This is a genomic window from Arundinibacter roseus (genome assembly GCF_004348825.1).
In the GTDB taxonomy this organism is placed as follows: domain Bacteria; phylum Bacteroidota; class Bacteroidia; order Cytophagales; family Spirosomataceae; genus Arundinibacter; species Arundinibacter roseus.
The window spans coordinates 42,905-100,575 of sequence record NZ_SMJU01000014.1; the positions used below are offsets into that span (position 1 = coordinate 42,905).

Annotated in this window: 42 protein-coding genes (1 of these 42 cut by a window edge); 26 read left to right on the forward strand and 16 right to left on the reverse strand. The window is 47.6% G+C overall.

Annotated elements, in window-relative coordinates; genetic code table 11:
- Positions 1–155: 155 nt before the first annotated feature.
- From EZE20_RS19340 to EZE20_RS19355, 4 genes are all read right to left on the reverse strand, one after another.
- Complete coding sequence (locus EZE20_RS19340) at positions 156–1,283, reverse strand: SGNH/GDSL hydrolase family protein (RefSeq protein ID WP_132120795.1); 1,128 nt, start codon at positions 1,281–1,283, stop codon at positions 156–158.
- Between the two features lie 36 nt (positions 1,284–1,319).
- Entirely contained in the window at positions 1,320–3,182 is a 1,863-nt protein-coding gene (locus EZE20_RS19345; RefSeq protein WP_132120797.1) for a carbamoyltransferase family protein, read from the reverse strand.
- Positions 3,183–3,323: 141 nt separating this feature from the next.
- A complete protein-coding gene (locus EZE20_RS19350; protein WP_132120800.1) occupies positions 3,324–4,088 on the reverse strand; it encodes a LytR/AlgR family response regulator transcription factor in 765 nt (254 codons plus the stop codon).
- Positions 4,089–4,126: 38 nt separating this feature from the next.
- Positions 4,127–5,143, reverse strand: coding sequence for a sensor histidine kinase (locus EZE20_RS19355; RefSeq protein WP_132120802.1), 1,017 nt, complete (start codon positions 5,141–5,143; stop codon positions 4,127–4,129).
- 204 nt (positions 5,144–5,347) lie between these two features.
- Between EZE20_RS19355 and EZE20_RS19360 the strand changes: the two genes are divergently transcribed.
- From EZE20_RS19360 to EZE20_RS19370, 3 genes are all read left to right on the forward strand, one after another.
- Positions 5,348–5,566: a helix-turn-helix domain-containing protein gene (locus EZE20_RS19360; RefSeq protein WP_132120936.1), complete on the forward strand. Its 219-nt coding sequence runs from the start codon at positions 5,348–5,350 to the stop codon at positions 5,564–5,566.
- Entirely contained in the window at positions 5,563–5,889 is a 327-nt protein-coding gene (locus tag EZE20_RS19365) for a HipA N-terminal domain-containing protein (RefSeq protein WP_132120804.1), read from the forward strand. The genes EZE20_RS19360 and EZE20_RS19365 overlap by 4 nt, the downstream gene beginning before the upstream one ends.
- Before the next feature lie 280 nt (positions 5,890–6,169).
- A complete protein-coding gene (locus EZE20_RS19370) occupies positions 6,170–7,195 on the forward strand; it encodes a type II toxin-antitoxin system HipA family toxin (protein ID WP_228713892.1) in 1,026 nt (341 codons plus the stop codon).
- A gap of 93 nt (positions 7,196–7,288) precedes the next feature.
- Here EZE20_RS19370 and EZE20_RS19375 read toward each other — a convergent pair whose 3' ends face one another.
- Entirely contained in the window at positions 7,289–10,189 is a 2,901-nt protein-coding gene (locus EZE20_RS19375) for an SdrD B-like domain-containing protein (protein WP_132120806.1), read from the reverse strand.
- A 224-nt stretch (positions 10,190–10,413) separates the two neighbouring features.
- On the opposite strand from EZE20_RS19375, the gene EZE20_RS19380 reads away from it, so the two are divergent.
- Positions 10,414–11,406 (forward strand): GNAT family N-acetyltransferase, encoded by a 993-nt coding sequence (locus EZE20_RS19380; RefSeq protein ID WP_132120808.1) that lies wholly within the window; start codon positions 10,414–10,416, stop codon positions 11,404–11,406.
- A gap of 18 nt (positions 11,407–11,424) precedes the next feature.
- Here EZE20_RS19380 and EZE20_RS19385 read toward each other — a convergent pair whose 3' ends face one another.
- Positions 11,425–12,066, reverse strand: coding sequence for a class I SAM-dependent methyltransferase (locus EZE20_RS19385; protein ID WP_132120810.1), 642 nt, complete (start codon positions 12,064–12,066; stop codon positions 11,425–11,427).
- A gap of 54 nt (positions 12,067–12,120) precedes the next feature.
- Positions 12,121–13,221 carry a non-hydrolyzing UDP-N-acetylglucosamine 2-epimerase gene (wecB, locus tag EZE20_RS19390; protein WP_132120812.1) on the reverse strand — a complete coding sequence of 367 codons (1,101 nt, stop codon included), beginning with the start codon at positions 13,219–13,221 and terminating at the stop codon, positions 12,121–12,123.
- A 121-nt stretch (positions 13,222–13,342) separates the two neighbouring features.
- Here wecB and EZE20_RS19395 point away from each other — a divergent pair, with 121 nt between their 5' ends.
- The 4 genes from EZE20_RS19395 to EZE20_RS19410 all read left to right on the forward strand — a co-directional run bounded on the left by EZE20_RS19395 (position 13,343) and on the right by EZE20_RS19410 (position 17,274).
- On the forward strand, positions 13,343–14,860 hold the full coding sequence (locus tag EZE20_RS19395) for a polysaccharide biosynthesis C-terminal domain-containing protein (RefSeq protein ID WP_165933533.1): 1,518 nt from the start codon (positions 13,343–13,345) through the stop codon (positions 14,858–14,860).
- Between the two features lie 81 nt (positions 14,861–14,941).
- Positions 14,942–15,556: a class I SAM-dependent methyltransferase gene (locus tag EZE20_RS19400; protein ID WP_132120816.1), complete on the forward strand. Its 615-nt coding sequence runs from the start codon at positions 14,942–14,944 to the stop codon at positions 15,554–15,556.
- A gap of 3 nt (positions 15,557–15,559) precedes the next feature.
- Positions 15,560–16,447: a glycosyltransferase gene (locus EZE20_RS19405; protein ID WP_132120818.1), complete on the forward strand. Its 888-nt coding sequence runs from the start codon at positions 15,560–15,562 to the stop codon at positions 16,445–16,447.
- 17 nt (positions 16,448–16,464) lie between these two features.
- The gene (locus EZE20_RS19410; RefSeq protein WP_132120820.1) at positions 16,465–17,274 is read left to right on the forward strand and encodes an FkbM family methyltransferase; all 810 of its coding nucleotides are present in this window, start codon (positions 16,465–16,467) and stop codon (positions 17,272–17,274) included.
- 7 nt (positions 17,275–17,281) lie between these two features.
- Here the strand turns inward: EZE20_RS19410 and EZE20_RS19415 are convergent, their stop codons facing one another.
- Positions 17,282–18,193 (reverse strand): class I SAM-dependent methyltransferase, encoded by a 912-nt coding sequence (locus EZE20_RS19415; protein WP_132120822.1) that lies wholly within the window; start codon positions 18,191–18,193, stop codon positions 17,282–17,284.
- 151 nt (positions 18,194–18,344) lie between these two features.
- Here EZE20_RS19415 and EZE20_RS19420 point away from each other — a divergent pair, with 151 nt between their 5' ends.
- The 9 genes from EZE20_RS19420 to EZE20_RS19460 all read left to right on the forward strand — a co-directional run bounded on the left by EZE20_RS19420 (position 18,345) and on the right by EZE20_RS19460 (position 34,214).
- Positions 18,345–19,589, forward strand: a complete 1,245-nt coding sequence (locus EZE20_RS19420; RefSeq protein ID WP_132120824.1) for a glycosyltransferase family 4 protein — start codon at positions 18,345–18,347, stop codon at positions 19,587–19,589.
- A 1-nt stretch (position 19,590) separates the two neighbouring features.
- Positions 19,591–20,370, forward strand: coding sequence for a glycosyltransferase family 2 protein (locus EZE20_RS19425; protein ID WP_132120826.1), 780 nt, complete (start codon positions 19,591–19,593; stop codon positions 20,368–20,370).
- A gap of 723 nt (positions 20,371–21,093) precedes the next feature.
- Positions 21,094–24,141: a SusC/RagA family TonB-linked outer membrane protein gene (locus EZE20_RS19430; protein ID WP_132120828.1), complete on the forward strand. Its 3,048-nt coding sequence runs from the start codon at positions 21,094–21,096 to the stop codon at positions 24,139–24,141.
- Between the two features lie 37 nt (positions 24,142–24,178).
- Positions 24,179–25,546, forward strand: a complete 1,368-nt coding sequence (locus tag EZE20_RS19435; RefSeq protein WP_132120830.1) for a RagB/SusD family nutrient uptake outer membrane protein — start codon at positions 24,179–24,181, stop codon at positions 25,544–25,546.
- Between the two features lie 356 nt (positions 25,547–25,902).
- Entirely contained in the window at positions 25,903–28,872 is a 2,970-nt protein-coding gene (locus tag EZE20_RS19440) for a SusC/RagA family TonB-linked outer membrane protein (protein WP_228713894.1), read from the forward strand.
- Positions 28,873–28,909: 37 nt separating this feature from the next.
- A complete protein-coding gene (locus EZE20_RS19445; RefSeq protein ID WP_132120834.1) occupies positions 28,910–30,355 on the forward strand; it encodes a RagB/SusD family nutrient uptake outer membrane protein in 1,446 nt (481 codons plus the stop codon).
- A 43-nt stretch (positions 30,356–30,398) separates the two neighbouring features.
- Complete coding sequence (locus EZE20_RS19450; RefSeq protein ID WP_132120836.1) at positions 30,399–31,214, forward strand: Calx-beta domain-containing protein; 816 nt, start codon at positions 30,399–30,401, stop codon at positions 31,212–31,214.
- A 60-nt stretch (positions 31,215–31,274) separates the two neighbouring features.
- Entirely contained in the window at positions 31,275–31,772 is a 498-nt protein-coding gene (locus EZE20_RS19455) for a lipocalin family protein (protein ID WP_132120838.1), read from the forward strand.
- 72 nt (positions 31,773–31,844) lie between these two features.
- Positions 31,845–34,214: a M43 family zinc metalloprotease gene (locus EZE20_RS19460; RefSeq protein ID WP_132120840.1), complete on the forward strand. Its 2,370-nt coding sequence runs from the start codon at positions 31,845–31,847 to the stop codon at positions 34,212–34,214.
- A 104-nt stretch (positions 34,215–34,318) separates the two neighbouring features.
- On the opposite strand, the gene EZE20_RS19465 is transcribed toward EZE20_RS19460, so the two are convergent.
- Genes EZE20_RS19465 through nirB form a run of 4 tightly spaced genes read right to left on the reverse strand, consistent with a single transcriptional unit; the run spans position 34,319 to position 39,373 of the window.
- The gene (locus tag EZE20_RS19465) at positions 34,319–34,990 is read right to left on the reverse strand and encodes a response regulator transcription factor (protein ID WP_132120842.1); all 672 of its coding nucleotides are present in this window, start codon (positions 34,988–34,990) and stop codon (positions 34,319–34,321) included.
- Between the two features lie 20 nt (positions 34,991–35,010).
- Positions 35,011–36,438, reverse strand: a complete 1,428-nt coding sequence (locus tag EZE20_RS19470; RefSeq protein ID WP_132120844.1) for an ATP-binding protein — start codon at positions 36,436–36,438, stop codon at positions 35,011–35,013.
- Between the two features lie 6 nt (positions 36,439–36,444).
- Entirely contained in the window at positions 36,445–36,798 is a 354-nt protein-coding gene (nirD, locus tag EZE20_RS19475) for a nitrite reductase small subunit NirD (RefSeq protein WP_132120846.1), read from the reverse strand.
- Between the two features lie 43 nt (positions 36,799–36,841).
- Complete coding sequence (gene nirB / locus EZE20_RS19480) at positions 36,842–39,373, reverse strand: nitrite reductase large subunit NirB (RefSeq protein ID WP_132120848.1); 2,532 nt, start codon at positions 39,371–39,373, stop codon at positions 36,842–36,844.
- Between the two features lie 278 nt (positions 39,374–39,651).
- Here nirB and cobA point away from each other — a divergent pair, with 278 nt between their 5' ends.
- The 6 genes from cobA (at position 39,652) to EZE20_RS19510 (ending at position 48,935) form a co-directional block, all read left to right on the forward strand.
- Entirely contained in the window at positions 39,652–40,425 is a 774-nt protein-coding gene (gene cobA / locus EZE20_RS19485) for a uroporphyrinogen-III C-methyltransferase (RefSeq protein ID WP_132120850.1), read from the forward strand.
- A gap of 231 nt (positions 40,426–40,656) precedes the next feature.
- A complete protein-coding gene (locus EZE20_RS19490) occupies positions 40,657–42,027 on the forward strand; it encodes an alginate export family protein (protein ID WP_132120852.1) in 1,371 nt (456 codons plus the stop codon).
- Positions 42,028–42,050: 23 nt separating this feature from the next.
- Entirely contained in the window at positions 42,051–43,349 is a 1,299-nt protein-coding gene (locus EZE20_RS19495; protein WP_132120854.1) for a NarK family nitrate/nitrite MFS transporter, read from the forward strand.
- Positions 43,350–43,432: 83 nt separating this feature from the next.
- Positions 43,433–46,951 (forward strand): nitrate reductase, encoded by a 3,519-nt coding sequence (locus EZE20_RS19500; RefSeq protein ID WP_132120856.1) that lies wholly within the window; start codon positions 43,433–43,435, stop codon positions 46,949–46,951.
- A gap of 24 nt (positions 46,952–46,975) precedes the next feature.
- Positions 46,976–48,433, forward strand: coding sequence for a rubredoxin (locus EZE20_RS19505; RefSeq protein WP_132120858.1), 1,458 nt, complete (start codon positions 46,976–46,978; stop codon positions 48,431–48,433).
- Between the two features lie 25 nt (positions 48,434–48,458).
- Positions 48,459–48,935, forward strand: a complete 477-nt coding sequence (locus EZE20_RS19510; RefSeq protein ID WP_132120860.1) for a nitrate reductase associated protein — start codon at positions 48,459–48,461, stop codon at positions 48,933–48,935.
- Here EZE20_RS19510 and EZE20_RS19515 read toward each other — a convergent pair.
- A complete protein-coding gene (locus EZE20_RS19515) occupies positions 48,923–49,540 on the reverse strand; it encodes a molybdenum cofactor guanylyltransferase (protein ID WP_165933534.1) in 618 nt (205 codons plus the stop codon). The genes EZE20_RS19510 and EZE20_RS19515 overlap by 13 nt on opposite strands.
- A gap of 13 nt (positions 49,541–49,553) precedes the next feature.
- Positions 49,554–50,180, reverse strand: coding sequence for a precorrin-2 dehydrogenase/sirohydrochlorin ferrochelatase family protein (locus tag EZE20_RS19520; protein ID WP_132120864.1), 627 nt, complete (start codon positions 50,178–50,180; stop codon positions 49,554–49,556).
- Between the two features lie 213 nt (positions 50,181–50,393).
- Between EZE20_RS19520 and EZE20_RS19525 the strand changes: the two genes are divergently transcribed.
- Entirely contained in the window at positions 50,394–52,343 is a 1,950-nt protein-coding gene (locus EZE20_RS19525) for an ABC-F family ATP-binding cassette domain-containing protein (RefSeq protein ID WP_132120866.1), read from the forward strand.
- Positions 52,344–52,617: 274 nt separating this feature from the next.
- Here EZE20_RS19525 and EZE20_RS19530 read toward each other — a convergent pair whose 3' ends face one another.
- Positions 52,618–54,444 (reverse strand): sodium:solute symporter family protein, encoded by a 1,827-nt coding sequence (locus EZE20_RS19530; protein ID WP_132120868.1) that lies wholly within the window; start codon positions 54,442–54,444, stop codon positions 52,618–52,620.
- A gap of 218 nt (positions 54,445–54,662) precedes the next feature.
- On the opposite strand from EZE20_RS19530, the gene EZE20_RS19535 reads away from it, so the two are divergent.
- Together EZE20_RS19535 and EZE20_RS19540 are read left to right on the forward strand one after the other, a co-directional pair.
- Positions 54,663–55,952, forward strand: a complete 1,290-nt coding sequence (locus EZE20_RS19535) for a type IX secretion system plug protein (RefSeq protein ID WP_132120870.1) — start codon at positions 54,663–54,665, stop codon at positions 55,950–55,952.
- Positions 55,953–56,253: 301 nt separating this feature from the next.
- Entirely contained in the window at positions 56,254–56,682 is a 429-nt protein-coding gene (locus EZE20_RS19540) for a hypothetical protein (protein ID WP_132120872.1), read from the forward strand.
- 79 nt (positions 56,683–56,761) lie between these two features.
- Here the strand turns inward: EZE20_RS19540 and ychF are convergent, their stop codons facing one another.
- On the reverse strand, positions 56,762–57,671 hold the 3' portion of the coding sequence (ychF, locus tag EZE20_RS19545) for a redox-regulated ATPase YchF (protein ID WP_132120874.1). Its footprint extends 191 nt past the window's final position; only the last 910 of its 1,101 coding nucleotides appear in the window; its start codon lies off the right edge, out of view — the gene reads right to left on this strand; it ends in the stop codon at positions 56,762–56,764.

Sequence of the window (57,671 nt, forward strand, 5' to 3'; positions counted from 1 at the left end):
TGTGCTAGTGTATTGCGCCCTTTCAGGGCTTTTGTGGATTGCTCTTTTTATTTTCCTTTTTCTTTTCCTTCTGCCAACACCCAACTACGTCCACCCTACCAACACCCACAGGGCTGCACCCTGTGCTGGTGTATTGCGCCCTTTCAGGGCTTTTGTTAGTTGCTCTTTTTCTTCATTGCCTCAAAGACTCGTTCGGCCATGAGGGTATTTACGGCCGGACCGGCATGTCCATCATTTTTACCAACTACCCGATCTTTGTCCGCAATTTTTGCCACTCCATCGGTAAGCCGCACCACCGTAACACCCCGACTCTTTAAAAAGTCTTCTACCGGTTTGGTGTAGGCTGCGCTTTTGTCCAACTGAAACAAAAACGGAACAAACACGGCGTACATCTCGGCCCGGCTGCTGTCGCGATAATCAAGCATAACCGATAAGTCGCGGAAGTGGGCATTTAGAACCGTGGTGTCAGTATACGCTTTATTTACAAACTCTTCAAAGGTACTAAACGCAGTATGAGGCAGTTGCCAGTATACAAAATTAGGTAAATAAAACCGTTTGACCAGCGTAGCCCATGAGCCTGTCAGGTCGGCGTAGGGTTCGGCGCCAGTGAGTGTCAACCCTTTTTCGCGGGCCACTTTCTCAATATCGTTTGGAAAATATTGCAGCACAATCACATCCGGTTTGACAGGATAGCGCATGAGCCTTGCTGCTTCGTCGCGGGTATCAGAGCCCGATACGCCCAAATTATACACCACGTGGTTGTTTGCCCCAAGCTTTGCTTCCAACTGATTGGAAAACCGTTCGTCCAGATTTTCGAGCCCATGTCCCGCAGCAAACGAATCGCCGATGACCAACACTGCTTTCTTGGTTGTATCATTCAGAATCTCCCGGTCGCGGTAATTTTGGGCATTTACAGGCTTCCAGTACTTTTCCCACCAAATTTGCGATGCCTTGGAAAGCACCCCTTCGTGGCTTTGCGGAACGTACATGAAAATCATTTCAAGAAAAATAAGAACCACAATCAGCGGCACAACGAGTGTAACAACATTGGCAGCCAACCCTTTGGCCTTACTTTTGACAACTCCATAATAAAAAATACGGAGGATTTCGATCATCAGCAAAAGCCAGAAAACGGACTTTGCCAAACGAATATAAAAACTATCGCTTTGGGGCCTGCCGGGGTAGTCGAGTACGAGGTGAAACTTATCAGGGTAGAAAAGAAACACAAACAGCACTGACAGCAGGAGAAGCCGAATACAACTCGTTACGATTTTTGAGGCCATGCCAACTAATTTTTCTTATATCGCCTGAATTCCTGCCTAATCAAGTACAAACTCTTCCTGCCAGTTATCTTTTTCCTGCCACTCAGGCTGTTGGCGCTTGTCGAAGATGTAGTTTCCTACCACGAGGTAGTCCATTTCAGTGCGCATGAAACAGCGGTAAGCGTCGTTTGGCGTTGAAACGATCGGTTCTCCACGAACGTTGAAGCTCGTGTTGACTACTACCGCATAACCGGTTAGGTCTTTGAAAGCATTAATCAATTCCCAGTAGCGGGGGTTCGTTTCCTTGTGAACCGTCTGAATCCGGGCCGAATAATCGATGTGCGTGATTGACGGAAGGTCGGAGCGCAAGAAGTATAATTTATCCCGAAGATCCAGTCCGTCATAATTGTCGGGAAGGGGCTTGCGGCGACTTTCGGCTACGGGATGTACCAGAAGCATATAGGGCGAAATGCCGTCGTAGTCGAAGTAATCGGCACATTCCTCGGCCAGAACTGACGGAGCAAACGGGCGGAAAGATTCGCGGTATTTGATTTTGAGGTTCAATTTCTTCTGCATCTCCGAATTCCGGGGATCCCCCAAAATACTGCGACCACCCAGTGCCCGCGGACCAAATTCCATCCGGCCCTGCACCCAGCCAACCACGTTGCCTTCCGAAAGCAGACGGGCAGCATCTTTACTTAATTCTTTAAAATCTTCGTAATGCGTATAAACCGCTGAATATTTTTTGGCGGTCAGCTCCACATCCAAATCCGAGAATGTTGGCCCCAAATAAGAGCCACGCATGGCATCGCCCTTCCAGGTTACCTTGCGCTCCTGACCAAAAAAGATATGATAAGCGGCCTGAGCGGCTCCAAGAGCTCCACCTGCATCGCCGGCAGCCGGCTGAATAAATACATCTTTAAATACGCCCGCTTTCTGCACTTTGCCATTGGCCACGCAGTTGAGCGCTACCCCTCCGGCCATACACAGATAATCGGCACCCGTGAGGCGTTTGGCTTCTTTGGCCATCAAAATCACGGCTTCTTCGGTCACGCGCTGAATGGCTAATCCAAGATTACAGTGTTCGGCTTCCAGGGTATCTTCGGGATTTCGTTTTTTGAATCCAAAGAGCGCTTCCCATTTTCCTTCATTCACCATTTTGAGCCCCGTAGCGTAGTCAAAATATTCCTGATTGAGCCATACCGAACCATCGTCTTTTAGTTCAATAAGTTCTTTCAGAATACTGTCTACGTAGCGATCTACATCGGGTGAGCTTGGGTTGCCGTAAGGCGCAAGTCCCATCAGTTTATATTCTCCCGAATTTACCCGAAAACCCAGGAAATAGGTAAACGCTGAATACAAAAGACCCAGTGAATGCGGGAAACGCAGTTCTTTAAGAATAGTAATATCCTTTCCTTCGCCTAAACAAATAGAAGCCGTAGCCCACTCGCCTACTCCGTCGACGGTCAGAATCGCCGCCTTTTCGTAGGGGGAAGGATAGTACGCACTCGCCGCGTGCGAGAGATGGTGTTCGGGGAAAAGAATTTTGACGGGCTTTTTCTTGTCATATCCCAGCTTGACGAGCTCTTCATTAATCAGCCGTTTGAGAAACATTTTCTCTTTGATCCAAACCGGCATTGCCGTAATGAACGAGCGGATTCCCTTTGGCGCAAAGGCGTAGTAGGTTTCAAGCAAACGTTCAAATTTGAGCAGTGGCTTGTCATAAAAGACAATTGCATCAAGTTGATTAATAGTTACTCCTCCATATTCAAGGCAAAACTGTACCGCATGGGAAGGAAAACCGGGATCATGTTTTTTACGTGTAAAACGTTCTTCCTGGGCCGCAGCCACAATTTCACCATTATCAATTAGTGCCGCTGCCGAATCGTGGTAGAAGGCCGAAATTCCTAATATCTTCACCTATTGTTTTGGTTTGTTACGCACAAGCATCCATACTTTTCGCTGACAAAACTAGGCATAAGTCCGGTAACTTCAAATGAATGTGGACAACCAAAAACTAAATAAAGTCCAAAAAACGGTAGTAGAAAAAAACAAAAACTGCTAACTATCGAGCCATTTTTTGAATCCATCGGCTTTATCACGACTCACAAATATCTCTTCTTCCCAGGGTCGGTACTTTAATCGAAGAGCTAATTTTCCGTTGAAATGAGGCTCAATTCGTTCAATTGCGGACAAATGCGTCAGGTAGCGTCGATTAGCTCTGAAAAATGCCTGCGGATCCATCTTTTTTTCCAGTTCATCCAGCGTGTCTTCAATCAGATACCGCTGATTGGCTGCGGTCTGTATAAAAACTACTTTATCTTCTGCATAAAAATATAGGATGTCGCGCGTTTCGACCACCTCAAAGCGAGTTCCTGTTTTGAGTAAAAATCTATTTTTATACGAAGGCGGTGCCATTGTCCGCAGCAGCTGATCAAGGTTGGGGCGCACCTGCTCCTGATTTTGTGGAGCCCGCTGCGCATTAAACTTTACAATTGCATCCCTTAACTCATCAGGGTCAATGGGTTTGAGTAAATAATCGATACTATTTACCTTAAAGGCCCGCAGCGCGTATTCGTCGTAAGCGGTAGTAAAAATAATGGGGCTTCGTATTTCGGTTTCTTGAAATATTTCAAAACACAAGCCATCGGCAAGCTGCACATCCATAAAAATAAGATCGGGAGCTTCGTTTTGGTTGCACCAAAGGACACTCTCACGAACGCTGTCGAGTCGGGCGAGCACAGTTACCTTCGGCTCAATTGCCCGAATCATTCCTTCCAGCCGTTTAGCTGCCAGTGGCTCATCTTCAATTAATACTATTTTCATACAATCGGTTATATATTTCAACTATTCTCTTCTTAAATCTAGCTTTTTAGTAACGGGATTTTCACCACAAAAGCAGCCGGATCGCTTTCCAGCAGAATTGGATCAGAAGTCAGCATTGCATACCTGCTTTTCAGATTGGCCAGCCCTATGCCCGTCGACTCCCCGGCAAGCAGTCGCCGGGGCTGATACGAATTGGCAACCGATACGTAATCCTCATCGGCCTGAATGCTGATCGTGAGTGGTTTCATAGCTGAGCATTCGTTGTGCTTGATGGCATTTTCTACGAGTGTAAGCAGCCCCTGCGGCACTATAAAAAGGTGTGATGCCAGGGCTTCGTCCAATTCAAAGGTGTAGTGAAGATTATCGCCAAACCGCATTTTGTGTATAAAAAGGTAGGATTCAACAATTTTCAGTTCCGTACTGAGTTCAATTGTACTGCGGGGACTGTTTTGTAAATTATAGCGAAAGACTTTCGATAATTTTTCAACCAACTGCACCGCGTTTTCGGGGTCCTCGGGAATGAGCGCACTGAGAATATTGAGTGAATTGAACAAAAAATGAGGATTTACCTGATTTTTTAGTGAATCAAATTCAGCTTTCAACAACGCCTGTTTTAGTTTTTCTTCTTCAAGCAAGGAGGTTTTGCGTCGGGTTAAAAAGACTCCTAAAATAAATATAGAGGTAATTAAAGCGGAAATAATGCCAAAAGACATAAAATTAGCCACTAGCGAACTGACGCCCGGCAACTGCGTGTAGCCTCCCGCAAATCGCCACAGCAAAATCAGCCCAAGGCCAACGGCCCCGCCCGTCAGCAGGGCGATTCCGATAATGAAGAGTGCACCTACCTGCGGGTTAAACTGATCGGCCCGACGAACGAGATAAGGCCCCATTTGCCTTAACGAAAACCAAATCAGTACACTAGCTGAGCCCACAAAAGTCAATTGGCGAAGCAGGGCGTAGTCTTTTTGTCCCGCAAGAACGCCTAACAACAGGTTTAAACCCAACACAGCAATAAATATGTACAACTCGAAACGTTGAATCCGATCAATTTTCATAGAGAATGGCCTTTTTTATAAACCAAAGGTCTGCAAGAAGCGATTATTTTTTGTCACAAATCTGATGAATCGTAGAATCTGATGAGTGAATCGTTTGTAGAATTTCACAGGGAAGAATTAATCTCATGAAATAGTGCCTTAAACTGCACTTATGGTTGAATTTTAATTAAACTTATGTATATTTACACAAAAAAATGCCATATAATGCACTTTACGGAGATAATTAAACAAATAAAAGAACGCAGGCAGGTATTGCAGGTAACGCAGGAAACATTGGCTGAACTGTCGGGCGTTGGATTAAGAACCCTGAAAAAGTTTGAAAGCGGCAAAGGAAATCCTACGCTGCAAACGCTCCAAAAAGTTGCGGATGTTTTGGGCTTAGAGATAAGCCTGAAGGTCAAAAATATAACGCCTGATTCATGAGAAGTGCAGCCATAATATTCAAGAATAAGGAAGCGGGTATTTTAACTCAACACGACGACGGTTCATTCGTATTTCGTTATCACGATTATTGGATAGCCGATGCTACTAAGCAAAGTATAAGTCTCACATTGCCAAAAAACCGACGGGAATTTTATTCAGAATTTCTCTTCCCCTTTTTTTTTAATATGCTTCCCGAAGGTTCTAACAAACAGGTGGCCTGTAAGTTAAACAGGATTGATCAGGACGACTACTTTGGATTGCTGATGACAACTGCGAAAAATGATAGCATTGGAGCAGTAAGAGTTGTTAAGATTGATGAATAATAGATTTTTATCAAGTGCTATTTCTGGACGAATACCAGTAATTTATATCTATACTTATTTATCATTATTGATCGGTGAATAATCCCGTAAAGAAAAGTTTGAGTTTGAGGAATTTGTCAGGCTGAGCGAAGCGGCCGCCACTGCGGTCGAAGCCCGTTGGCAGACTGGCTTCGACCGCCAGGCGGCCCTGTACGCTCAGCCTGACATTTACAATTTAATTCACCCATCATTAAAAGGCTATAAATAAATACTCTTTACAGGTAATAATCTATTAAAACCCATGAGTAAATTAAAAAACGATCAAGCTGCTTTTTCAATTTTTAATCCTCAATTGTTGATTGAAAATTGTCCCGGTACGTTATCTTATGGTTTTGATACGTATAGCCCTACGGCTTTGAAGAGAGTATTTCATGGTAAAAAAGTATACCATGTATTGCCCTATGAAGCGCCATCATCCAACCCCGAAACAGATGAACTATTTGAAGTAAATCGAAAACGGATGTCGATTTCAGGTGTACAGGAAAAGTTTTCGGTTTTACTTGATAAGAACAAATTGAGGCTTGTCGAGGAGGGAGAAAGCGGTACGTATATTCTGAAACCGATTCCGGGTGCTGGTAGAAAAGCAGAACAAATGCCTGCTAATGAACATCTAACGATGCAAATTGCCCGTCAGATTTACGGCATAGAGACAGCCGAGAATGCCTTGATATTTTTTAAAAATGGCGCTCCTGCCTACATAACCAAGCGCTTTGATGTAAAAGATGACGGCACAAAATGGGCACAGGATGATTTTGCATCTTTGGCTGAAAGAACACCACAAACGCATGGAGAGCATTATAAATATGCGGGGAATTATTTAATGTTTTTTGAATTAATGAAAAAATATTTATCTACATACAAGGTAGAAGCACCAAAGCTTTTAAAAATAGTACTATTTAATTATCTCTTTTCAAACGGAGATGCACACTTCAAAAATTTCTCTATTCTGGAAACTCCCATGGGTGATTACCGTTTAAGTCCGTCCTATGATTTGCTAAATAGTCGCATCCATATCGAGGATCAGGATTTTGCCTTAACCGAGGGGTTATTACCTGCAAAGGTAGCACAGGGAAAAATTAGTTTACAATTTGCTAAACTAGCAGAACTTGCAGAAATAAGTGAAAAGAGTTTTCAATCAATACTTGCATTGATGACTTCCAAATCAGATTCAATTGAAAAAATGGTAGCGGCTTCTTTTCTCAATGAAAATACCAAAAGAAATTATTTACAATCGTATCAGGGGCGTTTGAAACAACTAATTAAGTAATTTTCTTCGCCTATCAAAAAATAAAAAACTGGTATTTTCGCATGAAAGCACCAGTTTTCTTTAGGTAACAAAGCACGATATATAATTCCAGCGCTATTTCTTAATAATTCGGGTTGTAATTGGTATACATAGGGACCGCACGTCACCACAGGCACAATCGCGGCGCATGAGCGTGAGAGCGATGTCTTGGGTGCAACCCGTTTCGCCATAAATCCGAAGGGTGTACGCCTGACTAACTGTTGCCGGATTTTGAAGGTCGCTGACCAAAGTACCGTTTCCCGGAATCGGCTGTGGAGAACCGAACATAGACGATGTAAACGTTGCGCCAAGGCTCAGGTCGAAGGTTTGGCCGGCTAAAAAACCAGATACCGAAATCTTGCCATCCTGATTAACGGTTAGATCCGTACAGGTTGGGCGTTCGATCATGGACATCACATTTGGTTTGGCATTTACGATCACCCGTACAGTATCCGTACAGGTAGTTCCCTGACTTAAAATAAAAGCGTAAGTTCCTGCATTGATCATCCCATTGATAAGTCCCGTATTGGAAATAGTGGCCGGAGAAGGATTTCCGCTACCTGCCGTCCAGAGCTGACCTGCCTCGGCAGCTGGCAACTGAACCGACGTAACACCCTGACAAACCGTGGTATCAGGCAGTGGTTCAAGCCAACAGGAGATAAACCCAATGTCATAGTTTGGGTTATTTTGTCCGGGCGCACCGGTTTGCACCCGTACGTAAGGGAAACCATTGAGGGCTGCCGGAAGTCCGGTGGCGAGTTGTGCGTCCGAGTCGTTCAGATCGGCATTAGGTCCTTCACCAACGTTTGCCGACGTAAGTTTATAGGGAATCGTGTTAATGGTCAGAGTCTCGGTGGTTTTGTCAAACTGAGCCAAATTTCCATTTGTTCCAACTATCAGATAGTAGGTAGTATTGGGTTTTAAGTCATTACCTTCGAACAGATAATTACCGGCGGCATTGGTTTGAGTAGCCCCACTTAGATTTCCAGTTGAATCAAAAAGTGCCACCTGTACATTGGCCAGCGGAAGTTCGTCAGGATCTTGAATACCGTCCTGATCGGCGTCGATCCAAATTCGGTTTCCAATTTGCAGCGGAGCTGTTTCACACAAGGCCTGAATACTCCCCAATCCGTTTGACTTTCCGGCGTATTGCAGCTGAGGCCCCTCTCCGTTATAAATCTCGTAGGCTTTGGTACGGTTTCCGGATTGGTTGCTAAACCACGCCATTCCACCCGACCACACCGTAAACGGCTCAATGACCGAGGCAATAACCTCATCATTGCCGGGTACTACCAGCAAAGATCCCATGAAGGTTTCCTGCTGAATGGTATCGCCACTAAACACGTCACGGTAAAAATCAGCACAGTAAAATTCACCACCGCCCGGGCCTTGATTATTTCCAACGCCGCATCCAACACGCAGGCCGGATGTACCGTTACTTTCAAGTGCGTAGGTACCATCTGCATGCGCTTGTGCCCGCAAAATATCGCCACCTATGTAGCCGCTGTACAATCCTGAGGTGGCAGGCACACTCCACTGATTGCGGGCAGTTTGGTTACCGGTGCGATCCATAAGTCCCAAAATCAGGGAGCCGTCGGTATCAAAGGCAATATCTGAAAGAATTGGCTGTGGGCGGGAAGCCCGGTAGTACGAAACACCGCCAACTTCGGTCAGTAATGAAGTGGTGAGGTCGCTCCATTGGTCGGTCCAGGGCTCCCAATATTCGCTTTGTGGCACGCCTGCATGTACCCACCCTTTGCGGTAGCTGAGGGCTTCGCTGATGACCGGCGTGGAAATAAACTGCATGGTTTTCAGATCAAAGCGATAAACATACGCCCGGAGGTTTGCCCGTGTACTACCCGCCTGACGTGCATCGCAGGTAACCCCTACGTACAGCGATCCCTGCTGATACTCCACCGCCCATGGACGGGCTTCCCCAAGTACACATCCAGGATTTGGGATGGAAAAGGACGTTATATCAGCGGCTGTTAGTTGATTGCCCGGACGAACCGGCGCACCGATATTTATCTGAACCAGCGTTTTTTCATACAGATTCACTACCCACATTTTCTTCTCATCCGGCGAAAGCGCCATGCCGCCAAGTCCCACTTTGCCAGTCAACCGAAACGCAGCCGAGTCGAGACTAGGCTGCACAAAATCTACGGGCAAATTTCTATTTAGTAAAGCAAGGCTATCGGCAGTGCTGCTTAGCTTGACAAACTGACTCAGGTTCAGGTAAGAACTCGTAACCGGGGTGCCGCTCGACAGGTCGGTCATGTAAATTCCACCCAGCCCGAGCGGACCCAGGCTTGCATGCCTTTTCAGGAGAGCGCTGTAAAATAATTTTTGATCCTGCCGATGATATACTCCCCCCCAAATGCTGCCGGTTTCGGCAGTGGTAGCTAGTTCAATCGGGGGGCTGCCTTGTCCTGAGGCGCTATATGGAAAGAAAATAAGTGAAGCAAGTGGTCCGGAATTGCTTCCGGCAGCAAGGGCATCACCAACAACGTAACATGGAGTTACCAAATCGGGCAAAACAGTTTTACAATAAGCCAACGGATCGCTCACCGGCAGGTCAGCATTTGCGATGGGCGCCGTTACAAATTGTACAGAAGAAGTATTTGTAGCAGTGGTAGTTATTGCATAGGTCTCAAAGGGCATCTCGCTGAATTCCAGACGTACTTTCTTACCGGAAGCTACTGGGAAACTGTAAAAACCAAGGGAGTCGGTGGTGGAGGTAAGTGGAGCAGATTCTCCGGCAATAAAAGCAGTTACAACAATCCCCTGAACACCCGGCTCTGTTGGGAGCGAAAACTGCCGTACACCGTCTCCATTGAAGTCTCGATATACCGTCCCGCTTACCTGCGCAAACGCTGGAACCGCCACGGCGAACAGTAGCATGAAGAAACCCAAACCCCTACTGAACAAACTGATACCGGTTTGTACATTCGCCTTCCATTTGTAAATAATCTCCATCCTATGCAGAATTTTTTTAACACATCATACTGCAAGCGAAGATTATGCCAGTTTTTTTAAATGATACAGAAAACTACATATTTATATAAACATCATAAATAAACAATTGATAATCAAGTTATTAATTCAGCCATTTATTTAAACAAAATTGACAACTTGCGCTACTTTCTGAATCTATTGACTAAAAAACATAGGATTACTTATTCTTTTGCGTTATTTGAAACATGCATGAATTAGAACTGACTCAGGAAAAATCTTATCGCATCGGAAGGCATGGTTCAGACGAGGTTTGGATACACCGTCAGGAAGTCGTCCAGTCTGCTGTTTCTTTCCCTGTTTTCCTTTACAATTCCTGTAATCATTTGGTTACACAGAAATCAATCAGCCCGGTTACTTTTTGTTTGCAGGAACGCCACTCAGGCCAAATTCTGGCTCTTCTCCGGATGGATGTGGAACAGGACTCGTTGTGGTCGCTGCCTTCTGCGCCTTTTGGTGGCATTGAGTTCGACGAGAACATATCAGAAGAGTCGCTGCTAGTTATGTTGACTTGTGTAAGAGAATGGTGCAAGGAGCAGTCCTTTCGGTTTTGTGCGGTCAAAGCACCGCCGACTGCCTACAATTCGTCAAGAGATTTATTTTTGGAGAAGATTTACCTGACCGCAGGTTTTAAAGACTATCAATCGTTAACAAATCATCATATTGACGTGACGGCAGCTTCCTTTGAGACAATACTGTCGAATTCTGAGAGAAAGCGTTTAAAAAAATGCCTTTTGGCAGGTTTTACTACCGCAAAACTCACGAATCCTGAGTCCGATTTTGTGTATGATTTCCTGGCCGAAAATCGTGAAAAGCAAGGGTATACGCTGCCGATTCAAAAACAACAGGTACAGGATTTACTTCAACAACTCCCCGAGCAGATTTCGGTTTTTGTGGTTAAAGACGAGCAGCAAATCATTGCGCTAACGTTAGTTGTGCGGGTATCGCAGGATATTTTATATAATTTTTGCCCGGCTGACGATCTTCGGTATCGAGCATACAGTCCTACCGTATTACTGAATGCGGCTCTGTACGAATACGCACAGCAGCAACGCATCCGGCTCATTGACCTCGGGGTTTCGCTCGATCATTTGGGGGAGGAAAAACCATCCCTTCAACGATTCAAAGAGAATATTGGCGGCAAGCTTTCCTGCAAAAAAACCTATCGGGCCGACCTATAAAATCGTTATAAAAGTGCCTTAAATACCCAGACAATTACCTGTTTTATAAAAAACGGTCGTGCAACTTTCGTCGCTGATGATAGGCGTCATGCCATAAAAATCAAGGCTTCGAAATCCTCTTTGCTGCATAAACTGCCGGGCTTCTGTATAAATATCCCGTTCCGAATTATCCAGAATCAGCACGCCATCCTCGGCCAAATGATCTGCCGCAGAAAGCACACAGGCTACGCGCCGCCGCCCGTCTACCACCACCACCTGATACGTTTGGCCCGCAGTTGCTACGGCCTGCTCGTAGGTTTGGTCCAATGGCCGGATGAGCAGCGTGGTATTCTTCGGCAGCATTTTCTCCACAATTTTGACCCATTCCTGATCGTGCTCCACGGCCGTAATGTGCCCGACTCGCTGCGCATACCAACGGGTAGAGTTTCCAGAACCATACTCAAAAACCCGCAGTGTATTGGTAAGACGGGGTTCCAAAAAAGCAATGAACGGATAAGTATACCAGGGCAATGCCTCTCCCTTTGCGTCCACGGAACGTTTGGTATGAAAACTCCGAAACCAGCCGTACTCTTTCAGAGCACTTTTGAGGTGGAGTTGCAACAGGCCCCCAAGGCCCAACGCATTGAGCAGCGACCAAACTTGTTTTTTTATAGCTTTCATGAAAAAAATACGTACGCCTGGATTGGTTAAAAAAGGAAGGTTTTTGAAAAGTAACTAGTTACAGAATTTTTCCAGCAAAATATTCGTAATCCGCTCCGCGGCATGACCGTCCCACAGCGGCGGAATCGTCCCTTTTTTTGCCTGACCGTTCAGGATGTCCATCAACAGGGCGTGTACCGATTCAGGGTTCAAATCGCTTAATAGATAATTTGTTCCCAATTCTACGGTAATGGGCCGCTCCGTGCTGTCGCGGAAAGTCAGGCAGGGAATCTGCAAAAAAGTAGTTTCTTCCTGAATTCCACCCGAATCGGTGATAATCAGGCTGGCGTGTTCCATCAAATTCAGGAATTCCAGGTAGCCCTGCGGCTCCATGAGGTAAAGATTTGGAATCGCTTCGAGTTCAGTACGCAAGCCAAAGCGTTCCAGGTTGTTCAGCGTGCGGGGATGCACCGGGAATACGACGGTTTGATGCGCGGCTGTATTTTTGATAATTTGCAGAATACTTTTCAATCCTTTTTCCTGATCCACATTGGCCGGACGGTGCATCGTCATGAGCACGTAGCCGCCATCCGGCAGATTGTGTTCTTCCAAAAGTCGCAACTTTTGGGCCTGCTGACGATACTGTACCAGCGAATCGATCATGACATTGCCGACAAAGAAAACTTTTTCGGAAGCTACATTTTCCACCGCCAGATTTTCCATCCCGGCTCGTTCGGTTACGAATAAAAAATCCGAAATACTATCGGTCAAAATCCGGTTGATTTCTTCGGGCATTCCCCGGTCGCCGCTTCGCAGGCCGGCCTCCACATGCACGACCGGAATGTGTTCCTTCACCGCCACCAACGCACAGGCAATGGTCGAGTTCACATCGCCCACCACCAGCACTACATCCGGTTTTTCGGCTTGCAGAATTGGTTCAAAAGCTAACATGATATTCGCCATTTGCTGCGTATGACTACCACCGCCAATACCCAGAAAATAGTCGGGAACCGGCAATTGAAGTTGATTAAAAAACACGTCCGACATGCGGCTGTCATAATGCTGCCCCGTATGTACAATGCGTGATTGTATGGTCGGATGAGCCAAAAAAGCCCGATGTAGCGGCGCTACCTTCATGAAATTGGGCCTTGCGCCCACAATGCTCAGAATTTTCAAAGGAAAGAGGTTTTTGTACAAATGTAGCAAAAGCCGACAAATGCCCGTTTGGTTGAGCAGCATTGTTAGGCAATCTTATGGTTTTTCCCGTATTTCGCCCTCTCAAATTTCTGTATGCAGCATGGGGATTATCATCCGCCAGGGTTTAAAAAGTTCGGTTGTAACCTACGCCGGTGTAGCCATCGGGATCATAAATATGCTGATCCTGTACAACCGGTTTTTGAGTCAGGAGCAGCTCGGACTTTATGCGTCCACTTTACTTACTTTCCCGATCGTTTATATGTCGTTTGCGTTGTTGGGCGTACCGTCGGTGGCGGTGCGTTTTCATAGTCAATTTCAAACCCAAACAGCTCGTCGACAGCTCTTTACATTTATTCTTGTCACACCTTTTGTGGGGCTTTTAGGGTTTATTTTTCTTTATTTAGCCTTTAAACCCTTTTACCTGAATTTTTATCAGGAGCACTCTCCCCTGCTGGTTAAGTACTACTACGTATTCATTCCGCTCACCGTAGGCATGGTATATTTGCTGGCTTTGGAAGCCTATTCGCGCATTCATCTGCGCATTGTAGTGCCATCGCTGATTCGCGAAATCGGTCTTCGGTTGCTCAACAGCGTAGTAGTTATACTATTTGGCTTTCAGCTCATTAGCTTTGATACTATGGTAAATCTAACCGTCGTGAGCTACGGTTTGGCGGTAGTGGCCATGCTGGTGTATCTTTATACGCAGGGGAATCTGTTTACTACGCTCGACTTTGGGTTTATCCGGCATCCGGCCTTTGGCGATATGTGGCGCTACGGATTGTGGGTAATTCTGGGTGGCGCTAGTGCTGCGCTGATGCCACATATTGAAAAAATTCTGTTGCCCGGCTTTGCCGGCGGGCTCAGCAGCACGGCTATTTTCGACCTTGCCTCTCGAATCGCCCTCGTGATTTCGATTCCACGAAACAGCATTGTTATGATCAGCGCCCCCATTATTTCCAGAGCTTTTCAGGAAAATGATCTGGCACAAATTGATACCATTTATAAAAAATCGTCTCTCAATTTATTCATCATTGGCGTATTTCTCCTGTTGGGAATCTGGGTCAATATTGATTCTATTTTTGCCATTATTCCAAAATCCGACCTCTATGCACCCGGAAAATACGTGGTACTCATGGTAGGCCTGAGCCGGATTGCCGATATGATGACCGGACTGAATACCGAAATCCTGACGAATTCGCGCTACTATCGTTACGATATTGTATTTATTGTGCTGTTTACATTTTTGCTCATGGCAAGTAATTTTTATCTGATTCCCCGCTACGGCTACAATGGCGCGGCGGCGGCCTCGCTGTTTTCGGTGGTTATTTATAATGGGGTTAAATTGGCTTTCATTCGCTACAAGCTTGGTATCCAACCCTTTACAAGTCAAACTCTGCTCGTGATTTTACTCGGGGGATGCGCCTTTCTGGCCGCAACTTATCTGCCGGTGCCCGACGCCACGACTCTCGCCGGGCGACTAACGGGCTTGCTCCTGCGTTCGGTGGCTGTCGGAATTATTTTCGGTGGAGGTATTTTGGCTTTCCGCGTTTCGGAAGATATTTCGGCAGGGTTTTGGATGGCCTGGAAAATGGTTAAACAAAAAGTTGGCCGAAGGTAGGGCGTTTCACGAAGCCTGTCCGATGTCCGACACCGTTGGTTTTCTTGTATCTTTGTTAAAAAAAATTATTCGGCCTTATTCATGTTCTCGACCCAAAAACTCATAGCGGCACTCCTCAAAAAGCCTTACAGCCAATTTCAGCTAAGCTCCTATAATCCTGCAAAACCCGTTAAACTGGTCATCGGATCGGGTTTTTCGTTTATTAAAGGTTGGATGCTCACCGATATCGAGACCCTGAATATTTTGAAAGCTGACGACTGGGCAGCCTATTTCCCCGAAAATTCCGTAGACCGCATCCTGGCCGAACACGTATGGGAACATTTTTCGGAAGCAGATGGAAAACTGGCTTTTAAGAATTGTCATACATTTTTGAAACCGGGCGGTGTGCTGCGCGTGGCCGTACCAGACGGCTTTCATCCCGATCCGGAGTACATTGCCAAAGTGAGGCCCGGTGGCACCGGCGACGGAGCCGATGACCATAAGATTCTGTATAACTATAAGCTGATGTCGGGCTTTCTGGAAGAAATTGGTTTTAAGGTGCTTCCTCTGGAATATTTTGATGAAAATGGTCAGTTTCATCAACAGCCGTGGCGGCCCGAAGACGGCATCATCCGCCGCTCAGCTGATCACGATTCACGCAATCAGGGCGGAAAACTCGTGTACACTTCGCTCATTATTGATGCGCAAAAACGCTGACCAATGCTCGCTCCCATCGTTGTTTTTTGTTACAATCGACCCGCGCATTTAGCCCAAACGCTGGAAGCACTCCGGCAAAATCCGCTGGCAGAGCAAAGTCCGCTCATTATTTTTTCTGATGGTGCCCGTAGCTCTGCCGAAGCCGGACTGGTAGCAGAAGTCAGGAACGTAATCAACGCCCTTACGGGATTTCATTCTATTCAAATTCACGAATCATCGGTCAATCAGGGTTTGGCACAATCGGTCATTGCGGGGGTTAGCGAAGTGCTACGTCAGTATGGACGCATTATTGTGCTGGAAGATGACATGCTGTGTACGACCGACTTTCTTGATTATATAAACCGTGCGCTCGACACCTACGAATCCCGGGCAGACATTTTCAGTGTGACGGCCTACACTCCACCGGTTGATTTCCCGGAAAACTACCCTCACGATGTTTTTCTGGCTCCTCGCGCAAGCTCCTGGGGCTGGGGAACCTGGCAAAATAAATGGGAGAAAGCCGATTGGACCGTTTCTGATTTTGAACAAATTAAGCAAGATATTGCTTTTCAAAAACGGCTTATCCAGGGCGGTGAAGACCTTTGGCCCATGCTGGTAAAGCAGCAGCGGGGCGTGATCGACTCCTGGGCCATTCGCTGGATTGTGACGCAGGCACGTCATCTGGCGTATGGTGTGTATCCCGTGAGATCCAAAATTAAGAATATTGGCACTGATGGGAGTGGCACCAATTTCATTTATAGCACCACTTCATACGGGCAGGAACTCGCCGAAGGACCTGTTCGGTTTCCGGCTGAGCTTTTACCGGAGGCAGAAATGATGCGGCGTTTTGAGGAATATTACCGTTTACCCTGGAAATTAAAATTAAAAAACCGCCTGAAATACGGGGTTTAACACTTATAAATCTGGCTATGTTCTGGCTTCGTCAATTACTTAAAGAATCGTATCATGCGCTTCGTACCCCGCGTAGCCGCGAATTTATGCGTCTGCTGTGGCGCTACGGCGACAGACCCCGGCATCAGTTAACCGATGTGTCGTTTGGGAACTATCGCCTGCGAGTGCCCGATACCATGTCTTTTCTATTTCAACATCAGGAAATCTTTGCCGACGAATACTACCATTTTCAATCAGATGATTTACAGCCAGTTATATTGGATTGTGGTGCAAATGTAGGCATGAGTGTTTTGTACTTTAAGGAATTGTTTCCGCAGGCGCGCATTACGGCTTTTGAGGCCGAAGCTGAGATTGCCGATTTGCTCAAAAACAATCTTGAAACCAACGGAATTAACGACGTTACGGTGATTGCCAAAGCTGTGTGGGTGCATGCCGATGGTGTGTTATTTGGAAGTGAAGCGTCCGATTCCTCTTCTATTTTTTCTGAAAATTCCGCCAAACAACTGGTCCCATCGGTGCGTTTGCGGGACGTTATTATGGCTGAAAAACGAATTGATTTTTTAAAAATTGATATTGAAGGAGCCGAAATAGAAGTACTTGAAGACTGCCGCGAGTCATTGGCGCATGTACAAAATCTTTTTGTTGAATTTCACTCCTACATCGATCATCCGCAGTCGCTGGCAAGTGTGGTTCGGGTGTTTGAAGAAAACGGATTTCGTTATTTTATTGACACCAATCAGCACCGCAAGCGGCCGTTTGTCAATCACCGCTACCGGGGCAACGACAGCATGGATCTGCAACTGAATATATTTGGCTATCGCCCCTGAACAAGCCTCAGCGTGAAGCGTAGGGATTGGGTGGGAATACATGGAATTCGAAGCCTTCCCGCTTCATCGCATCCTGTACGGCAGCATCAGGCATTTTCTTAAAAATCACGGCACATAGTACCTGCGATGGCATCAGGGAGCATTTAACCAATGCGTTGTGAAACGCCAATTTACGTTTGACTTTCCGAAAAGCGGGTGAAGAGTCATCCGCCTTTTCGCTGGCAATCGCCGGATCGTAGTAATTGTTATTTATACCTTTGAAGGCTACCGCCGGCAGTCCAATGCCGTTGGCGAGTTTGTCCATCTCCCGCTCGGAGAGTTTAAAAACGTAATTTCCTACCTCTTCAAACGAATACCGATTTTTCCAATATTTCTGCAAAAGTGTAGTATCAAACCGATCCATCAGGTTGCGCATGGCAAGCAACAGTGGCATTTTCGAAATAGGATCGTGGGGCTCAACCAAAATAACTGCCTCCCGTGCTACCCGGATCATTTCGTAGACGGCCAAATAGGGTCTTGGAAAATGATGGTAGGCTTCTTTACAAAACACATAGTCGAAGGATTGGTCGGCAAAGCTTAGTTTTTCGGCATTTTCAATAGAAAATTTATCCAGCACTCCATACGAGCGCGACAACGGCAGGAAGGTTCCGGCAATGTCGGTAGCGGTAACGTCTAACCCCTTGTCGTAAAAGTAATTAGCATCGAATCCGTAGCCATCGCCGACGGTTAGCCACGATTTTTTTGCCTCGGTAAACGGAGCCGTCAATTCGAGTTGGCGTTCGTGAATCCAGTTATTGATCGTTTTTTCTTTCCGCTCCCGAATCCATCGTTCAATGGCATTTTTTTGCGCCTCAGCTGTCGCATATTGACTATCAAACCAGCCCGAATGGGCTTCATGACTCTTTTTTTCGATGGTCATAGATCTGGAATACAGGCCGTTTGGGCCGTAGGATTACTAAATAAATAATTGAAACAGATCACAATATTACAATCCTGACGGTCCATTTCAAACGTTCTGCTGATCCGAAGTCCCAACTTTCACATCCGAATCCATTCCAGTATCTTGCAGCATGATTCTTCACCTAAGTACATTTCAGCTGGAAGGCGGGGCGGCCGTGGCGGCTTCGCGCATTCATCAGGCCCAGCGCAATCAGGGTCTCGATGCTCAAATGCTGGTTTATCGGGCCCAAAAACCCGCAGCGGGAGTAACTGCCTACGCAGACACTCCCTGGAAAAACAAGCTTTTCTGGGCCCGTTTTTCCGCTGAACGACTATCATTTTTACCGCACGAAAAAGACAGGAGCGCCCGCTTTGCGTTTTCTCCGGCAGCCGTTGGACTACCGCTCCACCAACACCCACTTGTACAGCAGGCTTCTGTAATCAATTTGCATTGGATTAATTTTGGATTTCTATCCTTGCCGGGCTTACAACGGCTTTTTTCTATGGGTAAACCCATCGTATGGACCCTGCATGACATGTGGGCTTCTACGGGCGGATGCCATTACAGCCGCGGCTGCGAGCATTACCTGAGCCACTGCCGGGCTTGTCCATATTTGGCCAAACCTGAACTTTACGATCTGTCATTTCAGGTTTTTGAACAAAAAAGAGCGTTGTTTGAAAACGCCCCTGTTGCCTTCGTAGCTCCCAGTCAATGGCTTGGGCAAATTACACAGTCAGCAGCGCTGACGAAGGATCTACCTACCCTTGTGATTCCCTATCCAATTGACACGAAACTTTTTACTCCCCGGCACAAGCCGCAACTCAGGCAGAAATTAGGACTTCCCGCAGACAAAAAACTGGTTCTGTTTGTGGGTGCCAATACGCAGGATCCACGAAAGGGTTTTTCATTTTTTAAAGAAGCTGTTCAAAAACTGCATGCCGCAGATGAGGAACTGGAAATTCTTGTTTTTGGTAAAGCCCAACCGGGAGCATATGACGGTCTGAGTGTGACAGTGCATAACCTGGGAAAACTGTCCGACAGCACGCACATTGCCGAAGCCTACGCCGCGGCAGACGTCATGGCGGTGCCGTCGCTGGAAGACAACCTGCCCAATACAGTGCTGGAGGCAATGGCCTCCGGTACGCCCGTCGTTGGTTTCCGCACGGGTGGCATTCCCGATATGATTGACCATCAAATCAACGGCTTTGTGGCTGATTACCGTTCGGCAACGTCCCTGGCCGAAGGGATTGACTGGGTATTAAAAAATACGGACACCATGAAACTGGCTGAACAGGCCCGACAAAAAGTATTGGACACGTATACTGAAGCGATTGTGGCCCGAAAATATCAGGAACTTTACAACTCATTGCTTTGATATGGCGCCCCTTCTTACCCTTGTGACGATTACCTATAATGCCGGGAACTATCTGGAACGAACCCTGCAAAGTGTGGCTAATGCCGCCGCATTGGTTCCGGGCGCGGCCGATCAGCTGGAATATATTTTGGTAGATGGTGCGTCTACGGATGGTACCTTGCAAATTGTCGAACGTTTTTCGTCTTTGTTTACCCTCATTATTTCTGAACCGGACCGTGGACTTTACGATGCCATGAACAAAGGTCTGAGCATGGCCACGGGAAGGTATATCTGGTTTCTGAATGCTGGCGACGAAGTGCATGACGGACAAGTCATTGCGCGTTTGTTGCATGCCTTCAACAGTCGGGAAGACATCTATTATAGTGATGCACTTTTTGTACAGGAAAATGGCGATTCAGTCGGTTTGCGAAGTGAGGTAACACCACATGCGCTGCCCGAGGCTGCGTGCTGGCAAGATTTGGCTACGGGTATGAAAATCTCGCATCAGGCATTTATTGTCCGCCGGGATCTGGCACCGCCCTATCTTTTGGATAACCTGAGCGCTGATATTGATTGGGAAATCAACTGCCTGAAGAAAGCCACATCGGTGCATCGCCTGCCGTTTGTGCTGTGCCGCTACCTTGTGGGCGGTTTGTCGGTGCAGCGTCATCGCCGTTCGCTTTTAGATCGATTTGCCGTTTTGCGTACACATTTTGGGCTAGGACGTGCCCTTTGGAACCACGTTCGGATTGTGTGGCGGGCCATCCTTTTCCGCTTTTTGCATAGGAACAAAAACAGGTAAGTTGCTTTACGATTCCGTGAGTCTGGTCATCGGATTACATAGTATAAGCAGTTCTTCTCTGAAACGCAACCCTGACGCTTTTATCTTCGTACAATTATTAAACCCTTTGGATACATATCTTGCTCATTCCAGGAATCAGAAATTTTTGTAACAGCCAAACGAAGACTACAATCACCAAAAGAAGACAAAAAACGTTGGCAGGCGCCGGACTGTTTGGAATTGTTAGAAACAAAATACTTTCCTCAGTTTTAGAGCTAACCTTCACCATACATCGTCAAAAAAATCCTGTTCAGCTTTGTGCCAAAATAGCATTTATCTAACATATGCCAAGTTTTATTTCTTTTCATATCCTTCCAAAAGCACCTGGCCTCATGATGGTATTATCAAGCACTTCGCATTTTAAAATATTTTATTAATAACCGAAAATGCATTTGAGTAAACATTTTAAAAAAAATGAATGTTAGGCATAAACAACTATTTAATGCGTATTTCCTATGGTCAAATCCCGCTTTTGTGAAAATTAATAAGGCTTCTTATTCATTTTACACTATTTTTTTATACTTTTTCTGCAAATTTCAAAATTAGCCTTGTTCTTTTAGTCTATTTCACTAAGATTGAACTTTAATCAATACCTTATACGTTTATTCCAACTTGTATCATTAAACAACTTAAATTTTTATTTCATTCTTAATCTAAATACACATTTCAACAAATCTATCGTATATGAAAAAAATTAGTTTACTCTTACTACTCTGTGTCCTCTTTTCTGTGTCGGCCGTGCTGGCACAGGATGTGAGTATTACGGGCCAGGTAACTTCTGCCGAGGATGGCACTTCCTTGCCGGGAGTGAGCGTACAAGTGAAAGGAAGTACGCGAGGGACCCAAACGGACGCTTCGGGGAATTATCAGATAAACGCGGGTTCCAACGCAATTTTGGTATTTAGTTTTGTAGGGCTTGGCGCGCAGGAAATTCGTGTGGGCAATCAGAGTATCATCAATGTTGCGCTCACTTCTGACGACCGTACGCTCAGCGAGGTTGTTGTGACGGGTTACGGTACGCAATCCAAGCGCAACCTGACTGGCAATATCGCCAAAATCAGCGGGGCAGAAATCGAAAATGTCCCGGTAACTACGTTTGAACAGGCGTTGCAGGGCCGGGCAGCCGGCGTGCAAATTACCTCTCTAAACGGTAAACTCGGACAGGGCATGCAAATGCGGATTCGGGGTTCTTCATCCGTAACGGCCAGCAACGAACCCTTGTACGTGCTTGACGGAATTCCGTTGACATCCAGCGATCAGGGTACAAGCACGGCGCCTCAAAATCCATTGGCAGACATCAACTTCAACGATATTGAGTCCATCGACATTTTGAAAGATGCTTCGGCTGCGGCCATTTATGGTTCACGGGCTTCCAATGGTGTAGTGCTGATTACTACAAAGAAAGGGAAAACAGGGAAAACGAAGTTCAATGCAAGCTACCAAATGGGTAGCAGCACACCTACCCGCCTTCGCGATTGGCTAAACACGGAACAGTACGTGGAGCTGTTTTCAGAAGCTGTAAACAATAGTATTGCTCTCGGCAATCTACCAGCCAATTACCTGACAGGCAGCACATACAGCCGCTTTACCCGCTACGCTGCGGGTGACGAAGAAGGCTGGCGGAACAGTAAATTTGATACCGACTGGCAGAGCGAAGCTTTTCAAAAAGCACCCATGGGGCAATTTGACCTGAGTGCCAGTGGTGGCGATGCCAGAACACGCTTTTTTGTTTCGGGACAATATCTGGATCAAAAAGGGATTTTGATCAGCAACACGTTCAAGCGTTTGAGCGGACGTGTGAATCTGGACCATAAGGCTACCGAAAAACTCAGCCTGGGAGTTAATGTAAACCTGGCCCGCACTGAAAACGGACGTCTTTCCAATGACAATGCATTCTCTACTCCTTTGCAGATTGTGGCCTTGCCACCAATGACACCCGTGATTGATCCACGGACGGATCAGTTAAGCGGAAACTACACGCTGTACTACAATCCGTTGCTAAACCGTGATTTCTCTTCAAACTTATCGACCTCTTACCGGACGATTGGGAATGTATATGCAGAGTACAAATTTGCAAACTGGCTGAAATTCCGATCAGAATGGGGTACTGACCTGTACAACCTGAACGAAGATCAGTATTTTGGCAAAGAAACTTCCCGCAACACAGGCGCGCCCAATGGACAGGGATTTAGCTCGTGGGCACAAATCACAAACTATACGACCAACAACTTCTTTACGATGGGCACCACCCTGGCCGAAGTGCATGATATTGATGCAACGGTGGGTATGACATTTCAAAAGTCGGACGCAACATTAAATCAGGTTACCGGACAGGAATTTCCTTCCAACTCCTATACCAAAATCATTTCGGCTGCTCGTATTACAGCCGGTAGCTCATCGGCAACTAATTTCAGCTTCCTGTCGTATTTTGCCCGTGCCAATTACCGTTTTGCCAATAAATATTTGTTTTCGGTCAGTGGCCGGGTAGACGGTTCGTCGCGCTTCGGAGAAAACAATCGCTATGGATTCTTCCCGGCAGCTTCGGCAGGTTGGCTCATTTCAGACGAAAATTTCATGAAAGATATTCCGTCGCTTAGCTTATTGAAACTGCGCGCAAGCTACGGCTTAACCGGAAATGCCGAAATCGGCAACTTTGACTCCTATGGTCTTTATCGGGGCGATGCGGGCTATGCAGGCGTGCCGGGCCAACGCCCTGAGCAAATCGAAAATCCTGACCTGCGCTGGGAACAAACCACGCAAACGGACGCAGGATTGGAATTTGGCTTCTTTGGCGGACGGATTTCGGGGGAAGTAGATTACTACGTCAAAACTACCCGCGACCTGCTGCTGAATGTAAACGTACCGGGTACCTCGGGCTTCCGTACGCAGCTTCGCAACGTTGGAAATCTTGAAAATAAAGGCTGGGAATTTGTTTTGAATACGGAGAATGTAACGGGTGCCTTTACCTGGAACACTACGCTGAACCTCGCTGCCAACCGGAACAAAATATTGAATCTGGACGGACAGGTCATCGAAGGCGGATTTATTAACCGTGCCGTAGAAGGACAGCCCATCGGTTCGTTTTTCTCTATTGAATACGCAGGGGTAGACCCGCAAAATGGCGATGCCCTCTACTACGTAAACGAAGAGCGCCCCGACGGATCGCTTGACCGCAGCACAACCAACGATCCCAACGTAGCTCAACGGACCGTAATTGGCAACCCCAATCCAACATTGATTGGCGGTATCTCCAATAATTTTGCTTACAAAGGTCTTGAATTAAATTTCTTATTCCAGGGCCAATATGGTAATGACATTTACAACGGTGGCGGCAAATTCCAATCGGCCAATGGCGATTTCTTCGATAACCAAACGACCGATCAGCTTAACCGCTGGCGTCAGCCCGGTGACGTAACAAACGTGCCACAAGCTCGCCTGTTTGGTGCCAATGGAACAGCCGAGTCGTCGCGCTATCTGCAACGAGGCGACTATCTGCGGTTGAAAACTGCGACCTTGTCGTACACCCTGCCAAATACAATCTCCTCAAAAATCAAGATGGATCGGGTTCGGTTGTATGTAACGGGTCAAAACCTGCTCACATTTACTAAATATACAGGCTGGGATCCGGAAGTAAATGCGGATTATCTGGCAGGAAACATCGGTCTTGGCAATGATTTTTATTCTGCACCGCAGGCAAAAACCATCATTGTTGGTATAAACCTTGGCTTCTGATCCGAAACGATTTTTTCACAAAAGCACTGAATTAAAAATGAAACATATAGTTAGAAATAAATTTTCACTTTCCCTGATTGCCGGAATGCTTTCGCTGGCAGCCTGCACCAATCAGCTGAATGTAGAACCCGTCAACACCATCGACGCCGGTGCGGCGGTGGCCACCTCCGGCGACGTTGAAGCACTTTTGGTAGGTGCTTACGATGCCCTTGGGACAACAGATGTATATGGCGGAAATTTACAACGCGACGCCGAATTATTGGGCGACAATGGCGAGATTTTCTTTGATGGAACCTTCGTGGCACCTGATGAAATATTTCGTAAAAGCATGCTTGTCAATAACAGTCAGTCTTCTGAAACATGGCTTGACTCCTACCGGACGATCAACATTGCTAATAACGTTCTGGCGAACCTGGACGTAGTAACTTCCGGCATCCGCGACCGCGTGGAAGGCGAAGCTAAGTTCATACGGGGAAGCTTGTTCTTTGAACTTGTACGGGTGTATGGCAAAGCGTGGGGCGATGGTACCCCTGCGTCTAATCCAGGTATACCGCTGATTTTGACACCTACGACCGAAATTACCGAGGAAGCGAACGTCAGCCGCAACTCCGTGGCCGAAGTATACGCGCAGGCGATTCAGGACTTGACTGATGCCGAAGCCAAACTTCCCGCAGCCAATGGTTTTTTTGCTACCAAAGCCGCTGCCGCCGGCATGTTGTCACGTATTTATATGATGCAGGAGCGGTATGCTGATGCGGCCAATGCGGCTACGCGGGTGATCAACTCGGGGCGTTATTCGCTGGTAGCAGCCGGTGATGTGTTCGATTTACGTGTCAATCAAAATGGATTCAATACCGCTGAGGATATTTTTGCCATTCAGATTACGGATCAGGATGGAGTTAACTCATTGAATACCTTCTATGGCGCTGCTGAATTTGGCGGACGCGGGGATATTTTGATTGAAGATGCGCACCTGGACCTCTACGAAGCCGACGACTTACGAGGAACGCTTTTTTATGAAGGCGATAACGGCGGTATTTATACTTCCAAATGGCTCAATCAATACGGAAATATTAAGGTCATGCGTCTGGCTGAAATGTACCTGACACGTGCCGAAGCCAATTTCCGGACCAATGCTTCGGTCGGTGCTTCGCCCGCTGAGGACATCAACCTGATTCGTGTGCGCGCTGGTTTGGCACCTGTTTCTGCGGCGAATTTGACTCTTGCAGGCATCCTGAGCGAACGGCGTTTGGAGCTTGCCTTTGAAGGTCACCTGATTCATGACCTGAAAAGGACTAAAAGCAATGTAGGTTCGCTGCCGTACAATTCACCCAAACTAATTTTTCCGATCCCGCAGCGGGAAATGGACGCAAATGCAAATTTGCAGCAAAACGAAGGATATTAATCTACAATACAGATAGTTACAGAGCTGAAAAGAGGTGCCAAAATGGCACCTCTTTCTTTTTGGATCGTATGTACGAAAAAACATAAAAGTGAGAGTTTGGGTTTAATTTGTATTTTTAAGGATAGTATCCTTCCCCTCTGCTCGTTTTTTTTGTAAAATTGGGATTCTCTCCCGAAAAAAATCCCCTCGCAAGCAACACAAAAGACTATATTGAGCGTATATATATAATTGAAACAATAATCAACTCCCCAAAAATTTAATCGTACTGCATTTACTTTCTACTATTTCAACACATGAAGAATTACAGTCGTTTCTGGCTCCTGTGTCTCCTGCTCGCAGGATTCGTACAGAGTGCCATGGCACAAAGAACTATAACGGGAAAAGTAACGTCCGTCGCGGACGGCTCGGCTCTGCCGGGTGTGAACGTTGTGGTCAAAGGCAGTACAACCGGCACAAGTACCGACGCAGGCGGAAATTATAGCCTTGCCGTTCCTTCGGGTACCATTACGCTTATTTATTCTTTCATTGGCCTCGAAACCCAGGAAATAACCGTCGGTTCCGGCCGCTCGGTTGTGAATGTTGAAATGGCCGAAAGCGCCACGGAACTTACTCAGGTGGTAGTTACGGGTTACAACCAAACCCAGCGCAAAGATGTGATTGGTGCCATTACTTCCATAAAAAGCGAAAAATTCAAGGATATTCCGGTCACCGGAATTGATCAGGCTTTGCAGGGACAGGCGTCCGGCGTGCAGATCTCGCAATCGTCCGGTACGCCCGGCGGTGGAATATCGGTTCGGATTCGGGGAAATACTTCTATTTCGGCCTCCAACCGCCCGTTATTTATTGTGGATGGAGTTCCGGTCTACGATGGACCTGTATCCGGACGAAGTTTTGGCGGACAGGAAGACAACACGCTCGCTATTATCAACCCCAACGATATAGAATCACTGGAAGTACTGAAAGATGCTTCTGCCAAAGCCATTTATGGTTCGCGTGGAGCGAATGGTGTCGTGATCATTACTACAAAACGAGGAAAAAACAACAAAACGAGCATTACCGCAGACGTGCAACGCGGCATTACGGATATTGTGCAGCGCCCTCGTATGCTCAATGCCACGCAACTTGTTGAGCTGCAACGCGAAGCCGTGACCAACGCCGGACAGGATCCTTCGCAGCAAGGACTTATTACGGGCGTAACCGATGGCGTAGATACTGATTGGGTAGATGCGATTCTGCGGCAGGGAGTCTTGCAACAGTATCAGATTTCGGCAGCAGGTGGCAACGACCGCACCCGATTTTACATGAGTGGCAACGTACGTGACGAAGAAGGCGTTCAGCTCAACAACCGGTTTACACGGTACAGCGGAGCACTGAATCTGGACCATAAAGCCTCTAATAAACTCAATGTAGGGGCCAATATCAATATGTCAATCAGTAGAAATGACCGGGTAAAAGGCGACAACTTTCTGGACGGGGTCTATTCCGGCGCAATCAAAAGCCTTCCATTCTATGCCCCTTATAACGAGCAGGGGGAGCTTTATGGTCCAAATTCGATTGGCTACGCCGGTTTTCCGAATTTTAACCCCGTTGGACAGGCGCTGCTCCCCCGTTTCACTACCCACGGCCTCAAAATCCTGGCCGGGATCAATGCAGATTATGAACTGGTCCGAAACCTTCGCTTTCGAACCAAATTCAGCATGGATTATAATAATGCCGAAGAAGATCAGTACGAGCCCTCCGGAACCGCAATCGGTGGCTTTCTGGCAGGAGTGGGCGGAAGAGGCTACGGAGTCTACATTACCTCCACATCGTACACCCTGATCAATTCCAATGTACTGACGTACTACCTTTCACTCAACGATACGCACCATTTTAATGCCTTACTTGGCAACGAGATTATTTATTCCCAAGGCCGGGCGTCCAACGTGCAGGGGCGTTTGTTTCCAAGCGATGATTTTACTTATATTAATTCCGCAGGTATTGTTGATGCAGGAGGTTCAGGTTTTTCACAAAACGGATTACTTTCTTTTTTTGGTGAAATAAAATACGACTATAAAGATCGCTTTTTGCTGGGCCTCACTACACGTTACGATGGTTCTTCGCGATTTGGCCAAAATAGACGGTTCGGTCTTTTCCCATCTCTATCAGCCGGATGGCGGATTTCTCAGGAAAAATTCATGGAGTCCGTTGGCTTTATTAGTGAATTAAAACTTCGTGGAAGCTACGGCTTCACCGGAAACGAGCGCATCGGAAACTTTCAGTTTCTGGGCACCTGGGGAAGTGTAACTTACAACGGGGCAACAGGCGTTGGCCCCGACAACCTCAGCAATCCCGACCTGCAATGGGAACGTACCCGGGAGGCAAATATCGGGATTGACGCTGCCTTTTGGGATGGGCGTTTTACCGTCACTGCCGATGCTTACAGCAACCTGACCGACAACCTGCTATTTGCACAGCCGATTCCGCTTACAACCGGTTTTGGTAGTATTCAGGGGAACGTTGGCTCTATTTCCAATAAAGGTATCGAACTGACACTATCGTCGGTCAACGTGGATCGGGCCGTACGCTGGACCACCGATCTGAATCTCACGCACAATATTAATAAGGTGGTAACTCTCGCCAATCAGGATACGCTTTTCCGCGGTTATTCGGCAGATGGCGTGGGCGCAACCAACGCCGTACTGGAAGGGCAGCCGCTCGGTACGTTCTGGGGCCTTAAATTTCTTGGCGTAGATCCCGCTACGGGCGATGCTATTTATGAAGATATCAACGGCGATGGCCGGATTTCTCCCGAAGATGGACAGGTAATTGGCAATGCACAACCCATTCTATTTGGTGGTTTTAATAACCGAGTTACCTACAAAGGTTTTGATTTAGGCGTATTTTTTCAATTCATGTACGGAAATAAAACCCTGAACTTTACCAATGCTACGCTCATAAACGCTGGTGCAGATATTCAGAACAATCAGCACGTCAACGCCTGGCGTCGCTGGAAAAACCCGGGCGATGTCACGGATATTCCTCGCTATGAGCTGGGCAATACGTATAATAACTTTCACAGCAGTCGTTTTCTGGAAGATGGCTCCTACCTCCGCCTCAAAAACGTTTCGCTTGGCTACACCCTTCCGGCCCGTTGGGTAGGAAAAGTAAAGCTTTCCAGCGTTCGGGTTTTTGCATCGGGAACAAACCTTTGGACACTCACCTCCTACTCAGGTACGGATCCCGAAGTGAGTACACTAGATGGATCTACAACCGCGCAGGGGATTGATTTTTTTACTCTGCCACAGGTTAAAACCATGATGCTGGGCGTAACCGTTAAATTCTGACATGACCATTCTGAAAGAAATGATATTGAAAAACAATATGATACGTAATCCAACTATACAATCTCACTTGCCCAAAAAGCCGCACGTTTTTTTTGGACAGAGAAAAAATACTTTTCGTTTTTTGGGCATACTGCTGGCTTTCCTGGTTTCCGTAAGTTCCTGCCGGGAAATTCTCGAACCACCACCCATTGACCTCCTTGTGGATGAGTTTGTGCTCAATGAAGCTTCTGATGTGGATGCGGTGCGGCTTGGCTTGTACAATGCCTACCGAGGTATGGGTGCATTCCTGGTGGTAGCGGGAGATTTTACTCCGGATTTTGTACAGTTCAATGGAACTTTTACTGTTTATAATGAACTGGCTAATAAACAAATAACCGCAACTAATGCCGCCGCACAAGGTTTGTGGGGAGCCATATACAGCACAATTTACATCGCCAATTTTATTGAGGAACGCATCAATGAGGTACCGGGCGTAACCGAAGCCACCCGAACGCGCGTCCTGGCCGAAGCCCGGTTTTTGCGGGGTTTTGCCAATTTTATCGGTGTCTATACTTTTGGAGATATTCCTCAGGTAACAACCTCAGATGTTACAACCAATCGAACGATTCCCAAGACTTCCAGAATCGAAATTCTTGCTTCTGTTCTGGAAGATTTGACTGCTGCCTTACCTGATTTGCCGGCAAACAACAGCAACCGGATTACGGCCAAAAGTTTTGTTACTCAAAATGCCGCCCGCACAGCTTTGGCCCGCTATTATCTGTATCAGCAAAGCTGGGCAGAGGCCGAGCAGTTTGCCACAGCGGTGATCGCCTCACAGATTCAAACCCTTCCGGCAGCTTATTCTGACGTAATTTTTGCGGAGTTCGATGATGAAACCATTCTCGAAGTAGCCTACGCCAACAATTCCAGCGATGATCCCGGCACTTCTACCTTTGGGCTTAATAATGTACTCAGAGGACGACGCGAAGTAATTCCGGCTAATACCTATGTGCTTACCATGCTGGAAACCAACGCCGGAGAGCGACGCCAAACCATTGCTTTTAATGCCCAACAACAGCGCGGCAACGACAACGGCTGGTCGGTAGTAAAGTACGGTTCACCGGATGAAGCCAATAATAACATCACGATTTTTCGGCTAGCCGAACTGTACCTGATTCGGGCCGAGGCTCGTGCCCGGCAGGGACGCATCGGTGGCTCCAACGGGGCATTGGCCGACGTAAACGTATTGCGCACACGAGCCAAAGCGCCGGCAGCCAATTTTACTACGCAGGACATAGCCCTGCAAGTCATTGAAAGAGAGCGAATTTATGAACTTTCCTTTGAAGGTCATCGCTGGTATGACCTCAAACGGACAGGACGGATTCAGAACGTAATGTCGGCTTTCTCGTCAAATTGGGACCCGAAATTTGAACTGTGGCCAATTCCTCAAAGTGAAATTCAGCGGAACCCGGCCCTGTCGGGTCAGCAAAATCCCGGTTATTGAACTCTTGTGCGAAAGCCTCGTTTCACCTTATTATGATTCAACTATGAAATTAATTCATAAACTTTTTTCGATGGCCTTTGTGGCTATGCTTGTGGGACTTGCTTCCTGCGAAGAACAGCGTATCCTGTTTGAAGGTCCCGAATTTGTGCGCTTTTCCGATAGTACGCTCACATTCAAAGAAAGTGTGGGACAACCCGTGGCTATTAAGGTTCATATCGTTGGCAAAGCCCGAAACACGCCGGTGACCGTCAACTATACCGTAGCCGGAACTGCCCGCGAAGGCCGTGACTATGTCATTGAAGGCACCAAAGGAACCGTCACGATTCCGGCAAATGAGTACTTTGGAACGATTAACGTGCGGCTACTCAATAACGCCAATAATATTCTGGAATCGCAAAATGTGGTCTTTACGCTAACGGATGTATCTCCTGCGGAAGATTTGCAGGTTGGTTTTGGAATTAATAATGTCGTCGGCAAAAACCTCACCCTGACCATACAGGACGATTGTCTGTTGAGTGGTTTTTATACCGGGAGTAGGCAGGGGTATAATGATGTGGTAAGAAATATCGAAATCAGCAGCCTCGACTGCAAAGAATACCGGGTGGCCAACTGGAACGTGGGTGTATTTAGCTTTAATGCCATAAAATCGCCCATAAATTTTATTGACAATGGCGACAATACCCTGACTATTCCGACGCAGGTAAGCCCGGATCTGTCCTCGCCTTACGATACGATACGGGGTACCGGGATCTGGAATCCACAAACCCGAGCCATTATTTTGAATATTCAATTGAAATTTCAAGCCAGCGCCACGCGCGATACGGTCCTGAGTGTTCCGTTTACTTTCCGCCCACGGTAAGTAAAAAGCACCTAAAATCGTTTTGCCCGTTTCCTGCAATAACCTTATAAATTTAAACTCATGACGCCAGTAAATCGCTTCCATTCATTAGCCGTTGTTTTGGCACTTTTTGCACTTGGCAGTTGCTCAGAAACAATTGAACCCAAGCCGCTTACCTATACACAACTTTTGACTGGTACTGAAAAGAAAACCTGGACGCTTACTTCCTTTGAGGTTTTGGATGAAGGAGAAAGTTCGGGGGTTCTTCCGGCGCGGAATCTTTTCAACAATAGCTGCGAAGCCGACGATCAGTTTGTATTTTATGCCAATGGAGAGCGTAAATATGAATATACCAACGGCCCTACCAAGTGCTCGTCCAATGAGCCGGATGTGTTGCTGACCGATACCTGGTCATTTGTAAATGCCAACGCTACTCTCGAATTTGCATTTCCGGTGCTGAGCTCCGGACGGCTGCCTTTTATAGTAAAATCACTCACGGCTACGAGCATGACCATGGAAATTTACCTCGACGACCTGGACGCAAGTTACCGGTTTAGCTTTGCCTCTTCTAATGAATAAAGCAACTAAACAAAGCCCGGCGTGGCGTACGTATTTTAATTTTTTTTGAGCTGACCGAATCAACTGAACTTCATGAAGCGTTTTTACCTACCTGGCTTACTCCTTTTCTTTTCTCTGTTCATACACACGGCCTTTGCCCAAACTGAGCCATGCATAACGATGGAGATGGACAGTCTCCTGCGTGCCAAACATCCGGGCATGGGTTCTTTGGATGATTTTGAACGGGTGTTACAAGCCAAAATGCAGGAGAGAAAACTGCTTCAGCAGAGCGGGCGCGTCACCCTCGAAACCCTGACGATTCCAGTGATTGTGCACATTGTACACAATGGCGAAGCCGTAGGTCAGGGACGAAACCTGAGTTTGGCACGCATTCAATCTCAAATAGCGACGCTTAACGAAGACTTCCGCCGGGCTCCCGGTACACCCGGTTTCAACAATGATCCCCGGGGGGCAGATATTGAAATTGACTTTTGCCTGGCTCGCATTGACCAACAGGGCCGCCCCATGGCCGAGGCCGGTGTCAACCGTATTAATGGCGGGCAGCCGAGCTGGTCGCGCAATGACATTGAGAATATTTTAAAGCCCAGCACCATTTGGGACCCGGACAAGTACTACAACATTTGGGTGCTCGATTTTGCTTCTACCGATGGTCTTCTGATTGGCTATGCGCAGTTTCCCAGTCTTTCTACCCTCAATGGTATTCCTGATAACAGTCCCCGCAACACCGATGGTGTGGTGGTTCGCTATCAATCATTTGGCAACGTGCTGAAAGGAAACTTTGGCAATATGGACGCTCCCTACAACCGGGGCCGTACGCTTACACACGAAACCGGGCATTGGCTAGGCCTGCGCCACATTTGGGGCGATGCCAATTGTGGCAACGACTTTGTCGATGACACGCCCCCACAGGCAAGCGAAAGCCGGGGATGCTCTGTGGGCCGTACAAGCTGCGGATCGGTCAATATGGTCGAAAACTATATGGACTATTCGGATGATGCCTGTATGAATATTTTTACCAATGGGCAAAAATTACGCATGCGAACCGTCATGGATCTAAGCCCCCGACGCAATACTTTGGCGCAATCCAACTTGTGCGGCACGTTAGTGGCAGGCCCTCCACGGGCTAATTTCCGGGCCGAAACTCAACAGATTCTGCTAGGCGGACAGGTGCGTTTCTTTGACCTCTCCACTAATTTTCCTAACCGCTGGTACTGGACTTTTGAAGGTGGTACACCGACGAATTCTACCGACCAAAATCCAGTGGTAACTTACAACACACCCGGCAGATTTGAGGTCACACTTGTGGCGGCCAACTCTACGGGGATTTCTGACACACTCAAACGGACGGCTTACATTGAGGTTTTGAACGTTGGGTTGTGTGCCGAAAAAACCAATTTTGAAGGCACCCGAACGGTTATTCGGGATACCTCACGCGTAGGGTACGTGTCGGGACATAATGGGCGGCGTATAGCGGCGGTTTCTGAATCGTTTGACAATCCTCTCGGCTACACCAATCTAGGAGGCGCTACCCTTCGCTTTGCCCGGGCCTTTGCGCAGGAGGGGGCCGAGTCCGAAGCTATTGTGCGGGTTACGGTTTGGAATGCCCGTGGTTTTCAGGGCGGACCGGGGGCTATTCTGGAAGAAAAAGAAGTGCCACTACGTACAATCCTGAACGACATTGCCCGAAACAGAGCTACTGACGTTACGTTTGAGCGGCAGGTGCCCCTTTCCGGATTGCCTTTTCACGTGGGTATTCAGCTCGAATATACCGGGGATTCGGTAGCACTCACCACTACCCGCGACGGAGAAGCCCTGCGCGGAACCTCCTGGGAACTGAGCGCCGAGGGCGAATGGGACCTGATGTTGCGTCGTACCGGACTTAACATTGCTCACGACATTACAGCTCGTGTGGGCATGAAACCATCGGTTCTGATTTCAACTTCCGCTCAGTTTATCAACCCGGGCGAAAGCGTCACTTTGCAGGCACGTGGAGCAAGTATCTACACCTGGTCTCCGGCTACGGGTCTGAACACGGCTCTTGGCCCTCAGGTGATTGCCCGGCCTTCGCAGGCAATTACTTATTCGGTAAAAGGTACCGGTGTAGACGTATGTACCGACAGTACTTCGGCTACGATTTACGTGCGAAACGTACAGGTTCTGGGCAACGAGCCGTCGCTGGAAACATTGCTGGAAAACACAACGTCCATTTCGCCCAATCCTTCGCAGGGTTTGGTAGAACTACGCATGAGCAACGCCCTTCGCGGAAAAACAACCGTTACCATTCTGACGCTTAACGGTCAGGAACTGAGTTCAGGTAGTTTTGTAAAAGAAGAGGATAGCGTTCGTTATCCGGTAGATATTCGTCAGGTTCCGGCAGGTATTTACTTCATTAAAGTATCGCTGGAAGACCAAACGATTCAAAAACGAATTTTGAAGTATTGAGCTTACTGAGGGAATTTCTTTAATACATAAAAAAGCCAACAGCCCGGAGCGTCACGTTCCGGGCTGTTGGCTTTTTGAATAAGTTCGTATTGATGAAGTGTTTTTTATAAATGTTCTTTCAGTGCTAAACTTACGAGCTCTGCTGTATTTTTAACGCGGGCTTTGCGAATAATACTTGCCCGTTGATTAGCCACGGTATGCGGACTGACATCAAACCGCTCGGCAATTTCTTTGCTGCTCATGCCTTCGGTCAGGCATTGTAAAATCTGATATTCGCGGCTTGTTACTTTGTTCCAAATAGAAGAAACAGAGCCCGAAGAAGTGAGGGAATCGGCCGTACGGCTGTTGTTTTTTGGGACAATCAGACTGCGGATTATAACCGACGACGCATTGGCAGGATAGTACAATTCTCCGGCAAAGACTGTCCGAATCGCTTTCAGGATTTCTTCCTGATCCGTATCTTTCAGCAGGTAGCCCGCCGCGCCGTTTTGCACTGCGCTCAAAATGTAATCAGGATTATTGTGCATGCTGAATACCAAAATCCGGATCCCGGGAAAAGAGCGCGAAACCTCTTTGGTTACTTCAATTCCCGACAGGCGCGGCATCGTAATATCGAGCAAGAGAACGTCCGGTTTTGCAATCGGAATCATGGCCAACGCTTCATCTCCATCAGATGCCTCACCCACAATTTCAATATCGGGCTCGTCTTCCAACAGATTTAAGAGACCCTTTCGCACCACCGAATGGTCATCAACAATTAAAATTCTTATAGGCATATCGACTGACTTAGAATTAGTTATAAAATTATTTTAACCTCTACTTTTGTTCCTTTGTTTAGTTTAGATTCGAGTTTGAACGTGCCATTTAGTAAACGGGCCCGGGTTTTCATGTTCTCAATTCCGTTATGAATGAGCGCAGGCCCAGGACTTTTTATCCCCTTTTTTTTCTCAAAACCTTTTCCATTATCCTGAATCCGAAGCGTTAGTCCGGTTGAATTTCGGGCCATTTTTACCGTGATCAACGAAGCTTCCGCATGTTTGATGGCGTTGTTGAGGCCTTCCTGCGTGATTCGGTACAAGCCTATTTCCTGCGCGGCCGACAGGCGGGTATTTTCCCGCGTCCCTTCGTAGGTTATCGGCAAACCTACCGTGCGTGACGTCTGATCGCACAGAAGTTGCAGGGCCGCTTCCAGGCCAAAATCACTCAATACAGAAGGCATCAGATTGAAAGAAACCTGCCGCGTACTTTGAATGGTTTCCTGTACCAGATTCCGTAAGTCTTCAAACCGCTGCTTTTGTTTTTCATTCTCAAAAGGAGTTTGTCTGATTTTTTCAATATGCAGTTTGAGGCCAGTCAACATCTGCCCGATGCCATCGTGAAGTTCGCGGGCAAAGCGCTTTCTTTCTTCCTCCTGCCCTTCCAGCAAAGCCACCGTCCGAACGGTTTCTTCGGTTCGTTGCAACTGATATTTTTCTTCGGTAGCACGCAGCAGTTTCTCCTGTGTATGAATCAGGGTTTGATTTGAAACCGCCAGTTTTTCGTTGGCAGCTTTCAGTTCTTCTTCCGATTTTGTAAGCATCCGAATGACTTTCTTGGTATATCCCACCACGGGACGAAACACAAATAGTCCTTCCAGAACAAGAACCAATAAGGTGGCAAGCGTCAAAAACCATTCGATCCGTTCCAGGTACTGAACGCGCTGCCGGGTTTCGGCATCAAACTGAAACACAATGGAGTCCATTTGCTGTAAAAAAAGTGGTTCCTGCCGCAGGATGCCTGCAAGAGCGACTTTTCGTTCGGCAGGAGTAGTGATTTCTGTGTTAATTTTTTTAAAATAAAACAACATAGACGTATATACCGGCTGCAGGCGGCCAAACATCTGATCGAGATAAGGACTTTTACGAACGGTATATTCATTTTCCATACGCAATAATCCTTCCCGAAGCTGTTCGTGGCTTTCCTGCCACAAAGACAGAAGATTGTTGAAGTTAGCCGTGTCGCGATGAGGAATATCCTGTACACGCAACACGGCCAGTTTGGTGAGCCGCTGACTGAGCATGCGCTGCCGTCCGGCTACATTTACCACCCGCCCGTCACCATTGAGTTCATGAATAATCCTTTTCACAAACCATAACCCACTAACCGTCAATAGCGCCACAAGAGTGAGCGCCATGACGTAATACTGCGTGAGCCGGGTGGCAACCTTTCGGTCGAGTTGATTCATGTTTTGTTAAATTCCTATAAATACCCGGTTATCTTTTACCCGCACCGGAAAGGTCTGTATTTTGTACGCTTCGTCCGTCAGGCATTTGCCCGATTCCAGCGAAAAAGTTTTTTTATGAAATGGGCAGGCTACTTTCGGCTCGTCGTGCTGACTGCCGATGAGCCCGCGCGAGAGCGCCATTTGCTGTCGATGCGGGCATTGATTATCGGTTGCGTACCATTTTCCTCTTCTTGAAAAATTAAAAATAGCAATCTGACGCCCTTCAATCAGCGCACAAACACCCCCATCTTCCGGTACATCAGCCACGTGACAGGCCATGTGCCAGGTAATTTTTTCGGGTATATCGAGTAATAGTTCCATGTTCTGTTAATTTTTTCCACGTGAGTTTTTAGTAAACATCTAATCAGGAAACGGCCCATTCTTTGGCCTTTTTTTGTCCCCGAAGTTCATCAAATCCAACGGTAGGATCTTTTTCTGCGGGGGCATTGACGAAGTGAGAAAAATGCCGCCGTAACTCGGGCGTTTCTACCACCTCTTTCCACTCGCAGCGGTATACATCAATAAGCTTTTGCATATCTGCTTCCAGCGATGCTGCAATGCCAAGCGCATCGTCAACCACTACCGATTTGAGGTAGGCCATTCCCCCTTCCATTTTGTTGAGCCAGGTAGCGGTTCGCGTAAGCGGGTCGGCGGTTTTGATATAAAACATCAGGAAACGGTCAATGAGTCGGACGCACATTTCTTTGTCTACATCAGTAGCCAGAAGTTGCGCATGCTGCGGTTTTGAGCCACCGTTGCCGCAAACGTAAAGATTCCAGCCTTTTTCGGTGGCAATAATTCCAAAATCCTTGCTTTGCGCTTCGGCACACTCCCGAATACAGCCCGAAACAGCCGATTTGAGCTTGTGCGGCGAGCGGATTCCCTTGTAGCGATTTTCGATTTCGATGGCAAAACTCACCGAATCCTGCACACCAAACCGACACCAGGTAGAGCCAACGCAACTTTTGACGGTTCGCAGCGCTTTGCCGTAGGCATGTCCGCTTTCAAAGCCAGCGGCAATGAGCGTTTCCCAAATAGCGGGCAAGTCGCCTACATGAGCCCCGAAAAGATCAATACGCTGTCCGCCGGTAATTTTGGTATACAGCCCATATTTTTGAGCAACTTCACCAATAACGATCAGTTTTTCCGGCGTTATTTCTCCGCCCGGAATACGCGGCACAACGGAATACGTGCCACCTTTCTGAATATTGGCCAGAAAACGGTCGTTGGAATCCTGCACGGGAGCGAGGTTGTTAGCCAGTACATTTTCGTTCCAGGCACTTGCCAGCACCGACGCCACAAGTGGTTTGCAGACTTCGCAGCCATCGCCTTTTCCAAAATGATCCAAAACGCTATTGTAGGTGCGCAGGTCATTGAGTTTTACCAAATCGAGTAATTCCTGCCGGGTATAGTCAAAATGTTCACAAATAAGATTACGGACATAAATGCCCTGCTTTTTCATGACGGCATGAATCAAATCCTTCACCATCGGCGTGCAGCCACCGCAGCCTGTGCAGGCTTTGATGCTTTTTTTGAGTGCTTCCACCGACGTTTGTCCGTGCGTTTCTACCTGTTCGCAAATCATACCTTTGGTAATTCCTTCGCAGGAACAAATCAGAGCATCGTCGGGTAGTGACAGCACACCGGCACCGGCTTCCTCTGCCTCGCCTCCCCGACTGCCGAGCATCAGATCTTCGGGATTTGGAGGAAGCAAAATAGCGTTTTTGTAGGTTTGAAGCAGCATGTTGTACTGCGACGCATCGCCTACCAAAATGCCGCCGAGCAGGTATTTACCATCGGTCGACAGGTTCATTCGTTTATAAATCCCTTTGGCTTTATTCTCATAGCGAATGGTACGACAGGCGGGTTCGCTCAAAAAAGGATCGCCAAAACTTGCTACATCGACCCCGATCAATTTGAGTTTGGTGGACATATCAAACGGCTTAAACTCCTTGGTTTTTCCCGTAAGTTGAGCGGCCACAACCTCGGCCATTTCGTATCCGGGCGCTACCAAACCATAGATCATTTGGTGCACAAGGGCGCATTCGCCAATGGCGAAAATGGCCGGATCGGACGTTTGTAACGATTCGTTGACTACGATACCACCGCGCGGATGCGTGGCCAGCCCGGCTGCTTTGGCGAGCTCGTCGCGCGGGCGAATGCCTGCCGAAATGACCAGCATATCCAGATCCAACCGTTGATTGTCGTCAAACAGCAGCCCGTCTATTTTTTTCTCACCAGTAATTTCCCGCGTGCTTTTGGACAGATGCATATGCAGGCCCAGCTGTTGCAGCTGTTCTTTCAGAATGTCTGAACCGGCCTCGTCGATTTGACGGGGCATCAGCCGGGATGCAAACTCAATGACGTGCGTCTGCTGCAACCCCAGGTCCAGGAGCGCTTTTGCGGCTTCAAGCCCCAGCAGCCCGCCACCCAGCACACCGCCTTTGCGAGCCGTGCGGGCGTGAGCCTGAATAAGGTCAAGATCCTCGATGGTTCGATACACAAAAACACCTTCCTTGTCCACTCCCGGGATCGTTGGCACAAAGGCTCCCGACCCGGTAGCCAATACCAGATAGTCATAGTTAACTACGACTCCATGATGTGAACGAACCTGCCGGGCAGTGCGATCAATAGCAACGACCGGATCAGACAAGTACAGCGTAATTCCCCGTTCCTGATACCAGGAAGCGGGTGCAAGTTCTAAATCTTCGGCAGATTTGCCGTCGAAATAAGCGCTCAGATGAACTCTGTCATAGGCTACGCGCGGCTCTTCCCCAAAAACCGTAATGCCTATTTTCGAGCCCTCCTCACTACGAGCCACTAGTTTTTCACAAAACTTGTAGCCTGTCATGCCGTTGCCAACTACAACGACCTGAATTGTTTTTGTTGTGCTCATAGTTAATAATAACTATTTAATTAGTATAACCCTGTAATTTTATTGTACTTTTTAAAGAATGACCTTTGCCTTCTATCAATTAGTACAGATCAAAATTAAACCGTGTTTTTCTAATTTCCTAACTTTTTATTTCAAACTAAGTTATTTTTTCACCCTATTTTTTGGCAAAAGTCTTGTTTTATAAAATTATAGCCTTAATTTTGAACCATAGTTAATCATAGTATTAATTAACTATTCATGGTATAATTCTAATATCACCTAAATAACATACCTGAGATATGACACCACAGCTGACACTCGTGGGGGCGGGACCCGGCGATGGAGAACTCATCACACTTAAAGGAGTAAAGGCACTCAAATGCGCCGACGTTGTGTTGTACGATGCACTGGTAAATCCAGAACTTTTGGCGTATTGCCCGGCGCATACATTTAAAATGTATACCGGAAAACGCGCCGGTCGACACTCCTTTCAACAGCACGAAATCAACAGTCTCATCGTGCGTTTGGCCCGGAAGCGCGGCCACGTCGTACGCCTGAAAGGTGGCGATCCGTTTGTGTTTGGACGGGGACACGAAGAAATTAACTATGCGCAGCAACACGGAATTGCGTGCGAGATTATTCCAGGGATTTCCAGCTGCACCGCCGTGCCGGCCTTACACGGAATTCCGGTAACCCGGCGGGGGGTGAGTGAGAGTTTTTGGGTATTGACCGGCACTACGCAGGAAGGCAAACTAACGGACGACCTGTACCTTGCGGCGCGCTCGAACGCAACGGTGGTTATTTTGATGGGTTTAAAAAAAATACAGGAAATCTGTTCATTGTATCACACCTTAGGTCGGGGAGAAATTCCGATGGCGGTAATCCAAAATGGCAGCCGGGCGCACGAAAACTGCGTGATTGGGTGCGCAAACGAGATGCCTGAATTACTGAAAAGCAGGTCGATTGGTGCGGTGGGGGCCGCTGGACCTGCGGTTATTGTGGTGGGTGACGTGGTGGCTTTACATCCCGACTACGTACTCGACTATGTACAGCGTGGGTCGGTAACGGCCTAAAAAAAGCCGATCCGGTGTGGGGGCACCATATGGATCGGCCTTACAGGATTTGTCTATGTTAAACACAAACGATTCAAAGAAAATGAAAATTCGCACATAACACAAATCACTTTCGCCCGCATCGGACTGCCGCAAGTGGCTGAATGCCTGACCTGACCTGCCTGAACTCTCATTTACAGAGTTTTATAGACGCGCCTTTGATTTTCATTTTCAATTCAGGATTATTTTTTCATGAAAATATATATGGTTCCGGCTCTACTTGCCGGCATTTGGCTCCTGCTTTTGGCAGAAAGCACACAGGCCCAATTTACTATGAGCGGCCAACTACGAACCCGTACAGAACTCCGCGACGGACAGGGCAGTCCGTTGGCTGATGGCCAAACGCCCGCTTTTTTTACCTCGCAACGAACCCGCCTTCTGATGGCATACAAAGCACCCCGGATGCGGTTCAGGGCTACCTTGCAGGATGTACGCGTGTGGGGACAGGACGCCTCTACCAACAACCGCATTACCCGGCCCGATCTGAACGGTCTGATGCTGCACGAGGCATGGGCCGAAATCGATTTGACTGATACTACCCAAACCCACGCTGCTTACACTGTTTCGCTCAAACTAGGGCGGCAGGAACTAATGTATGACGATAGTCGGCTGTTGGGAAATCTGGATTGGCTGCAACAGGCCCGCCGCCACGATGCGGCAGTTTTGAAGGTTGAGCACTCAGAATTTATAGCGCATGCAGGCGTGGCGTATAATCAGAACCGTGAGGCTTCGTCGGGTCGTACGTACAACGGCATTCCGACGGGCTACCCCGCCGGAACCAACGGAATCGGCACGCAGTACAAATCGCTCCAATATCTGTATTTGGCAAAAAAATTGTCCGCCGGAAACCTGTCTTTCCTGGCTCTGAAAGATGATTTTAACCGCTATTCTCTTTCCGAAACCGGCGAAAAAGTATGGACAACCGGTGTGTGGAGCCGAGTCACTGCCGGGCCCTATCTGAGCACGCAGCTGGGTAAAAATCTGACCCTTACGAGCAGTGCTTACATACAGGCAGGCCACGACAAAGACGGGCATAAATTACGAGCCAGTTCTTTGTCAATCAGTACATTATATAACTTTGGTTCACGTCTGAAACTCGGGCCGGGGGTTGATTTTCTTTCGGGAAACAGCGCGGGTACAAGCCGCTCGCAGCGCTTTGATCCGCTGTACGGCACGCCTCATAAATTCTGGGGACAAATGGATTATTTCTACGTGGCCAATGGGTTCGGCTCAGGCGGGCTGCTCAACTACTACCTGAATGCGACCTACCGGCTTTCCGGCAAAGTCTCCGGCACAGTAGACTACCATATTTTCAGAAGTCCAAATGATATTGCATTTAGCGATGCACCTCAGCTTAACCGTTCTTTGGGCAGTGAAATCGACGTCATTCTTAATTACACGCTCGCCCCTGCGGTGGGCATACAGCTAGGCTACGCGCACTACTTCACTACGCCCACACTCCTGGCAGCCAAAGGCGTGACATCTACCCGAACCGGCGCCAATTGGGCCTATCTGTCGCTCAATATCACCCCACAGTTTTTGCAATCAAGTAATCATTATTGAATCCATTAAATTCGTATAAAATCATGACGACTTCTCAAAAACCTTTACAAAAATTATCAATATTCAGCCTGAAAGGCATTCAAATGCGCACCTTTCATTTGTCGTGGCTGGCTTTTTTCATGTGCTTCTTCGGCTGGTTTGGCCTGGCTCCTTTGATGAAAATCGTAAAAGACGATTTGGGGCTGGATAAGGGTCAAATCGGAAACATTATCATCTCTTCGGTAGCCGCTACGGTCATTGCCCGGGTTCTGGTAGGCCGTTTGTGTGATACCTGGGGGCCTCGCAAAACCTACACAGCGCTTTTGGCAATATGTGCACTGCCGGTTATGGCGGTGGGTTTGTCCTATAACTACGAGACATTTCTGCTTTTTCGGCTGGCTATTGGCGTCATTGGCGCTTCGTTTGTCATTACGCAGTACCATACTTCGGTTATGTTTGACCCAAAAATCGTGGGCACGGCCAACGCAGTTTCGGGCGGCTGGGGAAATCTTGGCGGTGGCGTAACCAACATGGTTATGCCGCTCATTTTCGCAGGTTTTGTTGGGCTAGGCTACCTTCCGGCAGCGGCCTGGCGGCTGGCAATGGTTGTGCCGGGTGTGCTATTGCTCGTGATGGCCGTTTTGTATTGGAGATTTACAAAAGATACACCCGCCGGAAACTTTGAGGACCTGCCGGCCCGTAGCGCCAAAGCTACCAAGGAAGGTTCGCTGCGCGAGGCTGCCCGCGACCCGCGCACGTGGATACTTTTTCTGGCTTATGGCGCTTGTTTTGGAATAGAGGTAACATTCGACAACGTCGCGGCGCTGTTTTTTGCCGAAAAATTTGGTGCAAGTCTCACCCTCGCCGGACTTTTGGCAGGTGCGTTTGGCTTCATGAATATTTTCGCACGAGCGCTCGGCGGCATGCTCGCCGACCACGTCGGTAATCGGTTCGGGATGGCGGGAAAAGGCTGGCTGTTGGCCGGGCTGCTGGTTCTGGAAGGTGCGGGGATCGCCATTTTTGGGCTCACCGATAACCTCACAATGGCTATTATTTCGATGATAATTTTTGCGCTATTTCTAAAAATGGCCAACGGAACTACCTACGCAATTGTACCCTTTGTCAACCGCAAAGCCCTTGGCTCCGTCAGTGGCATTGTGGGTGCAGGCGGCAACGTAGGCGCAGTGCTTGCGGGTTTTCTTTTCAAATCATCTTCGCTGACTTATTCCGACGCATTTATGTACATCGGCCTGGCCGTGGTACTGGTGGGCGGCATTGTGGCCGTAACGCGCTTCACGACCAAAAAGGAAGTGATCGAAGAACCTGAACTCGCCGTAGCCTAAGGAGGTGAAAGTCGCTTGCTAAAAGTCGCTTGCTAAAAGCCGGACACGAAAAAAATGATTGGATTTTTAACGGTACATTTTTTATGGATCAATCTAAGAAAACGGTAAAAACAACCTGCTGCTATTGCGGCGTGGGCTGCGGAATCGTGGTGCAGCAACAGGCAAACGGTCGACTGACGCTGGAAGGCGACAAAAGCCATCCCGTCAACAAAGGTCACTTGTGCTCCAAAGGCATGAACCTGCACTACACAGCCATGGATTATAGCGATCGATTGCTGTACCCGCAGATGCGCATGAACCGCAGCATGCCGTTGCAGCGGGTCAGCTGGGACGCTGCCCTGGAACGGACCGCCACGGTTTTTCGACGATTTATTGAAAAATACGGTCCCGATTCCGTCGCTTTTTACGTGTCAGGGCAATGCCTTACCGAAGAATATTATTTAGTTAATAAACTGATTAAAGGCTTTATTGGCTCCAATAATATTGATACCAACTCTCGTCTGTGCATGAGCTCAGCAGTGGCGGGCTACAAACTTTCTCTGGGAGAAGACAGTGTGCCGATTTGTTACGATGATATTGAGCAGGCCGATGTGTTTTTTGTGCAGGGGGCCAATCCAGCCTGGTGCCATCCGATTTTGTGGCAGCGTATCGAAGCTCACAAAGCCATTAATCCGCAGGTAAAAATCATTACAGTAGATCCCCGAATTACCGACACGGCCCGCTCCGCGGATTTGCATCTCGCCATTCGGCCCGGAACTGACATTACACTCAACCACGCGATTGGTCGTGAATTGATAGAAAATGGTCATATTGATTCAGATTTCATTCTCGATCATACCTATGGTTTTTCGGCCTACCGCGAGGGAGTAATGCAACGAACGGTGGAGGAAGCCGCTGACATCTGCGGTCTTACACCTGAGGCAATTCGGAAAGCTGCCCGTTGGATCGGACAGGCCAAAGGTTTTCTTTCGCTTTGGACTATGGGCATGAATCAGTCCGTGATTGGGGTAAATAAAAATCTTTCGCTCATCAACCTTCATCTCATTACAGGCCGAATCGGTACGCCGGGAAACGGGCCTTTTTCACTGACGGGCCAACCCAACGCTATGGGCGGGCGCGAAACCGGCGGATTGGCCAACAGCCTGCCCGCACACCGCGACGTCACAAATCCGGAGCATCGGGCTTTTATGGAAAACTTTTGGAAAAGTCCGCAACCCATTGCCCACAAACCCGGACTGACCGCAACCGAAATGTTTGACGCCCTGAAAGACGACCGGCTCAAAGCGATCTGGATTATCAATACCAATCCGCTGGTGAGTATGCCCGATGTACAGCAAACGGAGCTGGCGCTCCAAAAAAGTCGTTTTGTGGTTGTTCAGGATATTTCGCAGAGGGCAGACACGGTGGCTTTTGCTGACGTGGTACTGCCCGCCGCGGCATGGCTCGAAAAAGATGGAACAATGACCAATGCCGAGCGACGTATCACGTACCTTCCCAAACTTATGGATGCGCCCGGCGAAGCTTTGCCTGATCTGGAAATAATCCTGCGATTCGCCCAAAAAATGGGTTTTCAGGAACACTTCAATCATTCCTCGGCAGCCGAAGTTTATGAGGAATATGTAAAAACCACAGCTAATACCAACATCAATATCAGCGGATTGACGCATGTCGAAATTCAGAAGCAGCGCAGCGTGCAGTGGCCCTACTCGCCTACGCAAACAGCGGAATCGGCGAAGAGGCTTTTTGCAGATCATCTTTTTTTCACCCCCAACAAACGAGCGCAAATCAAAGCGGTGCCGGATGAAAACAGGTCCGAGCCTACCGATCCGGAATTCCCGCTTGTGCTCACCACGGGCCGCGTTCGTGACCACTGGCACACGATGACCAAAACGGACAAAGTAGCCCGGCTCCAGCAACATACGTCTCAGCCAGAATTGCAGCTACATCCACAGGATGCAGCCGCACGAGGCATTCGGGATCAGCAGTTGGTGGTAGTTTCGGGCCGACGGGGCGAAGTGCGGGTAAAAGCCCGGCTTTCGGAGGACACCAAACCGGGCGTTTGTTTTTTACCCATGCACTGGGGAAAAATTCAAGGGAGCATTTTAGGCCGAGCCAACAACCTGACCAATAGCCTGGTAGACCCAATTTCCAAAGAACCAGATTTCAAATTCACCGCTGTTCAGGTAGCGATTTTTGAAAAACCGATTGAAAAAATAATCGTCATTGGCGCGGGCTCAGCCGGCCTTGGATTTATTAATGCGTATCGGGCCACTAATCAGCGCGATGAAATTCATGTTTTTTCCAAAGAAATTTTTCCGTTTTACAACCGCGTGTTACTACCCGACTACATCAGCGGTGCGCAGTCCTGGGAACAACTCGTCAAACTACGGGAAGATCAGTTTGAAAATCAGGGAATTGTAGTTCATAAAGGCTTGGGAGTAACGGCGATTGATCGTTCACAAAAAACTATAACGGATACCAACGGGCAAATCCACAGCTACGACAAGTTAGTTTTGGGCACGGGTAGCCGCGCCTTTATGCCCAAAGGAATACCCGCATTGAAGGGCATACTAAATATGCGCTCACGCCTTGATGCCGATGCGCTTACGCCCTTTCTCACCAACCCTGATCCGCACGTGGTCATTGTGGGGGGCGGTTTACTGGGGCTTGAACTAGCAGCTTCGCTGCGCAGCCTGAACGTCCGTGTAAGCATTGTGCAGCGCATCAGCCGCTTCATGGAACGGCAGCTTGATCCGCTGGCAGGAGAATTGCTTTATCAGGAAATACGAGAGCGGGGAATTGAGGTATACTTTAACGACGAAGTTCAAACTTTTTATGGCACCGACTCGCTTCAGGGACTACACCTCAAATCGGGGCGACGCATTAGCTGTCAGGCCGTTGTTATTGCCATTGGCACCATCCCGAATACCGAACTTGCACAAGCCGCCGGGCTGGAATGCAACCGGGGCGTGCTGGTCAATGACTGGATGCAAACAACTGATCCTGATATATTTGCGGCGGGAGAAATCGCTCAATGGCGCGGACAAATGTGGGGCATTACGCTGGCCGCTGAGCAGCAGGCGGAGGTCATTGCGCAGGTCATCAGCGGTGATTTCTCGCAACCGTACGAAGGAAGTGTATCAGTCAATATTCTCAAAATGGAAGGCTTGCATCTGTGCAGCATTGGCCTGTCCGAGGCCCCGCCGGATGACCCAACGTACGAAGAAATCACGTTTCTGGACAAGGCACGGCGCTACTACAAAAAATGTATTGTACATAAAGACAAGCTCGTAGGCGCTGTCCTGGTCGGTGATAAAAATGAATTCAATGAATTTCGTGACCTGATTAGTCGAGGTACAGAGCTTTCTGAAAAGCGGCTTCAACTCCTTCGTTCAGGCGCAGCAAGCAACCCGCAGGTTGGCAAACTCGTGTGTTCGTGTCAGTCGGTAGGTCAGGGAAATATCGAAAAAGCGATTCGGGAAGGCTGTACAGATTTTAAGCAACTTTGCCAGCAAACTGGCGCCGGAACCGGATGCGGGTCCTGTCGCCCGGAAGTACGTTCTATTCTGGAAAATTGCCTGGTTTCTGAACAGGTATTTTAAGTCTGATTTTTATAAAAAATGACTATGCAAGACGCTCATACAATCAAAATAAACCTGCCGGGCGGCATCATTTCACCGGGTCGGCTACTCGAACTCCTTACGCTGATACAGAAAGCCAAAGTTTCGGACGTCCGCTTCGGTTCCCGGCAGCAACTGTTGTTTCAGGTACCTATTGAAGACTGGGAATTTTTGAAACAAGAATTTGAGACAAATCAGGTTTTGTTTGAAAAAGATTCCGACAACTTTCCTAACATCATCAGTTCCTACTGTGCCGAAGGGGTATTCAGAACCGGGCAGTGGCTGTGCGAAAGTGAATACCATACCGTGCTGGACGGCTTTGAACATACACCCGCATTAAAAATAAATCTCTCCGATTCACATCAGAGTTTTACGCCATTTTTTACCGGAAATCTAAATTTCATTGCTTCTTCCGAGCCTCATTTCTGGTTCCTGTACCTACGCCCAATACAGTCCAACGACTTATTTCGCTGGCCCGAGTTGATCTACTCAGCCGACATTGCCCGATTGTCGCAGGCGCTGGAACAAGTCATGGAAGATTCGGGAAATTGTACCATTCAGGATTGGCATTCAGCCGTGCATTTACACCAAACATTTATTACCCAACCGGCTTTTGACGAAGTACACTTGCCCGAATTTTCACTTCCTTACTACGAAGGATTCAACCGGTACGGCGAGCGCTCGTGGCTGGGATTGTACCGCCGCAACGAATGGTTTTCCATCGCCTTCCTCCGCGACTTATGTGCGCTTTGCGTGGATACCCGCCTGGGCGAGCTGTGTACAACCCCCTGGAAGTCATTGATTATCAAAGGCATTGAAGAGAAAAATCGTCCGCAGTGGAGTCGGATTCTGGGGCGGCACAACATCAATGTGCGACACACGGCGAGTGAGCTTGCCTGGCAAACCGACGAACATTGCCGGGAAGGAATTGCGTTAAAAAACTACATCCGAAGTTATTTTGAGAAAAACGATACCCGCACTTTTGGCCTGTGCTTTGGCATTCAGACTCGTCCCGAAGCGGAAGTTTTTGGTTCGGTATTAATTCGAAAACGCGCGCTTTTTTCGTGGCGAGGCTGGTCGCTGTTCCCGGTGTATGATTTGTACTATACTGAAAATTTCAACCCAAACAGTCGGGTTTATTTTTTGCAGGAAACAGGTTTACTAAAAAACCACTTGCCTCGCGAAGTAGAGAATGTATGCCGCAGATTTAACGCACAGCGACAGAAGCAATCGCCCGTCCGCATCCGAACCGAAGCGGCCCTCAGCCCGGCACCGCAGCCTATGTCGGAGGTTTTTGTTTGCTCCGAATGTCTGACCCACTACGATCCGGCCTACGGCGATGTTCGGGCCGGAATCCAGGCCGGAACACCCTTTGACCATCTGCCTCCTGCCTACCTCTGCCCTACCTGCGATGCGCCAAAATCGGCCTTTGAACTCCTGGAAAGTACTGCACAACTTAGTTGATTTTACTATATTCACTTCTGAACTCATGAAAACGACCCGTGTGAAGGCCATTTATTTTGAATTTGAGAACGACTTTGTCGATACGCTGCGCTGCATTCCTATGATCGTGCGTTTCAAACTGGATGCCTGCGATAAAAAATTGCAGCTGGCAGAATGGAGTCGATTACTACCCGAAGAAAAGAAGTTGCTGGCCAATTTACCCTGCCAAACTCCACAGGAAATTGCTGATTATCGGGCATGCCTGCAAGCAATGGTGCGACTACGCAGCCAAAAGGAAATCAAGGATTTGGGCGGTGTGCACGACAGCTGGAACACGCTAAGTGAAGTGCCCGAAGAAGTGCAGCAAAAAGCGCTCGAATGGAACTGCCCGCCTCCAACGCTTCAGCAATGGATACGTTTGGCTCAATTGCAGCGCTTTGCGCTGGTAAAACTCAGTCGTTCGGGCCACGAAGGTGAAAATTTCCCGAAAGCGCTGCGTGAATTTGGAATTTACACGCCCTGATTCGTTTCCAGATCGCGGGGGCTATTCCAGTTTTTGAAAGCGGCACTTTGCCCCACGGGCGCTGATTTTAACGCTGTTTTTCCAATACTTAATACATACATCAAGCTATGATGTGGCAGCAGTTGGCCGTCAAGCTGTTGCTGAACCTGCGCCAATAGTCGGCCTGAGTAAATGCCCGGAAAAGGCTGTGAGCGTTTATTTTCCTCAAAAATCCAGGCATCAAATTCCGGAAAATCGGTATAGAACCGGATCAATTCCTGCAAAAGCTCCACGGTAACCGCAGGCATGTCACACGGCAGCACGAGCACATCGGCCATTGGAAAGAGTGCATGAAAACTAAGCAGGCCTTTGAGCGGTCCGCCAACGGGCAGGGGCAAATCAAGCCGCAGACTAAACTCCGGCAGGACTACAGCTTCGTAGTTTTTTCGCTGCTTTTCCTGAATCATTACGTGCACGGGCACGCCGGCCTGTTGCAGCGTCAAACCAGCCTGATTGACCCACGCACACTCCCCTGCCGAAGTCAGCAACCCTTTGTCGTGCCCCATTCGGCGGCTTTCGCCACCGCTCAGTACGAGCCCCTGCAGCGGCAGTATTTCTTCATTCATTGGTTTCATGGGCTTAGTCCAATCCCTGATTTTCAGATTTTTCGGCTTCACTTTTTGCCACTTTCTCTTTCACCAACACCTCCGTAATCCGGTTAAGTTCTTCCACCTTGTAGGCAAAGTCGCCCCGAAGCATGTCGCGTACCGCTTTTAGTTGTTCCATCGCGGTTTCCAGATCATCCGGCAGGCTGTCGGTCAGCACTTCCCGCAGGCGTTTGGCGAGCGTTGGCGACATGCCGTTGGTCGAAATGGCGACCTTCAAGTTACCTTTTTTCACCACCGATGAAAGGTAAAAATCGCAGAAATCGGGTGTATCCGCCACGTTGCAGAGCAGGTGTTTCGTGCGGGCAACCTGTTTTATGCGTTTATTTTCTTCTTTATCATTAGTAGCTACAATCGCCAGGTCTTTCCCGTCAAGGTCTGCATCTTCAAAGCGGCGAAAAATCAGTTTAACTCGTTCTTTATCAGCGACTAACTCCTGAATCTCGGGTCGAATTTCGGGCGCAATCAGCGTGATGGTAGCCTGTGGAGAATTTCCCAAAACGGCCTCTATTTTTTCCAGACCTACATAGCCACCACCCACAATGAGCAGGTGCAGATCGGGGTTATCAAGTTTCAGAAAAATTGGGAAAAGATGGTTCAAAATGAGAAAAATTTAAGTCAATGATTTTGATAAATAAATCTATCAAATGTAACGCTATAAACCGAAATCTGTTGAGTAAGGATATCATTTGAAATCAGGATTCAGGTTTGCGCAGCATGAACAACTACCTGAAAAAGCAAACTTCCCCGAATATCAATCTAAAACTGAGGCCCGTCTTGGCCAAAATTCACACTTTCAGCGTACCTTTGTGGTATGATTGCGATAACAAACCTTAGTTACTACCTCGGCGACCGGGCACTCTATGACAGTGCCTCCCTGCACATTAAGCCCAAGCAGAAAATTGGCCTCATTGGCCTGAACGGAACCGGAAAATCGACGCTGCTGCGGATGATCAATGGCGAGTTTCAACCCGATGAAGGCAGTATCTCCAAATCAGGAGATTGTACCATCGGCTTCCTAAATCAGGATTTGCTTAGTTACCAAAGCGACGACTCTATTTTGTCGGTGGCGATGCAGGCTTTTCAGCGGCAAAATGAGTTACAAATTCAGATTGACAAAGTCATTCATGAAATGGAGATCAATTATCGCGACGAGCTGGTAGACAAGCTGGCGCGGGTGCAGGAAGAATTTGAAGCACTGGACGGTTACACTATTCAGTCCAAAGCAGAGGCTATTCTGGAAGGACTCGGATTTTCGACCAAAGACCTCGATCAGCCCCTGCGGCTCTTTTCGGGGGGCTGGCGGATGCGCGTGATGCTTGCCAAGCTTTTACTCCAAAAGCCCGCCCTGCTGATGCTCGATGAGCCTACCAACCACCTTGACTTACCGTCGATTCAGTGGGTAGAAAAGTACGTACAGAATTATGAAGGAGCCGTTATTGTGGTTAGTCACGACCGCGAATTTCTGGACAATGTTGTGGACACCATCGTAGAAGTATCGGGTGGTAAATTAAATCTGTATTCAGGAAATTATTCGTTTTATATCGAAGAGAAAGCCCTGCGGAACGAAATACAACGCGGAGCATACGAAAATCAGCAGGCCAAAATTCGTCAGACCGAGCGTTTTATTGAACGCTTTAAGGCCAAAGCGACCAAAGCCAAGCAGGTTCAAAGCCGGGTAAAAGCGCTGAACAGAATGGACACGGTAGACGAAGTGATTGACGAAAACGCCAAAGTGCATTTTCGCTTTCAGTTTACGACCCAGCCCGGCCGACACGTGTTTCAGCTGGAAGACGCCTCCAAAGCATATGGTGAGAAGGTGATTTTGGACAGTACCAATATCAGCATGGAGCGGGGCGATAAAATTGCGCTCATTGGCGCCAACGGTCGGGGAAAATCGACGGTATTGCGCGTGGTAGCAGGCACCGAGCCAATCGAAGGTGTGCGGCGACTTGGGCATAATGTGTCCTTTACGTTTTATGCGCAGCATCAGCTGGAATCGCTGAATCTGACGCACAACCTCATTGAGGAGTTAAAATACGCCAATCCGACAAAATCAGAAACGGAACTGCGGACCGTTTTGGGTTGCTTTTTGTTCTCCGGAGACGATGTATTCAAAAAAATAAAGGTGCTTTCGGGTGGTGAAAAATCACGGATTGCTCTGGCAAAAGTACTGCTTTCACAAGCCAATTTTCTACTGCTTGACGAGCCTACCAACCACCTCGACATGCAGTCGGTCAATATTCTGATTCAGGCGTTGCAGCAGTATGAGGGTAGCTATATTGTGGTGAGTCACGACCGCTATTTTGTAGAATCTATCGCCAACAAAATTTGGTATATTGAAGATCAGGAAATAAAGGAATATCCGGGCACGTATCAGGAATATGAACTATGGCTGGAAGAACGCGGATTGCAATCGGCTGTGAGTGAAAAGGCCATCGTGAGCAGCGCTCCTCCCCAAAAATCAACCGCTACTGCGCAGGCAAGCAACGGAAACGGTTCACGCAAAGATCCTTCCCCAAAACCAGATAATCAAAAAGCCCTGCGGCAGGCCCAAAAACTGATCGGCGAACTCGAAGCAAATATTACGCAGCTGGAAGCCCAAAAAGCCACTTTGGAAAAAAAACTGGCAGATCCGCACTCCTATGCGGAAAAAGGTACGCTGGAAAAACTGAACGCAGAATATGCGCATACTACCAAAAAACTGGCCGATACAACTGAAGCCTGGGAAGTGGCAATGCTGGAAGTAGAAGAACTATCCTGAATAGCTATGAGCATTTAGCGATTAGCTTTTTTGTGATTGCCTGAAATAAGTTGACCACAAATCAACTTATGACAATGGAAAAATCAGATTCAAAAAGCGGAAAAAGTGCAAAATTTGTATTCCGCAAACGTCAGGTGTTCAGTGAAGCGTTCAAACGCGAGAAGGTAGCCCAGTGTGATTGTCATTGCCTAATTGTTAATAACCTAAAAGCTAACAGTTACTTAAAGATGAGTCATTCTGAATAATCGGGATGACTAATCTTTTTGTGTTTAATTCAGGATTCTTTGGGCAGATGATCAAACCAGGTTTTTTTGAGAATAAGCATACAAACCACTGCTACCGCCGCCGCTACGAGCGTGGGAACAACCTGCAAAAGCACGAGGTAAATAGGAAAAATTACGAGGGATGTTTGCCAAATCATGCCAAGAGCTACGTTAAGCAAATCACGGCGAACGTTTTTATTTTCCTCAAAATCAGGATCTTCGGCAACTACCAATTCATGAATTGGTTTCCAGAAGCCCCAGGGCCGCACGTTCCGATAAAAACTTTTGAGCGTATTTACATCCGTATGAGGCGCCGCATACGTCCCTGCTACACATCCTGCAATGGATAGTACTAACAGCAAAGGAAAGGTGTACAGATCCAAAATTCCCGGAAAAAGAAAACGGAAGCACAGCGCCGGAATGAGACCGCACAGCATACCCCAAAAAAAACCACTGCCATTGAATCGCCACCAATACCATTTTAAGACATTGGAAGTTACGTAAGATCCATAAAGCCCCGACACGATCCATTGCAACAGATCGTTTACATCTTTGGCAAATAGTCCTAAAAACATACTGATCAACACCAGCACAATGCCTACAAAATAGCTCATGCGTTGAACCGTCTTATTTTCGGCCTTAGGGCGGAAATATTTCAGGTAAATATCATTGACAATATACGCCTGCGTAGCGTTGAGCGTGCCCGCAAACGTAGACATAAAGGCTGCCAAAAGCCCGGAAAGCAATAAACCCAACCAGCCTGAGGGCACAAACTCATGAATAGCCGATGGCAAAATCTGCTCAAAATCCAGACGCGTTCCAAGCGAAAGATTAAGTCGATCATAAAAAATGAGGGCAAGAACGCCAAAGCCTGCAATCATAAAATACCGAAAAGGCATCAACAGCAAACTCACCGAACCACTCATCAGCGCGGCTTCGCGGGGTGATTTGGCCGACAAAACTTTCTGCATGTCGTAGGTTGGGGCGGGCCCAGCCATGCTTACCAGTATGCCTTTTAAGAGCATCATGGTAAAAAACACACTGAAAAGGCTGTATCCGTCTTCGGTGATTTTTTGGTTGACTTCGCTGTTGATCCGGCTCCAATCCAGATCCAGGTGAAGTCCAAAAAAAGGCGACATCCAGCCGTCGGGCACCACGAGGCCGTGGGCAGCCACCGCCTGCATCGCCAGGCCGCCAATGACTACTCCTGAAAGTGCCATTAATGAAAATTGAATTACATCGGCCCAGACAATACTCACCATTCCGCCCAAAAGGCTGTAAAAAACAGCAAAAAATGTAAAAATCAGACCGTATATGTGCGGCACAAAGCGCTCTGAAACCGTAAAAGGAATATGTGGACTAACGGCTTCCCAGGGAATAAAAATTTGCATAAACTTACCAATCCCGACAAATCCATAGGCTAGAAAACCAACGCCCAGAATAATGGCAAACACCACAATGACCCCGTGCGACAAGGCAGCCCCCCGGCCACTGAATCGCGTGTTGATCCATTCGGCGCCCGTGGTTACGCCCGACCGCCTCAACCAAATGGACAGGAACATCATCATGAAAATCTGATTGAAAACCGGCCACAGCCACGGAATCCAGACACTTTTCAGGCCATACACAAAGAAAAGGGTAACCAGCCACATCGTCCCAGAAATATCAAACATGCCGGAAGCATTCGACAAACCCAACAGATACCACGGCAGCGTGTTGCCTCCCAATAAATAGTTTTTTTTGCCTCCTTCGGCTTGTTTTTTCAGGAGTAGGCCAATGAAAACCATGGTTAGCAGGTACACGACAATGATCGTACTATCAAGCAAGGTTAGTTTCATAGGAAAAAAATCAGTTCAGCTTTATCTGTGAAAATATACCTTGCCTACTGCTTTAAGGATTTATTTTTGATGGAGCAATTTAGAGGTAAAAGGATTATTTTTCTGATTTTACCTCGAAATTAGCTCATGCATGACCCGAAATAACAAAGATATTTTACCAGAAAAACGGTTTGTTCGTTTAGAAGAGAAGCCTTACATTAGATAAATTTCATTTTTTTATGCGAATCTTAATAACCCTGTTCCTGATGTCTGTGTTAGCCGGAAGCTACGCCCGGGCCCAAACTGCGGACATACAGCTTGACGATTATGTGTATAGTGAAGAAATAAAAACAATTTTATTGTATCCCGCCGTAGACGATCCAGAAGATCCGCGCCGGCTGATTGGCCCGCCCGTTATTCCGCTGGAAACAGACCGCCCGCTTGTGATGGAATTTGATGATCTAACGGCTGATTACCGTGGATTTAGAGCCAAACTCATTCACTGCAATGCCGATTGGAGCCGCTCGGTGCTGAACGATATTGAATATACTTATGAATTCAATGATTATCCCATCACCCAATTCAGCCAATCATTCAGCACCAAAGTGCCCTACTACCACTACCGCATGGAGGTGCCTCGGGTCAAACTTTCCGGCAATTATGTCCTGATGGTCTATTCTGAGCGCAACCGTAAGCCTGTGTTTACCCGGCGATTTATGGTATATGAAAATAAGGTCCGGATTACGGCTCAGGCCCGTTTTTCGCAGGGAATCCGCGAGCAACGAACCGATCAGCAAATTGATTTCAGCCTTGACCATAAGGGCTATCAGGTAGTTGCGCCGCAAACCGACCTGAAAGTGGTGATTCGTAAAAACTTCCGTTGGAATCTGACCCGCAGCGGTTTCAAGCCCACGCAGGTGCGTCCGTTTGATCAGGTTCTGGACTATCAGTTTTTTGATCTTGAAAATACCTTCCCCGGCGGAAACGAGTATCGCTACTGGGACAGCCGTACCCTGGCTGCCCGTGGATTTGGGATTTATGAGCTGGACCGTGGTGATGAATCGACCCGACTTATTCTCTCGCCCGATGAGTCGAGGGCGCGGGGAGCGTACATTCAAATGGACGATCTGAACGGGCAATACATTGTAGATCAGCGCGAATCGGGCCGGGGAAGCACCGAAGCCGACTACACACCGGTGGTTTTTACGCTGCGTATTCCCGAAGTTACGGATGCCAAGGTATACGTAAACGGTGGCTTTCTTCTATGGCTGCTGACAGCCGAAAATGAAATGAAATACAATGCCGACATGCAGGCCTATCAGGCGGTGATTTTGGTAAAACAGGGCGTAATAAATTATAATTATACCGTGCTGCCCTCAGGCAAAACTCAGGCCAATGAAAGCTTGATAGAGGGCGATTACGCTGCTACTGAAAATGACTACGATATACTCGTGTATAATCGTCCGCCCGCAGCCCGTGCCGATCATTTGGTTGGGTACAGAACCGTGGAGTGGAACCGCCGACGCTGAATTTCGTACGAGTATACCATTCATTATTTCAGAAATAAAAAAATAATTTCTGCTGAAAATCCGTCCGATTTTTCTCTAATCGGACGGATTTTTTAGTGAATTTCTAAAAAAAGGATTTCAAAAGTGGCAAAAACGATCCAACTGGAATCATTTTTTAGAAAACTACCCTGGCTTGAAGCAAGACGCTTTTCTTGTAATAATAAAATTATTTATACGATTAGTTATGTAATTTTAGTTATAATAGTACATTTACTCCATTATTATAGTCTTTTTATACTATCAATCATCAACGACCCACAACATGCAACCAACGAGCGATTTTCAATACTTAACTCCTAATCTCCTGCTTACACGGCAAGAGACTGATATATTGGACTGTTTGACTGATCATGGTGAAATGCCCGCTGATTTTGACGAAAATCATGTACGTTCCTTTTTTGTGGGAAAAGACTTTCATCTTGTCCTGTATTTTCCCCACACAGAAGATCGAGGTTTTCAAATGTTTGTTGTGCGGGACTTCTCCATACATATGGATGAACTATTTATATTGAAATCTATATTTCAGCGACTTATCCAACAAGGCCACAACGTAGCGATGCTCAAAAAAGCCCACTATCGAGTCGATCATCTAATCCATATGGCCGGTACGTTTCGGGCGCTTATGCATAGTGGAGAGCCCGAGCCCACCGACGACTACCTGCCCGGGAGAGTTCAGGGGTATGATTTTTAAAGTCTAAAATATCTCTCCTTCAAAAAAAGCGCTAAGCAATGGCTCGGCGCTTTTTTTGGCATTCTTATTTAAACAAGCTTTACACGTTAAAGCGAAAATGCATAATATCGCCGTCTTTCACTATATATTCTTTCCCTTCAACGGCCATTTTCCCAGCCTCTTTAACTCCGGCTTCGTTGCGATATTGAACCAAATCGGGAAGCTTAATAACTTCCGCGCGAATAAAACCCTTTTCAAAATCGCTGTGTATCACTCCGGCAGCCTGAGGAGCTTTCCAGCCCCGGCGAATAGTCCATGCACGCACTTCTTTTACGCCGGCAGTAAAGTACGTAATCAATTCCAGCAAGGCATAAGATGCTTTGATCAGCCGGCTCAGCCCCGATTCGGTCAGACCGTACTCGCTCAGAAACAGGGCATGCTCCTCCGGATCCTCGATTTCAGCAATTTGCGATTCGATGGCCGCACACAGCGTAACGACTTCCGCACCTTCGCCTTTCACAGACTCACGTAATTTTTCCGAATATTCGTTTCCGCTAATCATAGACGATTCGTCTACATTGGCTACATAAATCACCGGCTTAATCGTAAGCAATTGCAGGTCTCCAATGGCACCTTCGCGCTCTTCGGCTGTGTAGGTCAGGCTGCGGGCATTTTTGCCGGCTTCAAGCGTTTCTTTATAGTGATTCAGAATAGCCAGGTCAGCTTTGGCGCGGGCATCTCCGGTACGGGCAGATTTCTCCACGCGCTGAATTTTCTTGGCTACCGATTCCAAATCTTTCAGCTGCAACTCAATGTCGATAATTTCTTTATCAAAAACCGGATCCACTTTTCCTTCTACGTGCACCACGTTTTCGTCCTGAAAACACCGGACAACGTGTACGATAGCATCTACTTCCCGAATATTGGCCAGAAATTTATTCCCAAGACCGGCTCCCTGACTAGCACCCTTTACGAGCCCGGCAATGTCCACAAACTCAATGATTGTCGGA

Excerpts from the sequence above, each read along its gene's own strand:
- EZE20_RS19375 (WP_132120806.1), bottom strand. The coding sequence starts at position 10,189 with ATGGAGATTATTTACAAATGGAAGGCGAATGTACAAACCGGTATCAGT.
- EZE20_RS19465 (WP_132120842.1), bottom strand. The coding sequence starts at position 34,990 with ATGCCTATAAGAATTTTAATTGTTGATGACCATTCGGTGGTGCGAAAG.
- EZE20_RS19440 (WP_228713894.1), top strand. The coding sequence starts at position 25,903 with ATGGCACAAAGAACTATAACGGGAAAAGTAACGTCCGTCGCGGACGGC.
- EZE20_RS19350 (WP_132120800.1), bottom strand. The coding sequence starts at position 4,088 with ATGAAAATAGTATTAATTGAAGATGAGCCACTGGCAGCTAAACGGCTG.
- nirD (WP_132120846.1), bottom strand. The coding sequence starts at position 36,798 with ATGGAACTATTACTCGATATACCCGAAAAAATTACCTGGCACATGGCC.
- EZE20_RS19455 (WP_132120838.1), top strand. The coding sequence starts at position 31,275 with ATGACGCCAGTAAATCGCTTCCATTCATTAGCCGTTGTTTTGGCACTT.
- EZE20_RS19405 (WP_132120818.1), top strand. The coding sequence starts at position 15,560 with ATGCTCGCTCCCATCGTTGTTTTTTGTTACAATCGACCCGCGCATTTA.
- EZE20_RS19365 (WP_132120804.1), top strand. The coding sequence starts at position 5,563 with ATGAGAAGTGCAGCCATAATATTCAAGAATAAGGAAGCGGGTATTTTA.
- EZE20_RS19420 (WP_132120824.1), top strand. The coding sequence starts at position 18,345 with ATGATTCTTCACCTAAGTACATTTCAGCTGGAAGGCGGGGCGGCCGTG.
- EZE20_RS19435 (WP_132120830.1), top strand. The coding sequence starts at position 24,179 with ATGAAACATATAGTTAGAAATAAATTTTCACTTTCCCTGATTGCCGGA.
- EZE20_RS19380 (WP_132120808.1), top strand. The coding sequence starts at position 10,414 with ATGCATGAATTAGAACTGACTCAGGAAAAATCTTATCGCATCGGAAGG.
- EZE20_RS19535 (WP_132120870.1), top strand. The coding sequence starts at position 54,663 with ATGCGAATCTTAATAACCCTGTTCCTGATGTCTGTGTTAGCCGGAAGC.
- EZE20_RS19425 (WP_132120826.1), top strand. The coding sequence starts at position 19,591 with ATGGCGCCCCTTCTTACCCTTGTGACGATTACCTATAATGCCGGGAAC.
- EZE20_RS19510 (WP_132120860.1), top strand. The coding sequence starts at position 48,459 with ATGAAAACGACCCGTGTGAAGGCCATTTATTTTGAATTTGAGAACGAC.
- EZE20_RS19395 (WP_165933533.1), top strand. The coding sequence starts at position 13,343 with ATGGGGATTATCATCCGCCAGGGTTTAAAAAGTTCGGTTGTAACCTAC.
- EZE20_RS19500 (WP_132120856.1), top strand. The coding sequence starts at position 43,433 with ATGGATCAATCTAAGAAAACGGTAAAAACAACCTGCTGCTATTGCGGC.
- EZE20_RS19505 (WP_132120858.1), top strand. The coding sequence starts at position 46,976 with ATGCAAGACGCTCATACAATCAAAATAAACCTGCCGGGCGGCATCATT.
- EZE20_RS19360 (WP_132120936.1), top strand. The coding sequence starts at position 5,348 with ATGCACTTTACGGAGATAATTAAACAAATAAAAGAACGCAGGCAGGTA.
- EZE20_RS19410 (WP_132120820.1), top strand. The coding sequence starts at position 16,465 with ATGTTCTGGCTTCGTCAATTACTTAAAGAATCGTATCATGCGCTTCGT.
- EZE20_RS19340 (WP_132120795.1), bottom strand. The coding sequence starts at position 1,283 with ATGGCCTCAAAAATCGTAACGAGTTGTATTCGGCTTCTCCTGCTGTCA.
- EZE20_RS19430 (WP_132120828.1), top strand. The coding sequence starts at position 21,094 with ATGAAAAAAATTAGTTTACTCTTACTACTCTGTGTCCTCTTTTCTGTG.
- EZE20_RS19490 (WP_132120852.1), top strand. The coding sequence starts at position 40,657 with ATGAAAATATATATGGTTCCGGCTCTACTTGCCGGCATTTGGCTCCTG.
- EZE20_RS19515 (WP_165933534.1), bottom strand. The coding sequence starts at position 49,540 with ATGAATGAAGAAATACTGCCGCTGCAGGGGCTCGTACTGAGCGGTGGC.
- EZE20_RS19540 (WP_132120872.1), top strand. The coding sequence starts at position 56,254 with ATGCAACCAACGAGCGATTTTCAATACTTAACTCCTAATCTCCTGCTT.
- EZE20_RS19355 (WP_132120802.1), bottom strand. The coding sequence starts at position 5,143 with ATGAAAATTGATCGGATTCAACGTTTCGAGTTGTACATATTTATTGCT.
- EZE20_RS19495 (WP_132120854.1), top strand. The coding sequence starts at position 42,051 with ATGACGACTTCTCAAAAACCTTTACAAAAATTATCAATATTCAGCCTG.
- EZE20_RS19400 (WP_132120816.1), top strand. The coding sequence starts at position 14,942 with ATGTTCTCGACCCAAAAACTCATAGCGGCACTCCTCAAAAAGCCTTAC.
- EZE20_RS19470 (WP_132120844.1), bottom strand. The coding sequence starts at position 36,438 with ATGAATCAACTCGACCGAAAGGTTGCCACCCGGCTCACGCAGTATTAC.
- EZE20_RS19525 (WP_132120866.1), top strand. The coding sequence starts at position 50,394 with ATGATTGCGATAACAAACCTTAGTTACTACCTCGGCGACCGGGCACTC.
- EZE20_RS19460 (WP_132120840.1), top strand. The coding sequence starts at position 31,845 with ATGAAGCGTTTTTACCTACCTGGCTTACTCCTTTTCTTTTCTCTGTTC.
- EZE20_RS19385 (WP_132120810.1), bottom strand. The coding sequence starts at position 12,066 with ATGAAAGCTATAAAAAAACAAGTTTGGTCGCTGCTCAATGCGTTGGGC.
- nirB (WP_132120848.1), bottom strand. The coding sequence starts at position 39,373 with ATGAGCACAACAAAAACAATTCAGGTCGTTGTAGTTGGCAACGGCATG.
- cobA (WP_132120850.1), top strand. The coding sequence starts at position 39,652 with ATGACACCACAGCTGACACTCGTGGGGGCGGGACCCGGCGATGGAGAA.
- EZE20_RS19370 (WP_228713892.1), top strand. The coding sequence starts at position 6,170 with ATGAGTAAATTAAAAAACGATCAAGCTGCTTTTTCAATTTTTAATCCT.
- EZE20_RS19530 (WP_132120868.1), bottom strand. The coding sequence starts at position 54,444 with ATGAAACTAACCTTGCTTGATAGTACGATCATTGTCGTGTACCTGCTA.
- EZE20_RS19450 (WP_132120836.1), top strand. The coding sequence starts at position 30,399 with ATGAAATTAATTCATAAACTTTTTTCGATGGCCTTTGTGGCTATGCTT.
- EZE20_RS19415 (WP_132120822.1), bottom strand. The coding sequence starts at position 18,193 with ATGACCATCGAAAAAAAGAGTCATGAAGCCCATTCGGGCTGGTTTGAT.
- EZE20_RS19445 (WP_132120834.1), top strand. The coding sequence starts at position 28,910 with ATGATACGTAATCCAACTATACAATCTCACTTGCCCAAAAAGCCGCAC.